Genomic DNA, 57,671 nt, shown 5'->3' with positions numbered 1-57,671 from the left:
GGGCGCACGTGCGCCGCAAGTTCTATGAGCTGGCCGAGAGCTCGCCCGTGGCCGCCGAAGTGCTGCGCCGCATTGCGTCGCTCTACGCTATCGAAGACGATATCCGCGGGCTACCCGCTGACGAACGTCGCGACGTCCGTGACCAGCGCAGCCGCCCGATCATCGACGACCTGCACAACTTCCTCGAGGCACGCGACCGGCAGGTCAGCGCCAAGAGCCGTCTGGGCGAGGCGATCCGCTATACCCTCCCGCGCTGGGACGGCTTGATGCACTTCCTCGACGATGGCCGCATCGATCTCGACAACAACGCCGTCGAACGCGCCATCCGCCCACTGGCTCTCAACCGCAAGAACGCCCTGTTCGCCGGATCAGACGAGGGCGGTGACAACTGGGCGGTGATCGCCACCCTAATCGAGAACTGCAAACTCGCTGGAATCAACCCGCACACATGGTTGACCGCAACGCTCACCAGCCTGGCAAGCGGTCACCCCACATCGCGGATCGACGAACTTCTGCCCGCCGCCCGCGTGGGCTGAAAACACCGCTTACCACCTTCTCGCGCCTACTCTCCGAGTGACACGCGCAATCCGCTGACTGTGCATGGACGGACCAAGACTGAGGGCGAGAACGCATTGCGAGCGGACGTCCTATTGGTTCATACATCGTTCGTATGCAACGCTGGGGGCACTTACTTTGCACGCACCATGCTGCTCCTGATGGCCGAGCGCGACACGTGGGGAGTGGTGGTCGACCAGATTGGGTCTCCGATTTGGGCTCCCGGATTGGCCCCAGCCCTTTGGGGACTGATTGCCAAAGAGGGGAGTGGTACCTTTCATCACAGCGATGCGGGTGTGGCGAGTTGGTACGACTTCGCAGTCGCAATTCAAGACAACGCACTGGCTGCAGGTTTGCTCGCTCACGCCATAACAATATACCCGCTGACGACCTCGGACTACCCTACTACTGCCAGACGCCCGGCCTTCTCGCTGCTCGACTGCATCGCGACGCGCAGCCTACTGGACGATGGTCACACCCATTTGCGCGTCAATCTACGCCGTAAGCTCGAAAGGGAAAAAATGCGTGGCTAATCTGCTGGTCACAGGAGGAGCCGGGTTCATCGGTGGCAACTTCGTACATTACTGGGTAAATGCTCATCCGAATGACAACATCACAATTCTTGATTGCTTGACCTACGCCGGCAACCGCTCGACGATTGACGGAGTGGAGCAAGCCGAACTTGTTGTCGGCGATATACGCGATAATGATCTGGTTGAGCGACTGCTGCGCGATCGGGCAATCACCACCATCGTGCATTTCGCCGCCGAAAGCCATGTCGACCGTTCGATCAGCGGGCCGGACGCATTCATCGGCACCAACATCTTGGGCACAAACAGTTTGCTAAAAGCAGCGCGAAAGGTTTGGCTCGACTCTGGGACGGGCCAGCCGCACCGTTTCCATCACATCTCGACCGACGAGGTGTTCGGTTCGCTAGGGCCGCGCGATCCGGCTTTCACGGAAACGACGCCCTATGCACCCAACTCGCCCTACTCCGCGTCGAAGGCAGCCTCGGGCCATCTCGTGCGTGCCTATCACCACACCTATGGCTTGGACGTAACGACAAGCCACTGCTCGAACAATTATGGACCGTACCAGTATCCTGAAAAGTTGATACCCTTGGCCCTTCTGAACGCGCTGCACGGACGCCCGATACCGATCTACGGTGACGGAAAGAACGTGCGTGACTGGCTCCATGTTGCAGACCACTGCCGCGGTATCGAGCTTTGTATCAAGCGTGGCGTCCCCGGGGAGACTTACAACATTGGTGGCGGTTCCGAATTGCCCAACTTGGTCATGATCGATCGCATCTGTTCAGAAGTGGACCGTGCCTTTTCCGAAGTTGTGGGGCTCGCGGCGCGATTTCCCTGCGCGCCCTCTGCCTACGGTGGGTCTGCTCTGGAATTGAGGACCTATGTGCCAGACCGTCCAGGTCATGACCGGCGCTATGCCATCGATGATACAAAGGCACGACAGGAACTGGGCTATCAGCCGCTCCACGCTTTAGCCGATGGCCTTGCCGGTACGCTGAGGTGGTACCTCAACAATGAACGCTGGTGGCGTCCTCTGGACGGACGACAAATCTGATTTTCAGCAAGACCAGCCTTGGCGTCTCCTGGTGTATCACCGCTGCTCACCGTATGCGGCGGAATTGTATCGGATCGCCTTTCAAGACGAAGATCAGCAATACTGCAGCATTCGAGCGAGAATGAATGAGAGCGTGATGCCGCGAGGAAGGGACTCTCCCTAAACGTCAACCGGTCGAAAATCGCTGATATCATCAATCGCTAGTCGCGCCGCTTCCTCCATTCTTCCCAGTGCGGCACAAGGTCGCTCGGCAGGCTGCTCACGAACGTGTCATCCAAAGGATAATGGGGCATCGGTTCGGAGACCGCGTCGAGCAGTGCGTTGCCCTGCAATCTTCTTGCGTTTCAGATCGTAAGGCATCGCATAGAGTTCGCGTTCGGCCTCAATCCACCCATCGTAGCGTTGGCGCATGTTGATGAGCGCACGTTCCTGCTCGGCAGAGAAGGGCTGGATGACGGCCACTTGCATCTTTTATCCTGCAAACTCCCAAATATCAACGATCGCAGGATAAAAAGCCGTCCTGCGCCTTACCGCATCGCGGATCCTATAGCCGTGATTAAGCTGCTGCCGTGCCAGGGGCTCACCCGTCTGTCGAACGCCAACCCCGATCATCCCACCAGGACCATGGTGCCAAGCTCGACAATGTAACGCAGTGTGCTTGGGGGCACGCCTGCCACGAACAATGGAACATTAGCTGAACGAACTTTTGCGGGCCTTTTGAGAGTCCGAAAGGCCCGCAATTGCCATTTTTTCTCCGCTCGAGAATCGCAGAAATCCGCCATTTTTTCCTGATGTGAGTCCCCACACAGGCATCGAACCGCCACACACCTAGAATCTTGAGGGCCTTTTTGCGGGCCTTCGGGTGAAAGCCGCATCGGGTAAACACATGAACTATAAGCAGAATCTATATTCTGTTCGAGTCCTCTTCTGGCACCATTTACGCATTCGCCCCTGACGGCGAATGCGTAAAAAGTCTCTTAGAAACAGTGACAAGTTAGTGTGGGTTGTTCGCGGATGATCGTCGCTGGCAGCTGGAAGCCGCGGTTATTGGGGGTCGTTTTGGGGGCCAGTTGGGGAAACGAAAGTTCCCTTCTTCACACTGCGTTGAGCCGCTTCATTGCGTCGAGCTCGTCCGACCACCACTGCATCATCTGAACGCGCTCATTCCAGTACTGGGTCCGGTTGTACACCGCTCTCACCGCGTTACTGTCCTGATGTGCAAGGGCACGTTCGATCGCGTCAGGACTCCAGCGATTACTCTCGTTGAGCAAGGAGCTCGCCGTCGTCCGAAAGCCATGCGCTGTCATTACCCCGCCATAGCCGAGCCTCTTTAGCGCGCCGTTTACCGCGTTCTCCGAGAGCGGCTTCCTCGGGTTGAAGCTGGGAAACACATATACACTGTATTGAGATGCATCCTGCACCAAACGTATGATCTTGAGGGCCTGACGAGAGAGTGGAACCCGGTGTTCCCTGCGCATCTTGGTGTCACCTGCCGGTATCGTCCAGATTGCACTTTCTAGATCGACGTTGTCCCACCTTATTGTGCGGATTTCGCCTGGACGCTGAAACAGGTGTGACGACAATCGCAACGCAGCGTTGGTTGATCCACGCGAAGCCACGGCTAGGTTTGCGTATTGCGCTGGAGATTGAGGTCCTAGGGATTGCCGCGACATGCCACCCGGATGGTGCCAATCAGGCGGTGTCGCCAGAGCAGGTGCCATCCATCAAGCTGATGGCTGCCGCACAGGTGACATCCATGAGCTAGATGGTCGAGACAACCTCGACGCAACGCGCTGCCCGGTCAGTCTTCCGATGCCGCAACTTGGCCAATCAGCATGATGGCGGGACTGTCACCCAGCGTGGTCTTCGTCGCCAAAAGTTCAGATCGAGGCAGGGTGGAAATGGCGTAATTCCGGGAGACTGGCGCTTCCGACCCAGGCAACAGGTGAATCGCTAAGCAAGCTGCGAGCGATGAGTTGGGCAGAGACTACTACTGGGCTCGCCACGCGCCGAATTGCGGTCCGCTAAGTTCAAGCATCGGGGCTCCTGCTCCGGTCGCTTTAAATTTCCAGCGTTTACCTTGGTCTGTTAGAGTTCGGGAAACGCAACTGGTCTCCCTGGCGCCACCGTCGATCTGACGGCGGGGAGCTAAAGGGGTAGGCTGGGCCTATTGATGTAATAATCGTTCATAACAAAACCTGCCCAGAGGATGTGCAATGGTCTCCGCCACCGAAGCTAAGCTTGATGTTGCCATGTTCATGCGGGACCTGAAATTTTCCCGCTACCATTGGCAAATTCTGGTCCTGTGCAGCCTCGTCACTTTCTTCGACGGGCAGGATTTCTCCGCTCTAGCTTACGCACTGCCATATATTCGCGACGACATGGGTCTAACAGATTCCATGACGGGATACGTAAGCTCGGCAGCGTTTCTCGGACAGATGATCGGATCGCTGTTCGGCTCCTACCTCGGAGACATTTTCGGCAGACGGCCGGTGATCATCGCCTGCACGATCGGCAGCGCGGTCTTCACCACGATGGTGGGCTTTGCTGGAACGGCCGAACAATTAATTGGCCTGCGCTTTGTATCGGGGCTGGCTATCGGGGGGCTGCTGGCCCCCGTCTGGGCACTCAGCATTGAGAGCATGCCCAAGAGCATGCGCGCGACCTCGGTTACGATCATCATGATGGGGTTTTCCTTCGGCAGCGCATCGGCCGCTCCGATCGCGAACTGGGTGGCGCCGGTCCTTGGCTGGCAAGGCATCTTCTGGGTCTGCGGCGCAATGACCGGCGTGTTTTCACTATACCTGCTGTTCACATTGCCCGAAAGCACCCGCTGGATGGTTGCAAAGGGACGCCCGGCAGAGAAAATCGCGCCGATGCTGGCGCGCTTCAAGCCGGGCTTCGATGCCAGCCCCTACTCCACCTTCATCCTATCGGACGAACGCAAGACCACCGACAGTGCCAATCCGATCCTGAAATTCCGCGAACTGTTTGTCGGTGCCCTGCTTATCGTGACCCCGCTGATCTGGGCCGCCTATTTCTTCTCCAGTTTCGCGATGTACCTGAAAAGCGCCTACGGGGTGATATTTATGGAAAACCTCGGGATCGCCCGCACCGATGCCGCGTGGCTCGGCAGTTCCTCGGCAATCATCGGCGCAATTGTAGGGGTGGCCCTGCTAGCAATGACAGAGAAGCGCGGCCCCGGCTGGATCGCGCTGGCGCCCTTGTTGGCAATCCCCTTCGTGCTGCTGGTGGGCTTTGGCTATGCCACAGGCGGCACATACCTTGTGATCCTCTTGCTGATCGGATCGACTCTGGTGGGTGCAGGCCACGCAGCCGTCATTTCGGTCACCAGCATCTACTATCCCAGCACTGTGCGCGCGACTGGCGGCGGCTGGGCAAGTTTCATGGCCAAGTTTGCAGCGGTGGCAGCACCAATCTTTGGAGCCCAGTTTCTCTCCGGGCGGCAGGCGGCGATGGATGGCTATCTCTTTACCGCAGGATGCCTTGCCGGGATCCTCGTCTGCATTCTTGCCTTGGCATGGTTTGCCCGCAAGCTGACGAGTGCCGGTGATGTCGCCAGAGCGTCATGAGGGGCCAGCCGCTCCGCCTATCGGAAACAAAGATAGGCGGAGCCCCAACAGCGCAGCATTTGCGCTGGGCAGTTATCCTTGCAGCAAGTCGGACTTGGCGGCGAGGAAGGCAGGCTCGCTTGAAAGATGGGCACCCTGGACACGAAGCGTTTTGCGAATATCCGCGACCTTTAGTGCCCGCGGCTGAACGTTGCCGTTTGCTGCAAGGGCCGCAGCTACACCGGCAGCGTGGCCGGTCAGCCAGCACTGCGGTATCTCGCGCATGAAGCCGTGGCTGTTCGCATCGCAGCTGATGTGGCGACCAGCTGCCAGCAAGCCATCAAGATTGCGCGGCACCAGGCTGCCATAGGGCACCGACACGATCGGGAATTTCGGACTGATTGACGGGCTGATGCCGATTTCGTCGGCCACCGGCGTGCCGTTGCCCCAGTCCTTGCGTTCGATCCGGCCGATTCCGCTGAGGCGCCGGGTGTGCCGCACGCCCAACTGGCTGGCGCTTTGCAGGCTGTACGCGTTCTCGAAGCCGGGCGCATTTTCGCGGAAGAAGCGGCAATGCCCCTCCATCAGCCGGTGACTGCGGATCTCGACTTCGGTCATGTCGTCAACATCAAGCGCGGACAATCCTGACTGGCGCGGGCCAAGGAACAGAGCAATGTCGGGCCGCCAACTGACATAAGGTGTCTGGAAGAACCCGAGCTCCTGCCGCCCCTTGTTCATCAAGTCGGTCAATTGCTCGGGATAAAGAACCTTCCAGTTGATCCAGCGATCCATGTTCACGCCGCCGATCACCCAGCTGGTGTTCATCGAATGGTGCACGTCGCCTTCTTCGATGTCGGTATCGAAGTCGGCCCCGGCACGCGCGAACATGTCACCATCGCCGGTGGTATCGACCACGACTTTGGCGAGCAGCGCCTGACGCCCGGCCTTGCTTTCGAAGACCACGCCCTTGGCCACGCCATCCTCAATGATCGGACGCGAACCCCAAGCATGGAACACGATGCGGACGCCCGCCTCAAGCAGCATTTCCTGCGCATTGAGCTTCATGCGCTCAGGATCGATGGTGGGCGCCCAGCATACGATGCCGTGAAATGCGGTGGTGCGGTTGCCCCAATAGCCGGCCTTCATCGGGTCTTTCGAGCCCCAGTCCGTCCGAGGTGGGCCGGCAATGGCATCGGCTGGCATGCGATCGATGAATTCGCGGGCGAAGCCCTGGATGACGTGATTGCCTTCCCAGTCGGTCATGCGATCGATCCACATGACGAGCCCGCCGGTCGAAAGACCGCCGAGGCAGTTGTACCGCTCGATCAGAGTGACCTCAGCCCCTGCCTTTGCGGCCGCCCAAGCGGCGGCGCAACCGGCCGGACCGCCGCCGATTACGGCCACGTCGCACTGGTGATAGATGTCGATATCCCGCGCAGCCTCGCGGATCGTGCCGGTTCCATTGGGGGGAGGAATGTTGCGGCCCGAACTTTCGAACACGTCCGATCCCAGGAAGCGGTCCTCGCTGTGTCCTTCTACCCGTTGCAGTTTGGGCCTGCTATCTTCTGCTTCGGAACTCATTGCGCCTGCCTTTTCCAAATCTGCACTTCGCCTGCATCGGCATCAATCCGCACCCAGTCCCCGGTTTCGATGAGGTCGAGCGGATTGGAGTCGAAATCAGTCATGGTTGGCACCCGCAACACGACCGCACCCAAGGCGGCCTTGGTCGTGGTTGTATTGTAAAGCATGCCCAGCGGCGCGCAGCCGGTCAGCCGGGTCAGATGAAAAATGCCTGACCAGCCGGAAGACCCTTTTGCGCCGGGAAACACGAGGATCTTGTTGGCAAAGCTTACGCCCCGGAGCTCATGATGGCTTTCGATCACTTCACCCTTCATAGGGTTGACCCCGCCCCACCCTGAAATGGTCTGGCTTGTCACAAGGGCTTCTCCTTCCGAAACGCCGCCTACCACTTTGCGGCCCCGGATACGGACATCTGGCGCATCGATCGCGATAGTAACCATCAGTTCAATCTCCCCTGCCAGCGGCTGGTACATGCCGCATCGATGCAATCCTGCGTTGTGCCGAACCAGCCTTCTATGCCCATCATCGCGGGTAGATAGTGGACCTGCTTGGCGCTGTCGAAAGCCGCCACCTTGGTGCCGTTGGGCACTGCCTGACTAATGGCGGAACAGGTGTCGGTCATCAGGATCGCTCCTGCCTTGCGCAGGATCGCCTCATGCCCGCTGGCGACGGCGGTCGCTTTTACCGCGCGGCTGGTGAAGATCCACAAGGCGCAGTTCTCATGCACGCGCCGTCCTTCGAGCATCCGCGCTGCGTCGGCGATCTGGTCGATCGAATAGTGCGGACATCCGAGCATGACATAGTCCACATCGTGGCTGTGCCCGATACTATTCAGCCGTTCATAGACTGCCGCGCGTTCCTCCTGGCCATAGGTGAACCGTTCACCCTGTTCAGGACCGCCGAAAGCATGGTCCCGCGTCGCCGCCTCGGGCGTGACCCCGACCATGTGGTACATTTCGACCCCGCCAGACGATGCCGCCGCTGCGCCGAAATGCTTGTGCTTGATCAGCGTTGGAGCTGTGATCGATCCATCAAGCATTGGAATGGAATCTTCAACCGCGCTGCCGGTGTAATAACCCAGCATGCCCCATTCGCGGATTGTGTCGACGGGCACCTGCACGTCAATCGAATGCTGCGCACGGCGATAGTCATCCTTGTGGAAGCCCCAGTCGGGGACCCGGTTGGCCAGCATGGCCGCACTGGTCGATTCCCGCCCTTCGCAATTGGTGCGCCCGCCGATGACCGAGTTGCAGAACACGACCGCAGACGATTCCATCCACGCGCAATGCTCGCCCATCACCGGCACATTGCCGGCAAGGTAAGGCGTGCAGGTCTTTAGGACCTGGATTCCGTGATCGGCGACTTCGCGTTCATCGGTTGCGAAGTTCACGAAAGCTTCCTCGCTCATCCCCTGTTCGCGCCACAGTTCGGGATCCATTCCACCCTGCAAGTGGCAGCTGAACGCGTTCATTCGCGGCACGTCCACGACCTCGTCGGAATCGAGATCGAAGCGGGAGAAAACCGCGCGGTAGTCGCCGCCGTCCTCGGCGTAATAGTCTTTCACCCATTGCGGCGACGATCCCGGGACGCCGGCGACATTGTTGGTGTAGACGAAGTCTTCGGCGCCCAGCGCATCGGCATAGCGGATCAGCAGGTCCATCGCTTTCGCCACGGCCGCCCCATCGCGTCCATCACGCATCGCGCTCTCATCATCGGTGAGCCTTACCATGTTCGTTCTCCCGCTACTTGACCAGGTCGATCAAGACCGCGCCCGTTGCCATAGGCTGCACATCGCGCCGATACATGCCGAGCCAGCCATCCGCCGCAACAGGATAGGCATTGTCCGGGCCGGGCCTTTTCGCCAGTTCTTCTGGCGATACCATCAGGTCCATCCGCCGTTCCGAAACGTCGATTTCGATCCGATCCCCGTCGCGCACTTTGCCAATCGGGCCGCCCACGGCGCCCTCAGGTGCCACTTCGGCGATGGTCAACCCTTTCAGGCACAACCCGGACAACTGCCCGTCGGTCACAAAGGCCACGTCCTTTGCAAGGCCGGCTGCATCAATGGCAAACAGGATAAAAGACGCGCCGCCACCCATGGCCGGACCGCCCTTCAGCCCCTGACCGCGCAAAACGAGCACGTCACCCTTTTGCACCCGGCCTTCAGTGATTGCTTCCATCGCAGACTGGGTGTTCTCGAACACCCGCGCTGTTCCGGTGAAGCTTTCTGGGCGCGAGCCATCGCGAATTCCCAGTTTAACGATAGCGCTTTCTGGAGCGAGCGAACCTTTGAGAATGGCGATCGACGGGCCAGGCGAAATCGGGCGTTCGAGCGGACGGATAACCTCGTCATCTCCCACCAGCACATTGGCCAGTTCCTCGCTCATCGTCCTTCCCGAGGCTACGATGACATCGCAATCGAGCAGCGATTCAAGTTGCTTGAGCATGGCCTGCGCCCCGCCCGCATCCTCAAACTGTTCGATCCGCACCTTGCCATTGGGGCGCACTGCCGAAAGCGTTGGCACCTTGCGGCCCATCGTATCCCAAATTTCGAAAAGGTCGACATCTAGCCCGCCTTCGCAAGCGGTCGCCTGCAAGTGCTTGATCGCATTGATCGAGCCTGAAACCGCCAGCACCATCGCTGCTGCGTTGCGGAAGGCACCTGCGGTCATGATCTTGCGGGGAGTGAGATCTTCATTGACCATCTCGACAATGCGGGCACCGGCGGCACGGGCAGCGTCGAACATCTTGTCGCTATTGGCACGAACCGGCGCGGAGCCCGATACGCACATTCCCAGCGCCTCGACCACGCAATGCATGGTGTTCGCCGTAGCCATGCCGGCACAGACACCCGGCCCCCGGACAGCCTGCTTGGCCATGTCGTCCACCGAATGCTTGCCGGCCTTGCCCAGCGCTTCGCCGACCCCGCCCGAGAACAAGTCCTCGATATCGATGTGATCTTCGCCGATCATGCCTGAAGCCTGATAGCCGCCGATCACTAGCAAAGTAGGAATGTTGAGCCGCATCGCCGCCATCAGATGGCCCGGCGGGGTCTTATCGCAACTCGTCAGGCAGACCATCCCGTCAAGCAGCGCGGCTTCGACTTGCGCTTCGATGTCGTTGGTCACCAGATCGCGCCCGGCAAGGATGTAGCTGCCCTGCTTGGCGGCACCGGTGATGAAATCGGACGGCGCCGTCGTGCGGACTTCAAAAGGCACACCCCCGGCGGCCCGTATGGCCTCCTTGACCACTTTGGCCACGCCATCAAGATGGGCAAAGCAGATTGCCAGTTCGGACGAGGAATTGACCACCGCGATCTTGGGCTTGAGCAGGTCTTCGGGGCTCAAACCCAAGGCTTGCCAATGGGCGCGTCGGACGGGCGAATTGGCTGCCAGGCTTCTGAGTGTCATGATTGGAACCTTTCTTCAGGAGGACACGGCTTCGCCGGGATAAGGGGGGACGATTTCGCTTCTGCGCCGGCGCACGGTGACGCCGATCCCGATTGCACAGAGCGCGAGAATTGCCGGGCAAATCGCCAAGATGGCGAAACTGCGCACGATTGGCAGGCCACTTGCCAAAATGTAGCCACCCACGATCGGACCGGCGATTCCGCCGACCTTGGCGATCGATGTGGCCCAGCCGGCCCCGTTCGCCCTGATCGCGCTCGGATAATAGACACCGGCAATCGACAGGATGCCGAAATGCGCGCCGCCTACCAGGCTGATCCCGATGATCGAGAGGAGCAGGAACAGGTCAGCGCCCATCGAAGCCAAACCGATAAACAGTAGGACCGGAAACGCGATCAGCGGATAGACGGCCACAAAGAACGGGCCTTTCCTATCGGTGAACTGCATCAGGGCCAGGCCCAGCACTGCGCCAAGAACCGAGGTGATTGACCCGACATAGGCCGCCGTATCGCGCGAGAAATCGAGATCCTCGAAGACGATCGGCCCCCAGTTCGACGTGAAGTAGACCGCCATGGTGCTGGCGGTATATCCCAGCCAGAGCAGTGGGGTGAGCAGCTTGAGGTCACCCTTAAACAGCTTGCCCAGCCGGAAATTGCCGGGATCGCGCAGCTCGTCAACCAGGACAAAGTTATCCTGCGGGCTGGTACGAGTACGGGCATCGGCAGCGGGATCCATGCGGTTGATGGTTGCTGCAATGATATCCGGCCGGAGACCCTTTGCGGCCAGAAAGCGAATGGATTCCGGTAGCGTGAAAATCAAGATGGAAGCACTGACAAGCGTGCAGGCACCACCGAAGAAATACACCGCCGGCCACCCGTAAACAGGCGCCAGCCAAACCGTGACCGGACCAGCCAGGGCAGCACCCATGCTATAGCCCATCATGATCACTGTCACGACGGTTGAGCGCATGCGCTTGGGTACGAATTCGATATTGAGTGCCCAGATCAGCGGCAGCATTCCGCCAATCGCAAACCCGTCTAGGAAGCGCAGGATCACCAGCGCTTCGTATGTCTCGGCAAACCCAGTGGCAAAAGTAAGGATGCCGAAGGCGAATGCTGCCCAGATGATCGACTTGCGGCGCCCCAGCAGGTCTCCGAGATAGGCAAAGGCAAAGCCGCCCAGCATCATGCCCAACAGGCCCGCCGAGAAGACATTACCCAGCATCAGCTCGTCGAGCGCCATGGTTTCGCGCATGTAGGGGGCGGTGAACCCGACCATCATCATGTCGAAGCCGTCGAAGAAGGTGATCAGCCACGAAACCGCGATCAGGCTATAACCGAAGCGTCCAAGTTTGCGGCCTTCGATCAGCTTGGCGACGTCAATGGTGCGGCTTTCGGTTGTCATGACAGATACTTCCACCAGGGGGAGCGCTCATGCTCGCGGGCACCAGAAAAACTGCAGGAGCGCAGCTGAAAACTCTCTCCGGCACCAGAACAGTGACCTGCTTGTCTAGAAGCGTGCTGTGCCGGCCGGGCTGGTTGGCCCGGCCAGCATTAGAGCTAGAACGTGGCGCGAACCCCGGCCTTGAAGAACCGGCCGATCGGGTTGAACAACACATTGTTGCCGGCGCCGTTGGCACCCGGGAAGCGCGGCGGATCCTGATTGAGGATGTTGTCCACCCCGGCATAGAATGCCAGATCCTCGGTAAATCCGGTCGGCACGTTGACTGTGCCGAGCAGATCGAAATAGGCCCGGGCAGGCACGGAGTTGATGTTGGCGCTGTTGGGGTTGGTAAACGCAAACCCTTCATCACCCGGCTGGACAAATGTGGGGAAGAAGAACCCGCTGTTGATCCACCGCGCACGGCCGCTGATTGAGAACGTGTCGTTCAAATCGAGGCGCATGGTAGCGTCCACAGTCCAGTCGGGAATGCCCGCAGGCGTGCCGCCGCGCAGGCCGGTCTGCCCCGCCCGTTCGGTCTGGCCCACCGAATCCACAGTGATCAGGTCCATCACATGGCTGGCCAGGATCACCAACGAAAGATCGCTTTCGTTACCGAGCGGCTGGTTGAAATCGATCTGGAAATCGATCCCGCGGGCGATCAGCTGGTTCACGTTCTGGATAGTATCGGTCACGTTTGTGATGTTGTTGTTCACATCGCGCGTAATCAGCGAACAGCTCAGCTGGTCTCCAGCCACACACCGGTTGACGATGTTCTGTTGCCCCAGCGTGCTGATCGCATCCTTGATATCGATGTCGTAATAATCGATCGAAGCGCGGAATTGGCCGAGGAACCCGCCCTGCGGCTGGAGCACAACGCCTGCAGTAAAGGTGTCGGCCGTTTCGGGAAGCAATCCAGCATTGGAGCCGCTGGTAATCGGCACGATCACCTGCACCCCGCCGTTGCCGGTATCGGTCAGGATGCCCGTGGCCGCTGTTACCGGTCCAAACAGTTCGGACACGTTGGGCGCGCGGATATCGCGCGACCGGGTTACACGGAACCGCACGGCATCGACCGGTGCCCAAACCGCGCCCGCCTTCCAGGTGGTTACACCAACCGAGGTGCTCGCCTGAAAATCGCTCGACCGGTCGTATTGCGTCCGCCTGATCGCGCCGTTGAGGCCCAGCTCGCTGAAGAACGGCGCATCGCGCACCAGCGGCACGTCAACTTCGGCATAGCCTTCGGTAACTTCGATCTTGCCCGAAATCAGCGATCCATTGCCTGCGTTGAAAAAGCCGCGGGTCCGCGAGATGGCATCGGTATCGCCATTCACGGTGTCGCTGCGATACTCTGCACCGAAGGCCACGCCGAGCGGCCCGGCGGGCAGTTCGAACAGCGTGCCGGTGATGTTGCCGGCGATCACGTGCTGTGTCGTGCGGTTGGTCTGGAAGCCGTCTGCCGTCACATAGTCCACCGCGCCTTGGAAGTTCGGACCCTGCCCGGTTCCAAAGGGATTGAGCGGCACGCAGGCGGGATCGTTGTTGTTTGGATTGCTGTCGGCATTGACCCGGCAGACAGGCTGCCCGTTCAGGGTCGTGGCATCGAGCGCACGCAAAATGTTGGCGGTGATCGTGTTGTTGCGCAGGTCGCTGCGGAAATCGTTCCGACCGAACTGGTAATAGACATCGGCCTGCCAGTCGGCGGAAAGGTCATACTCGGCGGCCGCAACTACCCGGAAAACCTCATTTGAGACCGCAATCTGCACTGGTCCGACATCGTTGAAGCCCTTGCCCAGAGTGAAGCTGGTGGCGCCGCTGTTGGCCAGAATAGTTGGGATATCCAACGTGGGATCGGTCGAGCGCGGAATGAACGGATTGTCATTGCGAATGGTCAGCGCGGTGTTGCGATAGGCAGTGCTGCGGTGCGTGCCTTCGCTCCGGCCAACGTTAACCCCGAGTTCGAGCGTGAGATCGGGGGAGGCATCCCAGGTCAGATGTCCGAGCGCGCTGTACCGTTCGGTCGGCGAGACAATCGGGAAATCGAAGTAGACGTTCTCCACCGATGGATCCGGCGTTTCGCCGCCGATCATCCAGATGCTGTTGGCAAAAGTGCCAATCTGATACCTACGCGGTACGCCGTTATCTGAGAAGGTAATCCCGTCGATCGGGCGAAGCAGCGGGGTATCGCGGCCGACAAAGGCGCTGGCGGGCGGCGTGGTTATGCCCTGAAAGTCGGTCGACCATACGCTGGCGCCAGGAAGGATATTGGTTGCCGGTCGGGTCGGAGCCTGACCCGGCGACAGGGCGTTGCGGCCAACGATGGTAAAGCCGTTCACGCACCAGTCGCGGTCGCGGCAAGCATCTATGCCGTCGGCCTTTTCCCATTCGCCACCGACGACGAAATGAAGGTTCGAACCGATTTCCCAGCCGGCTGCCATGCCGAATTGCCGGGTGAAATTGTCATTCTCGTTCGAAATGCCGACCTGGCTGTTGAACTTGTAGCCGGTGTAGCGGGTGTCGATCAGCAGGTTGACAACGCCTGATACCGCGTCCGAACCGTACACTGCCGATGCGCCGCCAGTGACCACCTCGGCGCGGCTCAGCAGGATCGAGGGGATCATATTGGTGTCAACGGTGGCCTGCGTGGTCGACGGCACGAAGCGGCGACCATCAACCAGCGTCAGCGTACGCACAGCACCAAGCCCACGCAAATCGAGGATACGGCCGCCGATGTTGAGGCCGGCCGCCGGATTTAGGCCCGAGGTGGCTGGAGTGTTCGATGCGCGAAAGGAAGGCAGTTCGTTCAGCGCGTCACCCAGATTGGTGATCCCGCGGTCTTCAAGACGGTCCGCGCCCAGCATGGTCACCGGAGTCGGTCGTTCGAAACTGGACTGGATGCGCGACCCGGTTACGACAATTCTATCGCCTTGGTCTGCTGCCTGAGATTCGCTTGCGTTATCCTGAGCGGAAACCGCGCCTGCGCTCACAAGGCACGTTGCCAGTGCCATCACGCAGCTGCTGGAAGCGAACTTTAAGCCCTTCTTCATCTGGTATCTCCTCCCGAACTTGCCAATTCCTGGTCTAGTTTGTGTGGCGGAGGCTAAGCCCGGTTGAGTATGATAACAATAACGCTTAATGTGACCCTAGCATTCTCGGAACGCGAACAATGGACACACTCGTCAACGTCAGAACCTTTCTCGCCGTCGTGCGATCGGGCAGCTTCGCCGCTGCTGCCCGCGCATTATCAGTTGCGCCTTCTGTTATCTCCAAGCGGATCGGCCAACTCGAACATGAATTCGGCATAACCTTGTTCCATCGCTCGACCCGTCAGGTACTCCTGACGGTCGATGGAAGCCGCGTGCTGCCTCGCTGTCAGAAATTGCTGACGGACTACGACGAGTTGCGAGAATTTGAGACGGGGAATACAATTCACGGTCATTTGCGGATCGATGCTCCGGGCACCGTAACCAGTCGCATCTTCGGCCCAATCTTCAGCGATTTCCTTGCGAAGTACCCCTCAGTCGACATGGATCTGCGACTGAACGACCGGCTGGACAATCAGGCCAACCAAGACTGTGATTTGGTCATCGGCACTCGTCCGTCGACTTTGGAGCAGATCATCGATTTTCCTCTGATGCCCTACACTAATGCGACCTATGCAAGTTACGAGTATCTGGAAAAGCATGGGGAGCCCGAACACCCTAGAGAACTTGTCGATCATCGCTGTCTCGTTTCGTTGTTGTACGGCACAGTTTGGCATTTTTACAGCGAGACGGGGGACTATGCGGTGACGGTCATTCCACGCTTCCAGGTGAATGATACGCTGATTCTGCGAGAAGCTGTGCGCCGACACCTCGGTATTGCGGTTTTGCCCACGACCTTGGTTGAGGACGACATCAAAGCTGGCCTTCTCAAGCCCCTTCTGCCTAGCTTCCGGCCGCCGCCTTTGTGGCTCAAAGCGCTCGTCCCCATGCAAAAATTGAGCAAGCCAAGCGTTACTGCGCTCCTCGATTTTTTAGATGAACGTCTGAGAGTGTGATTCAGAATTGTCCGTTGTCATTTCATGGCATTGCGATGCGTCGTGCGAGGAGCTGTATCGAGGCGATGAACTGCTAGCTTGCGGGATGATTTTGACGGCCGCAGCTTGAGGCAATTGGCGCGGAAGTCGAAAAGTGCGAACCAGGCCCCGGCGGCTTTTGGCATTGGCCGAGATCTACGACGTTGGCAGCCGGGCAGCGGCAGCGCGGATCGGCGGAGTAGGTTTACAGGTCGTGCGTGACTGGGTGGTCAGGTTCAACGCCCGAGGTCCCGATGGTCTGCTCAATGGCGAGGCGCCTGGAAGACAGTCGCTGCTCAATGAAGCCCAGCGCCGAGCGCTTGGCGAAACGGTCGAGCGCGGTCCGATCCCGGCGATCCATGGCGTCGTTCGTTGGCGGCTGGTCGACCTGGTCCAGGGGCTGGGGGGGCGCCGAGATTGCGAACACGCTCGGTATTGCGCGGGCGAGTGTCTATCATGCGCTTTCTGGTGGTTGAGCCGCAAAGTCTACATAGCTTCCCTATCGGTTGAACGACTTTAGGCGGGAAAACGCAGCGCTTCCTGGAGTCAGAAGATCGGCCAGGCCCGGTAGACGCTGAACGCGCTGGTTGCGATCAGCACAACAGCGACGATAGTCAGCAGCGGGCGCACCGGCACCTTGGCGGTGATGCGCGCGCCGATCGGCGCGGCAATCACGCCACCGATAATCAGGCCGATCGCGACATTGAGATACTCCGAGAAGATCTCCGTCCCCAGGCTGATCACGAAGGCAATTGTGATTGCGGTCGTCACGAGGAACTCGGTGGTGTTGACCGTGCCGATGGTCCTGCGCGTGTCGCTGCCCTGGACGAGCAGGTTGCTTGTAACCACCGGCCCCCAGCCGCCGCCGCCCGCCGCATCCAGAAATCCGCCCACCGCCGCCAGTGGAGAGGTGTATTTCGGGTCCCTGACGGTCGGCTGCAACTTGCGCACCGCTTTGACCAGCAGGTAAAGGCCAACGCCGGTCAGATAGATCATGACAAACGGCCGCGCCAGCGACGCATCGATATTCGAAAGCACCGTGGCCCCGGCGACACCTCCAATAATGCCGAATGGCGCGAGCCGCCTGAACAGCGCCCAGTCGATGTTCTTGTGCGCGATGTGGCTGGTGCCTGATGCGGCAGTGGTGAACATCTCGACCCCGTGAACGCTGGCCGATGCCACCGCGGGCGGCAGCCCCAGCACGCTGACAAGCATTGTCTGCGTGATAACGCCAAAGGCCATTCCCAGTGCACCGTCGATAAGCTGTGCGGCAAATCCGACCAGGATGAACGGCAGCAGGTCATAGAACGTAATATCGTTCAGGAAATCGAACATGAGGTTGTCCCCTTGGGCAGTTCGGATGGATCAGAAATTGTAGGCAATGGTCAGGCCGTAGGTCCGCTCGTCGCCCGGCTGGCCGACGATCAGCCCGGTGTTGCCCGAAGGAACGGCGAGCTGTTCGAAGTATTCGGTGTCGAAGGCGTTGCGCAGCCAGGCGAAAATGTTGAGCCCGTTGTCGGTGCGGAAGCCCGCGCGGAAGTTGGCGATCGAGTAGCCGGCAACCTGGGTGTAGATCGACGGGGTGGGATTGGACGAGAAGCTCGACCGGGTGTTGGCATCGACCCCGAAGTAGATCTCGCCGTCCTGCTCCAGGAAGGTCACCGGAGCGTTTGCCTCTGCACCATAGGAGAACACCCATTTCGACACGCCGGGCAGGATCTGACCCGAGATGTCGCAGTTGGCCGGACTGTTCGTGCCCGGAGCGCCGGGAGCCCCGATCACTGGTCCTGTGCCGCCGCCAGAGAGTTCCGGCGGGCATGGCGCATCGGTGAATCGGCGATAGGTTGCATCGGTATAGGAACCTGCGACATAGGCGCTGAACCGCTCGCTCGGCCGGGCCGACAGGTCCCATTCGATACCCTGCGTCCGCACCGCCTCGGCATTGGCGAGGTAGCCGCGCTGCACGCCGAACTGGCCGTTCACCACCAGCGCCTGGTAATCGTCGATATCGGTGCGGAACGCGCCGACATTGAGCGTGATCCGCCGGTCCCAGAACTGCGACTTCACGCCCGCTTCGTAATGCGTGACCGATTCGGGCAGCACCGCGCCTGCCGCCAGGATCGGGTTGCCCGCCGCATCGTTGGGCACGCCGTTGAGGTTCACCCCGCCCGGCTTGAAGGTCTTGGCATAGGTGGCATAGCTATTGATGTCGTCGGCCAGTTCGAACGTCGCGGTCAGATCGTAGCTGAAGTTCCAGTCGGAGAATCTGGGCTCGAACCTTTGCGGAGAGGCCACGCCGCGCTGGGCGACAATGCGCGGATCGGTGCTGGCGAAAGTCACCAGCTGGCCTGCGCCATTGGTTACGACGGAATCATACAGCCCCACCTTCTTGTCATAGTTCACCCGGAACCCCGGCTGGATCGAGAACCGGTCGGTCACCTGCCAGTTGAACTGCCCGAAGGCTGCCAGGCTGGTGTTGTCGAGCCGGATATCGTTGTTGGCGGTCAGGCCATCGAGCACCGAAGGATCGTTCGCCAAGGCGCTGGTGGGGTTGAGCAGCCAACGGCTGGCAGCGGGACCGAAGCGAGTGAGGCCCTGGGTGCGCACTTCCTGGCGGAAAGCGAAGGCACCGATCAGGAAATCGTAGCTGTCGCCCACGTGGGCGTAGCGCAACTCCTGCGTATACTGCTTCTGTTGCGAAGGGTTGTTCGACGCCGTGTTGATCGGAAGGCCGGTAAAGTCGCGGTCGTTCTCGGGCAGCCAGTTCCAATAGCGGTAGGCGGTGATCGAGGTCAGCGTGCCGGGGCCGGTGTCCCAGATCGCCCGCACCGAACCGCCGCCGATCTCGTTGCCCGCATTGAGCGAGGCATCGACATCGGTCAGCCGGTCGAATGGGTTTGTGCTGACGACCTCATAGCCCTGCGCTGCGGTGAGCGCCGCATACTGGCGGTTCAGGGGCCGCTGGGTCGATCCGGTGCGGACATAGATCTGCGCGCAGCACTCGGGGTTCTGGCGGCTGAAATCGCCGGCCAGCAGGACTTCGAGATCGGCGCGGGGCTCCCACAAGAGTTGCCCGCGCAGGCCAAGGTTTTCCTGCTCGTTGATCCAGTTGTTCGACGTGACGTTATAGATCGTGCCGCGGCGGCTGGTCGAGGAAACCGCGAACCGCGCCGCGAGGCTGTCGCTCAGCGGCCCGGATACGGACGCCTTGCCCTGTTTGAAGCCGAGGTTGCCGAAGGAAACCTCCGCGCTGCCTTCGAAGTCGAAGGTCGGACGGCGCGTAGTGATGTTGACCGCGCCCGCCGTGGTGTTCTTGCCATAGAGCGTGCCTTGAGGTCCGCGCAGCACCTCGATCCGGTCGACATCGAGGAAATCGAGCGTGGCAGACGCAATGCGCGCGAAATAGACATCATCCACATAGATGCCGACACCCTGATCGAACCCGTCATTGGTGAGGCCGAACGGCACGCCGATGCCGCGGATGTTGATCGCGGTGTTCCGCGGGTTGGACGAGTAGAAATTCAGCGCGGGAGTAAGCTGTTGCAGCCGCTGCACGTTGAACGCGCCGATGGCATCGAGCTGATCGCCACCTACGACGCTGATCGCCACAGGCACTTGCTGCGCGCTCTCCTCGCGACGACGCGCGGTCACCGTAATGGTGTCGCCAAATGTCGGCGCGGTCTGGGCAGTCTCAGGCTCGGTAGTTGGTTGCGCCTGCGTAAAAGCCGGTGCTGGTGCAAGGGCGGCGGAGAGCAGCAGCAGGCTGCGGATGGAAGTCAGGTGCATCGTATCGCTTTCGAACAAGCGGGCGTGCATCCGGCGATCCGGTCTGCTGGTCCCTTGGAGTGGTGGGATGGAGTAGAGTTGAACTTTGCGATGCCCGTGGTCGGGTCAGTCGCCGAGGCGTTTCCTCTCGGTCACGTCGATCTGCATCACGCGCCCGTCATGCACGGTAAGCTGGATTGCCCCATATCGCAGGCGCGACAGCGCATCGCTGACGACGCCCAGCGCCTCGGGCAAGAACGCGGCCGGATCGCCGCTGCGCTTGTCATCCTGTGGCATTGCCTGGCCCTTCGTTACGCGGCTCCTGGCCGCTTCGAGGCCCTATTCTCAATCAATTTTGTTGACAATAGGGCAAGGGGTCAAGATTTTGCATTCAGGCTGGAAGGATCGCTTGGAGCGGTGAGGTGATCAGGGCGCCCCTGCGGGGTCGTCGGCGAACGACGGCACCGGGTCGATCCGGTCGGACAGGCGGATACCGTCGAGCAGTTCCGCCGTCCGGTCGCGCACGTCGAGCATCAGGGCGCGGGTCCGGCATTCGCCTTCTTCCAGGCAGTTCTTGCACTTTTCGTGGGCATAGCGGCTGGCGCAGGGCACCAGCGCCAGCGAACCGCGCATGATGCGGATGAGGTCGCCATAGGTGATGTCGATGGGGGACAGGGCCAGCCAGTATCCCCCGTCGCGCCCGCGCATCGATGCGACCAGGCCGAACCGTGTCAGTTCCGACAGGATCACTGTGAGGAAGCTGGCGGGGATCTTCTGCCGCTCCGCAATTTCGGCCAGTTGCACCGGCCCCTGGCCATAGTGATCGGCCAGGTGTTGCATGGCGCGTATCGCGTAGCGGGTCTTCTGGGATAGCATGGCAGGCTGTGTAGCCGACTTATGCGCTGGCGCCAACGAGACGCCCGATCTCCGCTGTCAACGCCATGCCAGGAACGCCCAGAAAAGCCAGTTCGGAGGCGATCAGTTCGGGGACGTAGTGTTCGTCTGAATAAGGGGCTTCCGGCCCATTGACTCGTGACGCCCTCGTCGCCGATAGCGCGGCGAGCCGGCTTGCGAACTCAGGATCGCTCGGCTTCATGACCCCCTCTTCGATCAAAACAAGAAGCCGATCAATTGCATTGCGTCGCCTGGTTCGCTCAGCACAGGTTTGGGAAAGTTCTTGCTCAAGCTTCCCCCGCTTTCCGTCGGAAAGCTCGATCACGTCACTGAGCAATTGCTCAAGTCTGCCTGGGCCGAGAATTCGCTTCTCGATCGCCCGCAGGACTACCTCGTCGAGCTTCTCCCGCCTGACGTTCGGGCATTTGCATCTCTGGCCGATGTTCGTCCGCTCGTTGCATTTGTAGTAGTAGTATTTCTGCTTCGATCTCGACGTGCCCGAGCCGAGTGTCATCCCGGCACCGCACCCAGGCATGCCGCATTTGGCGAGACCCGTGAGCGTGTTGTTCCGGCTGCTGCGCGTGCGGCGCCATTTGGGTCGGGGCGCGAGACGCACGCAAGGCAGCAACTCGCTCAAATTGGTCACGAGTAATGATCTCGGGGCATGGCACTTCGATCTATTCTTCACGTTCAGGAACCAGGCTATCAGCACGATGGCATGACCCTGCCGGGCGTGGACGCCGTGGCCTTCCGCGATACGGCGGGAGCCTTGTGGCTGGCGCTGGTCAACCTCGATCCGCACGAGGCGCGCGAAGTGGCAATCGACGTGGCAGGGCTGGATGTGCGGAGCGCTGCGGGCGAAGTGCTGACCGGGCCGAATGTGAATTCGCTCAACACCTTTGCCGCTCCTGCCACCGTGGCTCCTGCGCCCATTGCGGGCCGGGTGTCGGGTGGCACGGTGACGGTGGACCTGCCGGGCAAGTCGGTGGCGGTACTGTCGCTCAGCCGCTGATTGCCGCTGTCATTCGTGGAACGGGGCGACCTGGTCCACGGTGCAGCGGGCGAGCGCCTGGCTGACGAGATCGAGCGGGGCGAGGTCCGCCTCGCTGGTCCCGTCGGCGAGGCACTGCGCGAAATGGGCATAGAGCGCGGGGTAATCGCGGTCGGCGGCGCGCATGGTGCCATCGGTTGTCGTGAGCATCGATCCGCCGAGCGACAGCAGCAGTTCGCCCTCGTACGTCTCGACCCGGATATCCCAGGTCTGCGGGCCCTGCTGGAGGAAATCGAGGTCTAGTGTGACCGGCATACCCGTCGTGTCTGTCAGGTTGACCTGGCCTGATACCGGCGCGGCGCAATTGGCGGGGAATTGCAGCGCGCCGCCGGTTACTTCCAGCGGATTGGGCAGGATCGCCGTGGCAATCGACAGGGCATTGATGCCCGGATCGAAGACGCCGAAGCCGCCCTCGCGCCAGATCCAGTCCTGCCCCGGATGCCACACCCGCACGTCTTCGCGCCAGGTGATCGCCACGCTGCGGACTGCCTTGCCCGCCAGCCAGGCGCGCGCCGGGGCGACGCCTGCGGAATAGCGCGAATGCCAGGCGGCGAACGACGTCAGGCCTGCCGATTGGGCTGCACTGCGCAAGGACTCGGCCTCGGCCATGGTCGCACCGGGGGGCTTTTCCAGCAGTACGTGCTTGCCCGCTGCCACGGCTTCCCGCGCCAGCGCATGGCGGAACTGCGGCGGGGAGCACAAGCTCACCGCATCGAAGGCCACTCCGCTGGCGGCAAGCTGGGCCAGCGTGGCAAAGTGCAATGCGCCCTCGACGCCTTCGCTTGCCGGATCGACAGTGGCCGCCAGCGTGAACTGCTCCGCCATGGCAATAGCAGGCAGGTGCTGGTCGCGGGCGACCTTGCCCAGCCCGACCACGGCGATGCGGCAGGGTGCTTCGCTCATCGTGGCAGCAACAGGCCTTGCGTGGTCTGTTCTACCGGCAGGATCAGGCCGTTCTCGTCGAACTGCATCCGCTCCACCGCCACGGCCCGGCGTCCGATGGCTCCTGCCTGGTCACCCACGGTCAGCGTGCCGACATGGTAGAACAGGTACCATTTGCCGCGAAACTCGATGATCCCGGGATGGATGGTGAAGCTCTTCGCGGCAGAACCCGTGATCTCCCCGCGCCATGTCCACGGCCCCTGGATCGAAGACGCGGTGGCATAGGATATCCGCTCGTCCGGGCTGATGGCGCGGTCCATCGAGGCATAGGCGAGGTAGTAGATGTCGCCGCGCTTGAAGACCCAGGGGCCTTCCTCGAAATCGGGCAGGTCGATCCGTTCGATTGGCCCTGAAAAGCTGATCATGTCGGGGGCGAGGCGGGCATATTTGAGCTCCGCATTACCCCAGAACAGCCAGCTCGTGCCATCGGGTTCGGTCCAGACGGTGGGGTCGATGTCGTCCCAGTGGTGCGGACCTGCCGTATCTTCGTTGCGCACAAGGGCCGAGCCGCGGGCATCGACGAAGGGGCCCAGCGGATTGTCCGCCACGGCCACGCCGATGGCCTTGCCGTGGCTGGTGGCCGGATCGTGCTCCACCGTGGTGTAGAACCAGAAGCGGCCATCCTTTTCATGCACCTGGCTCGCCCAGGCATCCTTCTGCGCCCAGGCAAAGTCGGTCGGCCGCATGATCGGGCCGTGATCGGTCCAGGTGACCATGTCCTTGGTAGAATAGGCAAGCCATTCGGTGATGTTGAACATCTCCTCGCCCCGCGCCTCGTCATGGCCGACATAGAGGTAGAGGGTATCGCCCACCACCAGCGGAGCGGGGTCGGCCGTGTGCCGGTCGCGCACCAGCGGATTGCCTTCATAGGTGAAGGTCGGGGGCGAAGGCATCGCGCTTTCTTGCGGCGCGCAGGCCCCGAGCATGAGCAGTCCGCCCAGTGCCGCCAATCTGTCCAGTCGCCGCATCGCCATTCCCTTGCCGTGATGCCAAAGAATTACTCCGACAAATACCCGTGTCAAACCCTGCGTGTCGACAACGTCGGTTGATTTTCCCTCCACATGCCCGAATAGGCTAGGATGCAGGCCGCGCAGGCGTGCCGCAAAGGGGAGCCGATGGACAAAGCCAAACCCGAGGGGCCAGACCAGCTGGCCGAAGCCCTGGCGCGCACGCCGCGCGGGTCGGGCCGTCGGCTGCGCGGAGCCGTGGCGCACTATCTCGGCAGCGCGATCGTATCGGGCCAGATCGCGCCCGGCGCCAAGCTGACCGGCGAGATCGCCAATTCCGAAGCGCTCAACGTCTCGCGCAGCGCCTATCGCGAAGCGGTGCAGGTGCTGACGGCAAAGGGCCTGGTGGCCAGCAAGCCCAAGGACGGCACGCGGGTCATGCCGCGCAGCAACTGGAACCTGCTCGATCCGCTGGTGCTTACCTGGGCATTCACCGGCGAGCCCGATCCTGGCTTCGTGCGGGACCTGTTCGAACTGCGCGCGCTGGTGGAACCCGGCATCGCCCGGCTGGCGGCGGAACGGCGCAGCAAGGAAGACCTGGCAGCGATGAAGGCGGCCCTTGCCGCCATGCGCCAGCACACGCTCGCCACTGAAGCGGGGCGCACTGCGGACCGCGAATTCCACGAAGCCCTGCTGCGGGCGGCGGGCAACGAAGTTCTTATGTCGCTGGCGGCCTCCATCGGTTCGGCCGTCAACCTCACCACGCAATACAAGCAGCGCGCCCGCGCCCTGCCGCGCGATCCGATCCCCGACCATGCGCGGGTCTATGATGCCGTGGCGGCTGGTGACGGCGATGGTGCGGCCGCAGCGATGCAGGCGCTGGTGGACCTGGCCCACCGCGATACCCGCGAGGTGATGGACCAGACGCCGGGTTAATCAGCCGGATCGAACGACAGGTTGGCCCCGAAGAACGGCAGCACGTGGTCCTGCATGCCAAAGCCGAGCATGTTGGTATGGTCGCCGTCATAGACTTCCAGCGAATTGGCCTGCCCGCACTGGGCTCCGCCACCAGCCGCGTTTCGCGCGAGGAGCGGCGCAAGCATTCGCTGTGGAAGCACCGCAACCTGGTGCTCGGCGTGCCGGCGATCTTCATCTACCTGATTGCCGAAATCGGCGTGGCGAACCTGTTCATCAACTTCGCCATCCTGCCGCACATCGCCGGGATTACCCCGGCAGAAGCAGCCAATTACCTGGTGCTGATGTGGGGCGGCATGATGGTCGGGCGGTTCGGCGGCGCCTATATCCTGCGCAGTTTCCCGGCGGACAAGACGCTGGCGGCCTTCGCCCTGTTCGCGCTGGTGGTGATGGTGGGGGCGGCCACTTTGGATGGCATGATGGCGCTGTGGTGCCTGATCCTGGTGGGGCTGGGCCATTCGATCATGTTCCCCACAATCTTCGCCATGGGCATCAAGGGGCTCGGGCCTTTGACCGAGGAGGGCTCGGGTCTGCTGATCACCGCCATTGCCGGCGGCGCGCTAGTGGTCGCGCAGGGCTGGCTGGCCGATGCCTATGGCCTGCAGAACAGCTTCTGGCTGACGGTCCTGTGCGAGGTTTACATCATCTACTACGCCTTGTGGGGTTCGAAGCCCAACGCGGTCGTGGAGGAGGAAACCGTCGCTGCCTGAGCGATAAGGACTTGCAAGGGGCCCTGCCGCAGCGGAAGGTTGCGGCATGGAACTGGGACGGCTCAATCATGTCGGCATAGCGGTGCCCTCGGTCGACGGGGCCATTGCCTTTTGGCGCGATATAATGGGCGCCACGTGCATCCATGAGGCGTTCGATCTGCGCGAACAGGGTGTGCGCGTTTGCTTCGTCGATACACCGAACGGCCAGATCGAACTGCTCGAACCGCTGGGTGATGCCTCGCCGATTGCATCGTTCCTCGCCCGCAACCCTCGTGGCGGCCAGCACCACCTGTGCTTTGAAGTGCCCGATATCACCGAGGCGCGCGATTGGTTCGAGATGCTCGGCAAAAGGATTCTCGGCCCCACGCGGGTGGGCGCGCATGGCACGCCGGTGTTCTTCGTTCATCCGGCGGACATGCAGGGCGTGCTGACCGAGATCATGGAAAGCCCTCGAGGATGATGGTTCGGGTTCCGTTCGTGTCGAGCGAAGTCGAGACACCGCACTCCAGCCTTTCGACTTCGCTCGAGGCGAGCGGGAGGTGGGGAATATGACCCGCAAGACCCTCTACACCGCCGCCGACATTGCCGGGATCGACCCCGGCCTGCCGGGCGAGCCGCCGTTCACCCGCGGCCCCTACGCCAGCATGTACACCGAGCGACCGTGGACCATCCGGCAGTATGCGGGCTTCTCGACGGCGGAGGAAAGCAACGCCTTCTACCGCCGCAACCTCGCCGCCGGCCAAAAGGGCCTGTCGGTCGCCTTCGATCTGGCCACCCATCGCGGCTATGACAGCGACCACCCGCGCGTCACCGGCGATGTCGGCAAGGCCGGCGTGGCGATCGATACGGTGGCCGACATGCAGGCACTGTTCGACGGCATCCCGCTGGACGAGATGTCCGTATCGATGACCATGAACGGCGCGGTCATCCCGATCATGGCGTTCTATATCGTCGCCGCCGAACGCGCCGGGGTGAGCGCGGACAAGCTATCGGGGACCATCCAGAACGATATCCTCAAGGAGTTCATGGTCCGCAACACCTATATCTACCCGCCAGAGCCGAGCATGCGGATCGTGGGCGATGTGATTGCATATTGTTCGGCCCATATGCCCCGCTTCAATTCGATCTCGATCAGCGGCTATCATATGCACGAGGCGGGCGCGACGGCGGTGCAGGAGCTGGCCTTCACCATCGCCGACGGGAAGGAATATGTCCGGCGGGCCATGGCGACGGGGCTGGATATCGACAGCTTTGCCCCGCGCCTCTCGTTCTTCTTCGGCATCGGGATGGAACTGTTCACCGAAGTCGCCAAACTGCGCGCCGCGCGGGTGCTGTGGGCCGAAGTGATGGCGGGGCTGGGCGCACGGAACCCCAAATCGCTTGCGCTCCGCACCCATTGCCAGACCAGCGGGGTGAGCCTTGCCGAACAGGACCCCTACACCAACGTGATCCGCACCACGGTCGAAGCGCTCGCCGCGGTGCTGGGCGGCACGCAAAGCCTCCACACCAATGCGCTGGACGAGGCGCTGGCGCTGCCGACCGATTTTTCCGCCCGCATCGCCCGCAACACCCAACTGGTGCTGGCCGAGGAAACCGGCATCACGCAGGTGATCGATCCGCTTGGCGGCAGCTACTATGTCGAAGCGCTGACCGCGCAACTGGCGGACGAAGCGCGCGCGCTGATGGTGCAAGTGGATCATGCCGGCGGCATGACCGCCTATGTCGCCAGCGGCGCGCCCAAGGCCGCGATCGAGGCGGCGGCAGCGGCCAAGCAGGCTCGGGTGGATCGCGGCGAGGCGGTGATCGTGGGGGTCAACAAGTACCGCCTTGATAGCGAAGACCGGATCGCCACGCTTGATGTCGACAACCACGCGGTGCGCGCGGGCCAAGTCGCGCGGATCGCGGCGGTGAAGGCCGCGCGGGATGAGGCGGTGTGCCAGTCGGCGCTGGATGCACTGCGGGCGGGAGCATCTAAAGCCCCCACCCCTTCAGGGGAGGGGGTTGGGGGCGGGGGCCGCAATGCGCCCTCCATGTCTGCCGGACAGCCCCCCCTCCCAACCCTCCCCCCTGAAGGGGAGAGGGCTAATTTGCTCGCTCTCGCCGTGGAATGCGCCCGCGCCGATGCGACCTTGGGCGAAATCAGCGCTGCTCTTGAACAGGTATTCGGCCGCTATGAAACCCGCCCCACGCCGGTCAGCGGGGTCTATTCCGCCGCCTATGCCGACGATGCCCGCTATGCCGAAGTGCTCGCGGGCGTCGAAGCTGTCACCACCCGCTTGGGCCGCAAGCCCCGCCTGCTGGTCGCCAAGATGGGGCAGGACGGCCACGATCGCGGCGCCAACGTGATCGCCAGCGCCTTTGCCGACATGGGCTTTGCCGTGATCAGCGGCCCCTTGTTCCAGACGCCCGAGGAAACCGCCGCCATGGCCATTGCCGAGGGGGCGGACGTGGTCGGTGTGTCCACCCTGGCAGCAGGCCACCTGACCCTCGTCCCCGAACTCGCCCGCCACCTGCGCGATGCGGGCCGCGCCGACATCAGGCTGGTCGTCGGCGGCGTGATCCCCCCGCAGGATTACGACGCCTTGCGCGAGGCCGGGGTGCAGGGGATCTACGGGTCGGGCAGCAATGTGGTCGAATGCGTGGCCGACGTGCTGCGGCTGCTGGGGCACAATATGGGGCCGGTGGGGGAGTGAGCAAATGAAACAGCGCATTGGCTGCGGTTTGTTCCTGATCGCCGGACTGGCGTGGTTGAGTTTTGTCGCTTTTGATCTGTTTGCCGTCACCTTGGGCGATTGCATAGAGGACACGCCCTGTGAATTCTATCGGCCTTACGTTTCGGGCTTCATCTTCTGGAGAGGGCTGGCCGGGGGCTTGTTGCTCGTTCTGGCATATCTCTTCTTCCGAAATGTCGTTCAGGATGATGACGATGTTTAGGTTTTTGCCTGAGGCCGAAAGTTCGACAACCTGTGAGTCAAGAGCTTAAGCAGAGCAATGTTCCACAAAATCCTCATCGCCAATCGCGGAGAAATTGCCTGCCGGATCATCCGCACGGCGAAGCGGATGGGGATTGCCACGGTGGCGGTCTATTCGGATGCCGATGCGCGCAGCCCGCATGTTTTGCTGGCGGACGAGGCGGTGCATATCGGGCCTTCGCCTGCTGCCGAAAGCTATCTGCGCGCCGACACCATCATCGCCGCCTGCCAGGCGACCGGGGCCGACGCGGTGCATCCGGGCTATGGCTTCCTTTCCGAGCGGGCCAGCTTCGTTGAGGCGCTGGAGGCCGAGGGCATCGCCTTCATCGGCCCGTCGGCCCACGCGATAGCGGCGATGGGCGACAAGATTGAATCGAAAAAGCTCGCTATTGCCGCCGGCGTCAACGTGGTGCCGGGGTTCGTGGGGGAGATTGCTGATACCGATCACGCGCTCCAGATCGCGGCCGAAATCGGCTATCCGGTGATGATGAAGGCCAGCGCAGGCGGCGGCGGCAAGGGGATGCGGCTGGCGTGGTCTGACGAGGACGTGCGCGAAGGCTTCGAGGCGACCTGCCGCGAGGGACTGGCCAGTTTCGGCGACGATCGGGTGTTCATCGAGAAGTTCATCACCAACCCGCGCCATGTCGAAGTGCAGGTGCTGGGCGACCAGCACGGCACCATCCTCCACCTCAACGAACGCGAATGTTCGATCCAGCGCCGCCACCAGAAGGTGGTGGAGGAAGCGCCTTCGCCTTTCGTCACGCCCGCGATGCGCGCGGCCATGGGGGCGCAGGCGGTCGCCCTGGCGCGGGCGGTGGGCTATCATTCGGCGGGCACGGTGGAACTGATCGTCGATGGCAGCGATCCCAGCGGGGATCGCTTCTACTTCCTCGAAATGAACACTCGCCTGCAGGTGGAGCATCCGGTGACCGAGGCGGTGACCGGGCTGGACCTGGTCGAGCAGATGATCCGCGTGGCCGCTGGCGAGCCGCTCGGCTTCACGCAGGACGATGTGCGGCTGGACGGCTGGGCGATCGAAACACGGGTCTATGCCGAAGACCCCTATCGCGGGTTTTTGCCCAGCATCGGGCGGCTGGTGCGCTACGATCCTCCCCGTGCCGGGCAGGATCGGCCCTTCACCCGCATCGACGACGGGGTCGCCGAAGGCGGCGAGGTGTCGCTGTTCTACGATCCGATGATCGCCAAGCTCGTCACCTGGGCCCCCACGCGGGCCGAAGCAGCGGCGCGGCAGGTGGAGGCACTGGACCACTTCGTGATCGAGGGGCCGGGGCACAACATCGATTTTCTCAGCGCCATCATGCAGCATCCGCGTTTCCTGGCGGGGGAACTCACCACTGGCTTCATCGCCGAGGAATGGCCCGAGGGTTTTGCCGGAGCGCCCGCCGATGACGAGCGGCTGCGGACAATTGCCGCGATTGCCGCCGGGATCGAGTTTACCCATGCCGCCCGCGCGCGGCTGGTCAGCGGACAGGCAAACGGCCACGTCATCGTGCCATACGACTGGACGGTGATGCTCGATGGCCGCGCCTTTGCAGTCATGCTTGGCGAGGGACACGGCACAGTCGATGGCACGCGGATCGAGGGCCATTGCGACTGGCAACCCGGCCAGCGCACCGCCACTGCCAGCGGCAACGGCGCGACGCTTGGCCTGCAGGTTCGCCGTGAACGCCCGCACTGGCACATCACCACGCGGGGTCGCCGCTACAAGGTGCTGGTCCTCCCCGCCGCCGTGGCCCCGCTCGCCGCGCATATGCTGGAGAAGGTGCCGCCCGATACCTCCCGCCTGCTCACCTGCCCGATGCCGGGCCTGCTGGTCCGCCTGCATGTGGCCGAGGGCGACCGCGTGGAACCCGGGCAGATGCTGGCGAGTGTCGAGGCGATGAAAATGGAGAACCTGCTGCGCGCCACGCGGGGCGGCACCGTGGCCCGGATCGCCGTGAAAGAGGGCGAGACATTGGCGCGCGGAGCGGTGATCCTGGAACTGGAATGAGCAGAGCCCAGAATCCCGCTTGCGCATGGCCGCGACTCGGTTCAGGGTAGCGCTCTCATAATGTGAGCCGGCCCAGATACTTGGCTCCGCGCTGGCAGTGGCGGGTCTGGCGCAGTGGGCGCGAACTACCTCGTGGTATAGAGCTTCCCTTCGATGCCGGTCAGCGCAAAGAGGTAACTATCGCATTGACGTAATCAGGGTCTATGGCCGCTGTGATGAGTGACGACGAACAGCCCGGGGGGCATCAGTCGGGGGGCAGTGTGGCGAGCGTCCGGCGCAAGCAGCGCGGGACGCGGCGCCACATGGGCGCGCCCACCATTGCCGACGTTGCGCGCGAGGCAAACTGCTCGCCCATGACGGTAAGCCGCGTGATCAATTCCGAAGGCAACGTGCGCGATGCCACGCGCGACCAGGTGATGGCCGCGATTGCCAAATTGAACTACTCGCCCAACCGCGCCGCGCGCAGCCTGGCAGGCGGCGAACAGGCACGCATCGCCCTGTTGTTCGACAACCCTTCGGCCTCCTACCTCAGCGAATTCCTGATGGGCGCGCTGGAGGAGGCGAGCCGCCGCGACGTGCAGCTGGTGGTGCAGAGCTGCGACAGCTCGACCGCTGCCATGGTGCTGGTGCGCAACCTGGCCGAAGGCGGCATCCAGGGCTTCATCCTGCCGCCGCCGCTGTGCGACGACCAGCAGGTGCTCGATCTTGTCGCCGAACTCGATGCCATCGCCGTGGCCGTCGGGCCGGGCAAGGCGCAAGGGTCGCAGGGCGCGGTGCTGATCGACGATTTCCAGGCCGCCTATGACATGACCCGCCACATCATCGGGCTGGGGCACGAACGGATCGGCTTCATAATCGGCAACCCCGAACAGGTCGCCGCCGACCGTCGCCTGAACGGCTATCTCGCCGCAATGAAGGATGCCGGGCTGGATGTGAACGACAACCTGATCGTGCAGGGGCGCTTCACCTATCGTTCCGGCATGGACGGGGCGGAAAAGCTGCTGTCGGTCACCCCGCGCCCCACCGCGATCTTCGCTTCGAACGACGACATGGCGGCAGCGACCGTGGCCGTGGCCCACCGCCGCCAGCTCGACGTGCCGAACGACATAACCGTCTGCGGCTTCGACGATACCGACATGGCAAGCTCGATCTGGCCCGAACTCACCACCATCCGCCAGCCGATCCGCGAGATGACCGCATGGGCAGTGGAAGCGATAACCCGCATGATCCGCGCCAAGCGGCGGGGTGAGCGCAGCCGGCCCGAGCAGGAAACCCTGCCTTACACGCTGGTGCGCCGCGAATCGGATGCGGCCCCGTCACTCACCACCCGCCCGACCCAGCCGCGTACCGGACGATGAGCGAGACCCCACGCCGGTTGCGCAACCGCGACTGGTTCGACAATCCCGAACGCATGGACATGACCGCGCTCTGACTAGAGCGGTTCATGACCTACGGCATCACGCCGGACGGCCGCGACCCCAGCCCGTGCAACTTCCAGCCGCCCCCCCCGATCTTGTTCAATTCCGACCTCCCGCGCTTCATGATAGCGCAATCATTGCGCCTCTGCGGGGGCGCTCAAGGCCAAAGCGACAAAATGGCACATTTCCGCCCTTTTCACTCCGGTCGCTTGCCCTATGATGCCAGGCTGGCGCTTCGGGAGGGCGTGACTGATGGGCAGAGGGATCGGAATAGTCTTGGGTGCGCTGGTGCTGGCGGGGTGTGCCAGTGTGCCGGCCGGCTCGCCGCCGCCGGATATCGTCATGCAGGGCGAACGCCTGTTCCCCGAAAGCATCACCTCGGACGCGGGTGGCACGATCTATATCGGCAGCAACCCCGGCATGATTTTCCGCGCTGCCCCGGGCAGCACCACGGCCAGCCCGTGGATCGTGCCCGATGAGGCCAATGGCCTTGCCACGGTTTTCGGCGTGCTGGCGGATGATGCGCGCGGCCTCCTGTGGGTCTGCAGCAATCCCCGCCAGGGCGAGGCGGGTGCGCCCGAGATCAAGACCTTCCGGCTGTCCGATGGCGCACTGGTGGCGACCTATCCGTTCAATACCGGCGAGGGCCCCGCCATGTGCAATGACATGACCGTGGCTGCGAACGGCGATGTCTTTGCCACCGAAACGCTGGGCGGACGCATCCTCAAGCTGCCGGATGGCGGGTCGGCCTTCACCGTCTGGGCCACCGACCCTGAATTCGCCAGCGCCGACGGTATCGCCTTTGCGAGTGACGGAACGCTCTACATGAATGCGATCCAGCGCAACAACCTGGTGCGGGTGAACAAGGACGCGGCGGGCAATTTCACCGACGCGACCGTGCTCACCCCGTCGCAACCGATGGGCGGGCCTGATGGCCTTCGCCTTTTGTCGGGCAACCGCTTCCTGCAATCGGAAGGCAATTCGGGGACGATTACCCTCGTCACCATCGAAGGCGATAGGGCCGCCATTGAAACCATCGCCAGCGGAATCGACTATGCCAGTTCGGTGACGGCGGTGAACGGGCGCGCGTTCTATCCTGAGGGCAAATTGCGCTTCCTGTTCGGCCCTGCCGCCGGAGAAGATCCCGGCCCCTTCATCGTGCGCAATGTCGCCATTCCGGGAGGGCAATGATGCGCCGTATCCTGCTTATCGCCGCGCTGCTGGCGGCTCCACTTCCGGCCAGCGCCCAGATGTCCGATGCGCGCATTCGGGCCGAGGCGGCGGAGCTTACGGCCCGCGTCGAAGTGCTCGAAGGCACGCGCGCCATCCTGAACCTGCAGCGCGCCTTCGGCTTCTATGTCGATCGCGGGCTGTGGAAGGAAGCGGCGGACCTGTTTGCCGATGACGGCACGATCGAACTGGGCGTGGACGGCGTCTATCAGGGCCGCGAGCGGATCGAGGAATATTTGCGCCGCCTCCATGGCGGGCAGGAAGGGCTGATCTACGGCCAGCTCAACGAATGGGTCACATTGCAACCGGCCATCGTGGTGGCCGACGATGCCTTGACCGCCACCGCCCGCTGGCGCGATCTCGGCATGCTCGGCCAGTACCGGAGCCACGCCGAATGGCGCGACGGGATCTACGAGAACAGCTATGTCCGCGAGGGCGGGGTGTGGAAGCTGAAATCGCTTCATCTCCATGTCAATTTCGTCGCCCCCTATGCCGAAGGATGGGCGCGGTTACAGGGCGGGGAGGGACTTGTGCGCAGCCAGGCCTCGGTGGATTACCCGCCCGACCGGCCACCGAGCGCCACTTACCAGCCGTTTCCCGCAGTGCAGGTGCCGCCGTTCCAGGCAAGCCATCCGGTTACGGGGAGGCCAGTACGATGATCCGGCTCGCACTTACCACTGCCATCGCGCTCTGTGTGGCTGTTCCGACCCTCGCCCAAAGCGCCGACCAGCGCCTTGCCCAGATGCGTGAGCGGGTCGAGCGGCTGGAGGACCAGAACGCGATCGAACTGCTGCAGGCGACCTACGGCTATTACTTCGACAAGGGCATGTGGCCCGAGGTGGCGCAGCTCTTCACGCGGCAAGGCCGGTTCGAATATGGCCAGCGCGGCGTTTACATCGGCCAGCAGCGGATCGAACGGGCGCTGCTGCTGTTCGGCCCCGAACCCCTCGCGCCCGGCCATCTCAACAACCACATGCAGTTGCAGGCGGTGATCACCGTGGCGCCCGGCGGGCAGACGGCGACCGGCCGCTTCCAGGGCATGATGATGCTGGGCGAGCGGGGTGCCAACGGCGTGTGGGGCGTGGGGATCTACGAGAACCGCTATGTGAAGGAGGGCGGCACGTGGAGGATCTCGTCCCTGCACTTCTATCCCACCGGCATGACCGATTACGACGCGGGCTGGATGCGCTCCGCCCTGCCGATGGAGGGGCCAAGCGCGCTGTTCCCGCCGGACGAGCCGCCGACGGTGGTCTATCGCTCCTTCCCGCAGAACTACATTCCGGAATTCAGCTATCCGCACCCGGTAACCGGCCAGCCGATCACGGTGGTCCAGCCGCGTGACGATATTGCGGGGAGGGAATGACGATGCGCAACCTGATCTATGTCGCCGCGCTTCTCGCGTTCGCCGCGCCCGCCGCCGCGCAGGAGGCGAGCACCGATGCCCTGCTCGACAGCCTCGATGCCCGCATCACCCGGCTGGAGGACATGAACGATATCGAGCGGCTCCAGCGCACCTATGGCTACTTCGTCGACAAGGGCCAGTGGACGCATTTGAGCGAACTGTTCACCGAGGATGCCACGCTGGAAATCGGCGGCAAGGGCATCTTCGTGGGGCAGGACCGCGTGCTCGAATATATGCAGGTCGCCTTCGGGCCGGACGGCGCGAACGTGGGGATGATCACCAACCACATGCAGTTCCAGACCGTGGTCAACACCAGCCCCGACGGGCAGACCGGCTGGCTGCGCGGCCGGGCCTTCGTGATGGCGAGTTCGGGCTGGGGCCTGCCGCTCTACGAGGACGAGTTCGAAAAGGGCGAGGACGGCGTGTGGCGCATCAGCCGCCTGACCGGGCCTTTCACCATGTACACCAACTGGGAAGGCTGGGGCGAAAACGCGCTCAACAACACCTGGCCCGACAAGTTCAACCCGCCGCCGGACCTGCCGCCATCGACGGTGTACCTGACCTATCCGGCCTATTATATCGCGCCCTTCCACTATCCCAATCCGGTGACGGGAGAGGTCTTCGCGCCTGACACCGCCACGGTCGGCGCCTATCACCGCCCGCCCGGCACGGCGGAGCAGATGGAGAGCCTGGGCGTGGGCCGACAGGTTGACGGAACGCAGCCGATTGCGCTGCCGCCGAGGGAATAGGATTTCCGGCTTTCCGAGCTCCGCTCGTGTCGAGCGAAGTTGAGACACCCGGTGCGGCATCTCGACTTCGCTCGATGCGAACGGCAAGCGAAATGTTTGAAAGGTTGTAGAACAGTGACCATGAATTTGCGTGCGGCCCTCATGGCGGGATGCGTTATCGCGCTGGCCGCCTGCCAGTCGGCCAGCACGCCACCGACCACCGCCATGGCGGCAATATCGACCGATCCGCTGGCCAACCCCGCGCCGGGCGAATGGACCAGCGACGGGCGTGACTATACCGCCCAGCGCTACAGCCCGCTGACGCAGGTGAATGCGCAGAACGTGAACCAGCTTGGCCTCGCCTGGTATGCTGATCTCGACACCTATCGCGGGGTCGAAGCGACGCCGCTCTATGCCGATGGCGTGCTCTACAACACGCTCGCCTGGAACATCACCACGGCTTACGATGCGCGCACCGGTGCGGTGCTGTGGACCTATGATCCGGAAACCCCACGCGAATTCGGCCGGCTGGCCTGTTGCGAGCCGGTGAGCCGCGGGCTTGCCATGCACGGCGACAAGGTGGTGATCGCCACGCTGGACGGGCGCCTGATCGCGCTGGACAAGAACACCGGCCAGCCGGTCTGGACCAGCCGCACCTTCGAGCTCGACAGCGGCTATGCCTATTCGATCACCGGCGCGCCGCGGGTGTTCGGCGACCTGGTGGTGGTGGGGCAATCGGGCGGCGACCTTGGCGTGCGCGGCTTCGTGTCGGCCTTTGACATCAACACCGGCGAGGAGGTGTGGAAGTTTTTCCTAACCCCCAGCCCGACCGATACGCCCGATGGCGAAGCGTCAGACAGCGTGAACGCGCTGATGCGGGCGACCTGGGCCGACACCGGACTGTGGCGCGAACTTGGCGGCGGAGCCAACCCGTGGGATGCCATCGCCTACGATCCCGATCTCAACCTGGTCTATGTCGGCACCGGCAATTCGGTGCCCCATGCGCGGTTCTACCGGTCGAACAACGAAGGCGACAATCTGTTCGTCTGCTCGATCGTCGCGCTCGATGCCACCAGCGGCGAATACCGCTGGCACTACCAGATGAACCCCGGCGAGGAGTGGGACTGGACCTGCACCCAGTCGATGATCGCCGCCGACCTCGAAATCGGCGGACGCACGCGGCAGGTGCTGATGCAGGCACCCAAGAACGGGTTCTTCTACGTGCTCGACCGGGTAACCGGCGAATTCATTCAGGCTGGGGCCCACGTGTTCCAGAACTGGAACGAGGGGTTCGAGGCCGATGGCCGCCCGATCACCAGCGAACAGGTGCGCTATGGCGAGGATCTGCGGCTGGTCGCCCCGGGGCCGGGGGGAGCGCACAACTGGTTCCCCATGGCCTTCAGCCCGCGCACGGGCCTCGCCTATTTCCCCGCCTACCAGAGCGCTTTTGTCTTTGCGATCCAGCCTGGCTGGACCCCGCAGCCGATGCGCAGCAACAGCGGCTGGGGCGGCTTCGGGCCGGCGCAGGCGGCACGCCGCGGCGAACTGATGGCCGAGGCCAATGCCATGGAGAAGGCCTGGCTCACCGCGTGGGATCCGGTGGCCAACCGCATTGCCTGGCAGGTCGAACTGCCGCGCCACGGCAACGGGGGCGTGATGGCCACGGCCAGCGACCTGGTCTTTGCCGGAACCACGCGGCAGACTTTTGTGGCCTTCGATGCCCGCAATGGCCGCGAGCTGTGGGAATTCCCCACCCAGAGCGCGCCGGTGGCTGGCGCCATCACCTATGAGCTGGACGGGGTGCAATACATCGCCATCAACGCCGGCTGGGGCGGCGGGGCGGCGCAGATCGAGCGCGGCGCTGGGATCGAGATGCCGCGCGCACCGGCCCGCCTGCTGGTGTTCCGGCTGGGCGGCACGCAGCAATTGCCGCCGCTGCCCGCCAATGCCTCGGCCCCGCCCGAACCGCCGCCCCTGCGCGCCAGCGAGGCGGTGGTGGCACAAGGCCAGCTGCTATTCGCCCAGACCTGCGCGGTGTGCCATGGCCAGAACGCCATCGGCGGGGTCAAGGACCTGCGCCATATGAGCGCAGAGACCCACGCCGCATTCAACGCCATCGTGCTTGACGGGATCTACCTGGAAAAGGGCATGGCAAGCTTTGCGGACCTGATTACCCGTGAGGAGTCCGACGCGATCCACGCCTATGTGATCGCGCGAGCAAACGAGGACTGGGGGCGGTAGCGCTAATCTTGCCTCTCCAGCACCCGTCATCCTGAACTTGTTTCAGGATCCATTCCTCCGCCCGTACGGAGCGTCGGGTCGGGCGCAACCATGCCGCACGTTAGCGCGCCGGAGCAGCGACATCGCTTGTGGCCCGATGGATCCTGAAACAAGTTCAGGATGACGGAATTGGCGATATAGGGCCTGAGGGCTTTTACCGCCGCAGCGGGATCGCGCCGTCGCCCACCACGGCGAAGGCCGACCAGTAGAACGGGTGCGAAGTATCGGCATCGTCCATCAGTTCCAGCTGCGACAGGCGCAGGGCCTCGGTCGTGGTCTGGCCGCTGCCGGCATCGAAGAAGCCGGAAATCAGCCGGTCGGTGGCGTTGTAATCATCCGGCACCGGCCAGTGGCTGGCCACAACGGTGCGCCCGCCCGCACCCACGAAGGCGCGCACCAGCCCGTCCAGCGCGAAATCGCCGCCGGTGGTGACACCGGCCTCGCGGCTGGCGGCGAGCCCGCCGACGCTGGCGGTGTTGCAGGCCGACAGGATCACCAGGTCGGCATCGAGCCTGAGGTCGTAGATCTCCGCGAAAGTCAGCAGGCCATCGGAATCGCTGTCACCGAAGCTGGTCAGCAGGGCCGGGCTGGGCGGGCAATCGGGCTGCGGCGAAGTGACCAGGCCGTGGGTGGCGAAGTGGAGGATGCGGTATTCATCGAGATCATCCATCGCCTTCAGCCGGGTGTCGGTGAAATCGCCATCGGTCAGCAGCGTCACGCCCGCCGCACTGCCGCCCAGTGTCGTGCTGGCGCTGCGCAGTTCGGCAGCAGAAATCGGGTTGCCCCAGGTCAGCGGTGACCAGGAACAGCGTTCCCCGGCAATCCCGCTGCGGGTGCCGGTGGACTGGCTCACGCCTTCGACGACCGGCAGGTTCTGCCCCAGGCCGAGATATTCGCTGCGGGCATCCGACCGGCGGGCGGTCCGCACATCGCGGAACGAGCTTGGCGATACTGCCGTGGTCACCTGCACCGCGCGGCCCAGCCAGGCCGTGCCGCGATAGTCATAGGGATCGGCTTCGGGGTCCGCCGTGCGCTCGGCATAGCGGGTGACGCTGGCATCATCCATCACCAAGAGGTTGGCGGGCAGTCGCAGCATGGCGCCATCGGGTTCGAATATGAGGTGGCTGATCTGCGCCACGCGGTCGCTCACCGGGCCGAGCAGGGTGGTATAGAGGCTGCGCGCCGTGGCCATCTCGAACGGATAGGTGATCGTCTGTCCGCCCTCCTCGATGGCGATCGAATCGCGCAACATATCGACCATGCGGCCGATTTCGGCGGGTGTGGCGGACAGGCGATAGGCCGTGGCAGAGCCCGTCTCGACATAGACGGCATAGGCCGCATCATCGAGCATCAGCAACTTGAGGTAGCCCTCGCCCGCCGCCAGCGTCTGTTGCAGGTCGGCCAGGGCCAGCCGGTCGTCGCTGACCGCGCGGTAACGCGGGAAAGCGGCCAGTTGCTGCTGCACTTCGAGCTGGCGCTGGCTCAGCAGGGAGAGTTCGGCTGAAAGGGCCGCAACCTGCGCCGCTGCGCCCTCGGCATTGAGGGCGGCGCGGTTCTGGGCCTGGGCGAGATCGGCCCGCAGAACCTCGATCGCGCGCGTCAGGTTGATCGACTGGCGGAACAGCTGCGCCGCCTCGTCGCTGCCGCCCGAAAGCTCGCGCGCCAGTACGGCCTGGGTCTGGGCGAGGCCCGGACGCAGCAGCAGCTGGCTCGCGGCAAACATGTCTGCTGCCGCAACTGGATCATTGCCGCGCGCGGCCAGGATGCGGAAATAGGGCGCGAACAGCTGGCGCAGCGAAGCGGCGGAACGGCCCTCGGTCTCGTCCACCAGCTGGCGATAGACGGCCACGGCTTCGGCCTCGCGTCCGGTGCGGGCATAGAGCCCGGCAAGCTGGCCGCGCGCGCTGACCAGCGCGGGCGAGCCGGGATAGACGCCTGCCAGCATGGCGACAGCCTCACCATGCAGCGCTTCGGCGCTGGCCACGTCGCCGCGCGCTTCGGCCAGTTCGGCGCGTTCCGCCAGGATCTGTGCCCGCAGCCACAGGACCGAGACTACGCGCCCGTCGCGCACGGCGGCAACATTGGATTGCGCGGCCAGCAGCATGGCTTCTGCCGCAGTCGCCTGACCGGTCAGCCGCAGGGCCGATCCGCGCAGGAACTCGGCCTGCCCGTCGAGCAACTGGAGCCGTTCGAGCAGGGTCAGTTCGCTGCCAACGCCCGATATCGAATTGCCCTGTTCGGCTGACAGCCGGGTCGCCAGGGCATTGTCGATCTGCAATTGCAGTGTCGCCTCGATGCTGTCGCTCAAGGCGGGCAGCGGGGTGTCGAGCAGTTGCAGCGCTTCGCCCGGACTGTTGCGGTTGATGGCGTCAATCGCCTGGAAATTGCGCGCCAGCCGGGCCAGCAGCGGGTCGACCATGGCCGCAGGCTCGGCAGCGGCGAACAGGCCGCGGGCCTCGATGAAGTTGCCGAGGTTCGATTGCTGCAGCGCTGCGTTCAACTGCGCTTCGGTGGCGTTCGATCCGCTGAGGGTATCGGCCGATAAGGCGAAGAATTCGGCCGCTTCGGCAAAGTTGCCGGCATTGGAGCGGCGATAAGCTTCATCCAGCGCGATCTCGGCGGAAATGGCTTCGGCCTGGGCGCGGGCGAACCCTTGCGCATCGCCCGCCTGGGTCAGCGGGACTTCAACCGTGCCATCGACCAGCCGGTCGCTGACCAGCGAGGCGAGACCCAGCCGCAGGGCATCGGCATAGACCGCAAGGCCGGTTGCGGCGAACACGCGGTTGCCCCTTTGCCCGGCCACGACCAGCCGCTCCAGCCCGCCGGCCTCGGCAGTGCAGACCTGCACCATCCCGCCGGAAAGGCCGGTGGGCAGGGCATTGCCTTCGCCGGTCCGGCACTGCGCACCCGGTCCGGCGAGCGCGGCCATGGCAGCAGACGGGCTGCCGGTGCCGAACACCTGCAAGGTTCCCACGGCAGCGGCGGCATCGCGGCAGACCACGATATAGCGCCGATCGAACAGGCCCTCGCCCGGCCGGGGCGACTGGATCTGCGCTTCGCACAGGCCATTGGACCCGATCGGGATCGAATCGCGCAGGGCCACCGACGGGGCCACCGACTGGGCTACCGATTGCGCCTGAACCGCCCCGCCATGCGGAGCGACCACCGCCAGGGCGGCGGCGAGCGGGAGGCCGATGCGGCGGACGGCCGGGCCTGCGGCAGGTCCTCTTGCTGGCATGGTCATTCCCCTTCCTCCCTGTCCGGTTGCCCGCTGGTGGAGATGTCGCCCCCGCTGGTTACGGGATCGTCCACCACTCCCTGGTCACCCACCGGCGGCGGGTTCAGGCGGAGCGGGAATTCCATCCCGAAGGCGGCGTCTGCCTCGACCTGCGCGAGCGCATCGCCACTGGTGACCTCTTCCGGCGGCTCGACATAGTCGCTGCTCGTCAGCGGCACCGTGACCACAGGATCCTGCGGCGGCGGCGGCGGTGGCGGAGGCGGCGGTGGCGGCGGCGGCGGCGGAGGTGGCGGAGGTGGCGGAGGTGGCGGGGGCGGCGGCGGCGGAGTTCCGCAATCGCCGGTGATGATGTTGCACTGGTTCAGTTCGGCATCGGTGGTGTAGTTGGCAACCAGGTTCGGGCTGAAATCAACCAGAGCGAAGAAATCGTCGTTCACAGTGAAGGTGCCGTCCCCGTTGTCCCGCGCGCCGAAAGTAACCACGCGCATCGGTCCGGCGCTAATGTCGCCCTGGCGGAAGATGCGTAGGCCACCCGGGCCGACAATGATGCCCGAGTAGTCTCCGGAAACACCGGTGTTCTGGGTCAGCAGGTGGTTGCCGATGCCCATTTCCACTGCATTGGCAAAGATGAACGAGCCATCCTGCGAGCTGCCGCTTTCCGTGGCCAGAAGCGTGGCAAGCGCCGGATCGTTCGGGTTGGCGCGGATTGTCGTCAGCGTTGCGGAGTCTCCGGCATAGAGTGCCCGCGCACCGAGGAACAGCGTGCCCGACAGATCGGGAACAGCCCCGGGATCGCCGGGGTCTTCGCCGTAAATGCCGATGCTGCCGCCTGGCAGCAGGATTTCGAGCCGCTGGTCGGCAGAGACCGACAAGGTATCGTCCACATCGGCATTTTCATACCGCAGGGCGCCTGTGACTCTCAGGGAGCCGGTCGTGCCAATGCTCACGCTGCCGATACCGTCAGTCGCCACCGATCCCTGCAGGGTCAGGTCGCGCACTTCGACATCGAAGTTGGCCGTGTCTTCGGTCTGTGTGCCGAAAATCAACAGTTCATTGGCCCGGAGCCGGCCAGCCTCGGCATCGGTCAGGGTATAGCCTGACCCTTGTGTCGTCCCGCCGAGAACGGCTGCCACGTTCGGGTTGATGGCTTCCAGTGTAAGAGAGGCGAGGGCCCGTACCATTGCGCCAGGAGTGATCGCGATATCGTAAGACGAGAAATACAGGGTGTCTGCATCGATCCCGGGCAGGCTGCTGTCGCCGTTGATCGTCAGCAGGCCCTGGTTGAAAGTCTCGATGTTGCCAGAAAGATTGGCAGCATCGACCCCGCCAATCACCCGGCCGCCTGTGCCGGTGTCGAACACCAGGTTGCCGGTAGTGGCGAACTGTCCCAGGAAGGGGATGAATATCTGTCCGCCGTTCAGCGCCCGGACCCGCGAGGTGCCGGTTTCGGGCGTGTCGTCGTTGCGGTCGACCGCGCTGGCTTCGATTTCAGTGGTGCGCACCGTGCCGCCGGTCAGGGCTTCGAGCAGGAAGGTTCCGGCCGTGCCGGTACCCAGCGCGGCGTCGGCATCGGCATCGGCGGTGAGCGTTAGGATGGCGGCGTTCAGCACGCTGCCAGTGCTCTGCGCCACCACTTGCGCCGTGCCACCTGTCGCCGATCCGGAATTGAAGCTGGTGGCCGTGGTCGTCACATTGACCGTATCGAACGTGCCCAAGGCGCCGCCATCGATCCGCAGGACGGCAGACCCTGAAAGCGCATCGCCGGCTGCATTGTTGGCAAAGTTGTTGCCTGCTTCGGAAGTGCTTTCGACAAACAGCCGGGCTCCGGTGACAGTGGAGCCGAAGAAGGCAACCGAGGTAAGACCCGATTGACCGTCGCCCGCAGCACCTTGTCCGCCGCCGCCCTGGCCGATGCTGGAGATGGTCAGCCGGGATCCGGGTTCATTGAACAGCAGGGTGCTGCCTGACTGGACCTGGAATGATACATTGCCTGCTACGCCGTTGCCGGCTGCACCGCCGCCCGCATTGAAACCGCCGGCCGCAAAATTCTCGAAGCTCGACCACGCCACGCCGGACAGATCGACCTGGGACTCGTCGATCAGGACTTCCAGCAATCCGGTGGACGCATTGCCTGCGGCGCTGGTGCCGGTAGCCTCGCCACCCTGCGCTGTATTTCTGGCCTGTATCGTGGCGTCGACCGTTGCACCGCTGGTGGCCACCAGCGAAATCGTGCCACCGCTGGCATTCCCGCCCGCCACATTGTTGGCGCTGTCGGTCTCGCCGCCGCCGAACGTGAAGTTTTCAAGGATCAGCGTTCCTGCGACGAGCTCGCCGCCGGCAGAAACCGCCAGATCGATCGAGCCGCCCGTCGCCGCGCCGCCGGCGCTGCCATCGGTGCGCGCTCGCCCGCCGACGGTGGTGACATAGATGCCGGATTGCAGGAAAGGATCGGGATCGGCAGTTGGCGCAAATTGCAGCAGTCCGCCATCGATCACATTGATGTCGATTGTGCCGCCGGTGGCATTGCCGGCAGCATTGTCGCCACCTTCACCGCCATAGCTTTCCACGGTGAACTGGTTGCGGAAGACCGAGCCCAGCGAGCTGGCCAGATCGCCAATCGCCAGGAGGCTGTCGGAATCCTGCACATTGACGGTGACGGTCCCGCCGCTGACATCGCCGCCCTGTGTAAAGAAGGCGCCGCCGGCAAATTTGTCGACAATCATCGCGATGCTGCCCGCAGAGACATTGCCCCCGCCTCGCACATTGATCTCTGCCAGGCCGCCGGTTGCATCGCCGGAATTGCCGCTTGAGCCGATTGCATTCCCGGCGACTCCACTCGACTGGATCACCAACTGGCCGCCGTTGACCAACAACTGCCCTCCATCGACCGACACAATCGCGGTGCCCGTGGCGACCGAACCGGCATCGCCGCTGTTGCTGTTGCCGCCTTGGGCAAAAGTGGTGAACGAGGCATTGGCAGTGCTGGTCAACGATGCGCCGTCGGTAAAATTGGCGAAGACGTTGCCGCCTGTGCCATTCCCGCCGGGCCCCGTCCCGCCAAGGCCTTCTGCTGCGGCTCCGAAATTGCGGGTCGCGAACGCACTGGACATTTCCATGTCCAGCTCCACGTCGCCGCCAAAGCCTTCTCCACCCTGGTCGCCGTTGCCGCCGGAGCCCAGGCTCAATAGGATAACGTCACCTGTGGGCATGGTGATCGTGGAATCACTGATGTCGATGTCGATCAGCCTGCCCGACCCGGTTCCGGCAGCGCCCCCGGTCGAATTGCCGCCGAAGCCCTGGCTCAGGACTGTGAGATCGCCCGCCAGGTTCAGTTCGGCTTCGCGCAGCATGTTCACCACGATGTTGCCGCCAAGGGCGGCGCCACCATCGCCGCTGGAGCCTGCACCGCCAAAACCGTTGGCCCCGATGTCCAGCGAACCGGCATCGAAGGTGCCGCCGTCCATGTCTATCCAGACGGAGCCAGAAACGCCGCTGCCGCCTTCCAGACCAGCGCCACCAGTAGCAATGGAATAGAGGCCCGCATCCCCGTCGACCTGCAGTGAAGCCGGCGCGTCCACCGCTCTGACAGTTACATCCACCCGGCCGCCACTGGCCGCGCCGCCAGAGCCCGTGAGGGATTGTCCGCCGGTGCCGTTGGCCGATGCGATGAGGTCGCCGGTCACCACGATCGAACCCTCAAGGGAATCGACATCGATCCGCCCGCCGATGCCCTCGCCGCCCGCAATCCCGCCAGCCAACGATCCAGTTCCGCTTGCCGTAGCGATGAGGCTTGCCGGGAGCGAAACGGTGCCGATGCTTATCTGGGCGAGGTTTGCCGCCTCGACCACGACGTTGCCGCCCTGGCCTGTGCCCGGTAACGGATTGGCATTGCCCGGTCCTGTGAGGGCCATGGCGGAGGCGGAGGCGGAGATATCGACCTGTCCACCGATGGCGATCGTGCTGCTGAAGTCGGACAGCAGGCTGGCATCGCCGCCGGTGGCGTTGCCGCCGGTGTTGTAGCCCGAGACTTGTGGCGCGCTTGCTCCGGCGTCGATCAGCAGCGTGCCGTCGATGGTCACGAAGCTGTCGAGGATGGCGCTGACTTCCGCCGTGCCGCCAAAGGCTTCACCGGCTTGCAGTCCGACACTGTCCAGTCCCATCTGGCCGACAGCCGTGACACTGGCATTGCCATCGATAGTGATCGCGCCACTTTCTGACGCCGTGATCAGGGCAAACCCTGCCGCACCTTCGAGATCGGCCGGATCGTTGGGGTTGGGCACCGAATTGCCGATGACATTGGCTGAAACGGTTGCATCGCCTTCGATGAACACGCTGCCCGCGCTGCCCGCCGCAACCTGCGCGGTGTCGCGGGCGTAAAGATAAAGGTCGCCCCGCACGGTTGTCGTGCCATCGAAGGCCGAAACCTGCGCGAAATGCGACGAATGGGCGACGAGATCGCTGGTGACAGTGGCCCGTTCGACAATTATGTCGCCGATGGAGCTGTTCGTGACCGATGCCGAGGTGAAGTCGTTGATCACGTTCGTGCCGCTGACGTTGTAGTTGGCCGACAGTACCACCACGCCGTTTTCCACGCCCGCGCTCACCGCCGTATCGAAGCCCAGGTTGCCGCCGAACAGCATGGTGAACGGATCAACCTGCCCTTGCGCCACGCCATAGATCACATGGCCATCGCCAGTGCCGGTGCTGGCCGGGCCGCCGGTCGTGCCGGAATGGGCGATCGGAGTCGCTCTTGCGGACCCGACGGAAATCATGATGTCGAACAGGCCGCTGCTGTGGGCCAGCGCCATCTCCTGCCCGGCGGCAAACACCGTGCTGCCGTTCACATAGGACGTGCCGAACGTGTCGATCCCGGGCGAGGCGAAGGCCAGGTAGCTGCCTTCCTCCGGGGCGTTGAACTGCGCGCCGTTGGCGATGTTTATCGAAGTCTGGTCGTTTGAAACGCCCACCAAGGAGAGCGGGCCGGTGCCGGTGGCGAAGGCCTCGAAACTGGCGACATCGGGCGCCAGCGTGGTCATCACCAGGCTGCCGACATCGAATGTCGCGCTGCCGCCCACCATGATGCCGGTGGGCGAATAGAACAGGATGTGTTGCCCGAGTGTGCCGGCCGGCCCGCTGATCTGCTGGATCTGGGAGACAACCGCGCCATCGAACTGGACGACATTGCCGTTGGTGGAGGGCAGGATAGAGTTGATGACCGCAAAATCGGTCGAGCTGAAGGCGTTCTGGAACGTGGCGGTATTGCCGAACGGCAGGAAGGTCAGCGCATCGCCGTTGACGTCTTCCACCGGCGTCCACTGGATGACTGCATTCATGCCATCGACGGTGATGATACTCTCGCCGGTCGTGTCGAAGAACGAGACATTGCCCTGCACCACGCTGGGGCTGGCCTGGAAGGCCTGCGCCGTGGCGCTGGAGGGCAGGGCCACGGTTGCCAGGGCCAGGGCGGCGCTGCCGCAGGTGGCCAGCAGCGTCGATTTGCGGTTCATCCGGTTATCCATCGTCAGAACCTCCAGGGGGCAAGGCGGCTGCTCAGCGAGACCAGCAGGCGCACGTCGCCGCGTGGGCGACCGGCAAAGCGTTCGGCATCGGTGCGTTTCAGCGGAACGGCCAGGGTGACATCGCCCTGCAGCCCGCGGCCCTGCGTAAAGCGCAGGCCTCCGCCGAGCGAAAGCAGGCTGTCGGGGTTGGTGGCGCGCTGGCTGGGATCACGGTCGCGCACCGTGGCCGCGTCGGCAAAGACATATGGCTGGAGCGCGAAGCTGTCGAGCGACTGCGGGACCAGTGATCCATAGCGCAGTTCGACCCGGCTGGTAACGCCAAGGTCACCGATCACCGAGGCCGGATCATAGCCGCGCCCGGCGGAAAAACTGCCGCCGCTCAATTCCTCGAAAGCGGGCAGCGGATCGCGTGTGTACTGGCCTTCCAGGTCGATCGCCACGGTGAACAGCGGGACCGGGCGGTATTCGAAATGTACGTCGGCCCGCAGCAGCATGGCGGTGGGATCCTGCTCGATCCGGCTTGGCACTTCACCAGCGGCGAAGCAGGCGAGCGGCGTGGTGCGGCAATCGCGGCTGGCGCCCAGCACGCCCAGCCCCTTGCGCAGTTCCAGCCCCACGGCCAGCCGCGAACGCGGTTCATAGGGCGAATAGCCGCCGCGCCGGGCGATCGAATCGATATCGGTTTCGGTCAGGTCGAAGCGCAGCCAGGCGGTGCGTACGTTGTCGCGGGTGAGCAGGGTGGTGTTCACCTTCACGTCCTGGTCCACCAGGTCCAGCCCCATCGAACCGTGCACCGACCGCGCCTGTGTGCGCAGGAAGGGATAGCGGGCATGGACGCGGGCATAGAGCGTGTCGGACTTCACATCGAACCCGGCAATGCCGAGCGTCGGATTGGTCCAGCCCAGCGTGACCTGTCCGCCCAGCTCCAGCCCTTCGGAGCCGACCAGCATGGCATGGCCAAGCTGCACCGTCTGCTGTTCCGAGAAGTCGGCCGAGCTGTAGAGCGACAGCGTGGTGCGATCGCCCTGTCCGGTGATGTCGTAGAGTTCGGCCCGCAGCAGTCCGCCGAACCGGCCGAGCGCGCGCGAGCCATAGTTCTGCACATTGGCATCGACCGATGCCGTGCGCCGCACCACTGCCACTTCGCCGATCAGGTCGCCCGGATCGCCATTGGCGGCAGGGCGCAGCGCCAGGCGCACGTCGAGGCCGGGAATATCGTCGGCCAGCAGCAGGTAGCGTTCGGCCTCGCGGGTGTTGAACACCGGCTGGCCGACCAGCCTCTCCAGATAGGACGCCAGCAGCCGTTCGGATGGTCCGGCCTCGCCGCGCACGCGCACTGCGGTCAGGCGGCCCAGCACGACACGGAATGTAGCGGCTCCGGCATCGAGCCGCTGCTCGGGAATTTCGACCGCCGCCAGATAGCCGGCATCGGCCAGCATCTGCGTGGCGCTGGCGCGGATATCGCACAGCACGGCAATCGGCAGGTCGCGCCCCAGATAGGGGGCATAGGCGGGTGAAAGGTCAACCCCGGTGGCCGCTTCCGCCCCGACAAAGCTGACCCGCGACAGGGTAACGCGGACATCGGCCAGGTCCGGGTTGTCGAGCGCGCAGGGCGTGCGCGCCATTTGCCCGTCAATGGTCAGCGTGGTGCCGCTGCGCTGGTCCATCCGCGCAGGCGGTGGCACCAGTTCGTCGCGGGTTGGAGCAGCGGGCGGCGCAACCTGCGCCATGGTGGGCACGCCAACCGCCAGAATGGCGAGAGCCATCAGGGAAGCACCGCTTGCCCTGCGAAGACCGATTTGCCGAATATGCACCAAGTGCCCGCCTTCCCCCAAAGACGCCGTGCCCACCCAAAGGGGGCGAACATGACAGGACCGCTGCCCAACGCCAGACATGTTGCCTGGCGCAAATGGACTCGTGCCCACAAACTATACTTTAGACGACCCCTAGGGAGGTTATGCAGGCATTGGACCCTGTGTGCAATGCTGCATTGCCGCAATTTTATGGTAAATTGCCCATTACTTTAAACAACATCTCACATGCCGAACGACGATGCCGCTGCACGCAGGCGATCTGCCGAACCCGGATTTGCCGCCAGCGCACGCTCCAGCGCGCGGGCCGCATCGGCATCCCGGCCCAGGGTGCGATAGCTGCGCATCAGCATGATCCAGCCATCAACATTGGCCGGATCGCCTTCCAGCCGCGCGGCCAGCCGTGCCACCATGCCCTCGGCCATGTCCTCCTGCTGGCTGGGGGGAATGGCGGCAGCGGCGGCGAGCTGTTCCTGCGTCGGCCCGGGCACGCCGGACACCACGTCGACCGGGAGGATCCCGCGCGTGGCCAGCGCCTGTTCCACCCGGGTACCGAGGTCGATCCCTTCGCGCTGGCCGACCTGGCTGATCGTGCGCACCAGGTCCGTTTCCCACGGCGCGCCCGGCGGCGTATCGGCCAGCAGGGCCAGCCAGTCGCCGATCGCGCCCTGGTGATCGCCCGTCAGGTCTTTCGCCACGGCCAGGAAATAGCGCGCCCGGTGGTCGCCGGGATCGATGGCCACGGCGCGGCGGAAGGCATCGAGCGCGGGCGCAGGCATCGGATCGCTGTCGCTGGCCATCACCCGCGCCTCGCCCAGCGCCGACCATAGCAGGGCGCTGTCGGGCTCGATTTCGGCAGCCCTCTGATAGGCTTCGGCGGCTTCGGGAAACATGTTCTGGTTGAAATAGGCCAGGCCCAGCCGCTGCCACGCGACGGGATCGTCCGGCGATGCTTCTGCCAGGCGCAGGAGGTCGTCGAGTGTCTCGGGCGCATCGGCCACTACGGGACCGGACAGGGAACTGCCGCTGTCGCTCCCCGCCAGTCGCCAGACCAGTGCACCGGCCAGCAGGGCAACGGCCAGCAGCGCCACCAGTGCACCCTTGCCCCATGCTTTCGTCTCGCCGCTATCCACTGTCCTGCAATCCCCCCGATGATACGCCCAATCATGATCCGCGCCATCATAGGCAGCCATGCGCAAGGTTTTCAATGCGGATGCTTTCATGCATAAGCATTGCCAGGGGGGCCGTTATGGTAGTGGGACCGGGCCGTGTAGCAGTTGCGATCGTAGGATCGGGTCCGGCCGGGCTGAGCGCGGCTGCCCATGCCGCGCGCCTCGGCCTGTCGCACGTGCTGATCGAAAAGACCGACCACCTGTCGGACACGATTTTCAAGTACCAGAAGGGCAAGCACGTGATGGCCACGCCATCCAACCTTGTCCTGCGTTCCGACCTCGATTTCGATGCCGGTGCGCGCGAGACGATCCTTGGCCTGTGGGACGAGCAGATCGCGGCGGGCGCGGTGAACGTGCGCTATAACGCCGAAGTCACCGCGATTACCGGCGACAAGGGCGATTTCACCATTGCGATCAAGGGCGGGGAGCCGATCCTGGCCGAAAACGTGGTCCTGGCCATCGGTACCCAGGGCAATCCCAACCTGTTGCGCGTGCCCGGCGGCAACCTGGGCCATGTGCAGTACCAGCTTGATGATCCGGGCGAGTATTTCGACGAGCATATCACCGTCGTCGGTTCGGGCGATGCGGGGATCGAGAATGCGCTCGGCCTCGCCGCCGATCCGGCGCAGCGCAACGTGGTGACCATCCTCAACCGCAGCACGGACTTTGCCCGCGCCAAGGGGGCCAACGTCAAGTTGCTGCAGGCGGCGGAGGATGACGGGCGGATCATCGTCAAGCGCGAATGCTCGCCAGCCGAAGTGCGGGCAGGCGAACTGGTGCTCGAAACTCGCGACGGCGAGGAAGTGATCGCCTGCCACCGCATCATCGCCCGCACCGGATCGAAGCCGCCGCGCGACTTTGTTGAAGCCATCGGGGTGGAGTTCACCAGCGCCGAACGCGATGCCTTCCCGGCACTGACGCCGACCTTCGAGACCACCAAGCCCGGCGTCTTCGTGATCGGCGCGCTGGCGGGCTATCCGCTGATCAAGCACTGCATGAACCAGGGCTATGACGTGGTGGAATTCCTTAACGGGAACACCGCGCTCAAGCCCGCTGACCAGCCGATCCTGGAAGAGAAATTCGCCGGCCTGCCGGGCAGGCATTCGGTCGAACACTGGCTGGAAACGATCGGCACCCAGGTGTCGATCTTTGCTGACCTGTCGCCGCTGCAACTGCGCGAACTGCTGCTCGATTCCACCGTACGGGCCTTCCAGCCGGGCGAGGTCGTGTTCACCCGCAACGAGCCGGGCTCCTCGATGTTCGCCATTGTCGAAGGGTCCGTCGCGGTCGAAGTCAATCCCAAGGACGCCTCCATCACCGTGCCGATCGAACAGGGCTCGATCTTCGGCGAGGTGGGCCTGATTTCCGGCCGTCCGCGCGGCTCAACCGTGCGTGCGGCAGAGCGGCTGGTGGTGGTCGAACTGTCGCGCACCGCCGCGCTGAAACTAATCGCCACGGTCCCCGCCGCCGCCCGCGCGGTGAACCGTATCGCGGTGGAGCGGCAGTTGCTGCAGATGTTCGGATCGGGCCTCACGCGCGAGGACGTCGCCCCGCTGGTCGAAGCCGCCGAGGTCAAGGAAGTGCGCGCCGGTACGCGGGTGATCGAGGAAGGCGGGGACGACAGGGATATCTACGTCATCCGCCGCGGTTCGATGGTGGTGGAAAAGGACATCGGCGGCAAGCCGGTGTTCCTGTCCTACCTGCCCGCCGGATCCTATTTCGGCGAGATGGCGGTGATCGACGGGTCGAAGCGCACGGCCACGGTCAAGGCCGCCATCAAGAGCGAAGTGGTGCGCATTCCGGGCGAGCTGTTCACCGCGCTGCTCGATGCCAAGCCGGCCCTGCGCCAGCGCGCGCTGGACGATGTCGCCCACCGCCGCCAGCTCAATGCCTTTGTCGAGGCGCGAAAGGAAAGCTTCGGGTCCGCCGCCGATCTCTATGCCGAAACCGCGCAGTTCCTGATCGATAACGGCATCGGCGAGGCGACCGATGCGCTCTTGATCGACGAGCGATTGTGCGTCGGCTGCGACAATTGCGAGAAGGCCTGCGCCGACAGCCACGAGGGGCTTTCCCGCCTCGATCGCGAGGCCGGACGGTCCTATGCCCACCTCCACGTGCCGACATCGTGCCGCCACTGCGAACACCCGCATTGCATGGCCGATTGCCCGCCCAATGCGATCAAGCGCGGCCCCGATGGTGAGGTGTTCATCGATCCCACCTGCATCGGCTGCGGCAATTGCCAGCGCAACTGCCCCTATGGCGTGATCCGCATGGATGCCAAGCCGCCGGAAAAGCCGGGCCTTCTCACCTGGCTGCTGTTCGGTGCCGGGCCGGGGCCGGGCGAGGCGAGCTATTCGTGGCGCAAGAAGACCGCCGCCAAACAGGGGCTGGAACAGGCCAAGCTGGCGGTGAAATGCGACATGTGTTCAGGCATCGAGGGCGGCCCTGCCTGCGTGCGCGCCTGCCCCACCGGCGCGGCGATCCGCGTGGCACCCGAAGGCTTTTTGTCGGTCACCCGCGAAGGAGGGCTCGACTGATGGCCACCCAGCCACGTGACAGCAGCATACGCGAGAGCGACCACGAAGGGTTCCTGGCCCACAAGGGCATGCGCTGGCTCAAGGTGGCGCTGGTGCTGTGCCTGGTGGTCATCGTGGCCTATCTGCTGGTGGACGTGCAGCCGCGCCACAACGGCGGCACATGGTTCGGCTATACGCTGGGCACCGTCGGCGCGGGGCTGATCATCTGGCTGGCCCTGCTCGGCATCCGCAAACGCAACATGACGCGCGGCAAGTGGTCGCTGAAGGCCTGGACTTCGGCCCACGTCTATCTCGGCCTGGCGCTTATCGTGGTGGCAACCTTGCACACCGGGTTCCAGTTCGGCTGGAATGTCCACACCCTTGCCTATGGCCTGATGATGCTGGTGATCGCGTCGGGCATCTGGGGCATCTCGGTCTATGCCGCGCTGCCTGCCAAACTGGCCGACAACCGGCGCGGCATGACCAAGGGGCAGATGCTCGCCAGCCTCGATGCGCTGGATCGCCAGCTTGAAAATGCCGCCCAGCCGCTCGGCCGGGCAGAGGCGGATTTGGTGATCGCCGCGCTGGAACAGGATGCCTTCAAGGTTGGACTTGTCACCCGCCTGTCGGGCCGCAACCCGCGCTGCCGCACGCGGCGGGCGCTGGAACAGATGGTCGCGAGTGAGGAGACGGCCAAGGTCCTCAGCCTGCTGCGCAAGCGCGAGGCCCAGCTTGACCAGATCCGCCGCCACCTGCGGCTGCGTGCCATGCTGGAAGTGTGGCTTTACATCCATGTGCCGGTGACGATTGCCCTGTTGGGCGCGCTTACCGCGCATATCGTCAGCGTATTCTACTACTGGTGATGATGACCATGCTCTTCCGCATCCGCACCATCGATTTCACCGCCGCCGGGCGCGAACTGGTGCGCAACCGCGAGGTTAGTGCCGACAGCCTCGGCGTGGGTCGTGCCACTTCCAATGCCGTGCACCTGCCAGACCTTGCGGTGGAGCAGGAGCACTTGCGGATCAGTGCCACGCCAGCGGGTGCCCTGGCGCTGGTGGCGGCGGGATCGCTAGGCTTCACCATCGACGGGCGGCAGGTCATGTCGGCCAGCGTCGATCCGGCGCGGGGCGCGGAACTGGGCGTCGGCTCCTACCGGCTGGAACTGGCCCGCGACGACGATGGCACCACGCTGATCACCGTGCGCCAGGTGGCGGATGACGAGGGCGAGGGCAAGGACCGGCTGCGCGGCTTTTCGCTCGCCTCGGCCATGCCCGGCAAGCGGGCGATGAGCTGGATCGGCATCGCCGCGATCCTCATCGCCTTCCTCGCCATCCCCATATGGACCCATCTCAATCGCGAACGGGTGGAGCCCGATCTCAATGCGGTCGGCGCGGTGCGGATGGATGCGAGCTGGTCCACCGGCGCACTGTCGTCGGTCCACCATGGCCTCGAAGACAATTGCGAGGCCTGCCATGTCGAACCGTTCCAGCCCGTGCAGGATGCCACCTGCCTGACCTGCCACGAGGATATCGCCGACCACGCCCTCGCCTCGCGCATGGACACCGGCCGGCCTGCACCGAGCGGCGGTGACGCGCTGCTTTGGCGGATCGCGCGGACATTCGGCAAGCCCGGCCCCGGCGCCTGCACCGATTGCCATACCGAGCATGAGGGCGCGGGCCGGATGGAGCCGACGGCCCAAGCCTTCTGCTCCGATTGCCACAACACGCTGGATGCCCGCCTGACCGATACGGCGCTGGGCAATGCCCGCGATTTCGGCGAGCTGCATCCCGAATTCAAGGTTGCCGTGCTGCCCACGCAGGGCGCGTCGCGGGCGGTGCGGGTGTCGCTCGACAGCAACCCGCAGGACTGGAATGGCCTCAGGTTCCCGCACGATGTCCACCTCGATGCGACCAGCGGCGTCACCCAGATGGCGCGGCGGCTGGGCGAGGCGGCGGGCTATGGCGAAGTGCTCCAGTGCAGCAACTGCCATACGCCCACGGCGGATGGCGTGCGCTTCCTGCCGGTCAACATGGAGAACAATTGCGAGGCCTGTCACAGCCTCGTCTATGACCAGGTCGGCACCACGTTCCGCACCCTGCGCCACGGCAATATCGAACAGACGCAGGCCGACCTGCTGGCCGCCGATCGCGCGCCCCGCCGCCCGGTCACCACCGGCAGGCGCCGCCCGGGCGATTTTGCCGAAGGCGGGATCTATTACGGCAATTTCACCCGCGTGATGCCTTCGGTCCTGCGGTCCAGCGTGATGAGCGAGGAAGGCCTGTGCGGCGAATGCCACCTGCCGGGCAATCCGGCATCCGGCGCCCTGGCCGTAGCTCCCGTTACCCAGCGTGATCGCTTCATGATCCACGGCTGGTTTGACCACAAGGCGCACCGGCAGGAAGACTGCGCGAGCTGCCACGCCACCGATACCTCGGGTTCGGCCACCGACCTGCTGCTGCCGGGCATCGCCTCGTGCCGCGATTGCCATGAAGGCGAAGCCTCGCGCACGGCGGCAGTGCCTTCGGGCTGCGCCATGTGCCATTCCTATCACCCGCCTGCGGGCCTCAACACCGCACCTGCGCGTATTGCCGGATTACGCCCTTGACGGGGAGCGACTACCATCGAGGCCGCAAAGCGGCCCGCACAGGGGGGAAGTGCCGATGATCATCGCCCAGATGACCGATATCCACATCGGCTTCGATCCAGAGGCCCGGCCAGAGGAACTGAACCGCCAGCGCTTCCGCGCCACATTGGACCGCCTGCTGAAACAGCCCAATGTGCCCGACATGCTGATCTGTTCGGGCGATATCACCGACAGGGGCGATGCGGACAGCTTTGCCCGCACGGCCGAGCTGCTGGCCGAGCTGCCGTTCCCTGTCCATGTGATGGTCGGCAACCACGACAGCCGCGATGGCCTGCTGGCCGCTTTCCCCCAGACGCTACGCGGCGATGATGGTTTCATCCACGCCGCTTTCGAGCAGGACGGCCTGCTGGTGGTTCTGCTCGATACGCTGGAACCGGGCCGCCACGGCGGGGCATTCTGCACGGCGCGGCGCGACTGGCTGCGCGGTGTGCTGGAGGCTAACCGTGATGTGCCGACAGTGGTGTTCATGCACCATCCGCCGGTCGTATCCGGCATCGCCTGGATGGACCCGCGCGAGGACGAGGCGTGGATACAAAACCTCGCCGCCGCTTTCGATGGCATGGGCCAGGTCCAGGCGATCCACTGCGGCCACTTGCACCGCCAGATCGTGAGCAGTTTCTGCGGCATACCTGTCAGCGTCACGCCCTCGGTCGCGCCGCTGGTGTCGCTGGACCTGCGCCCAATCTCGCCGGACAAGCCCGACAGCCGCCCCCTGATCACCACCGAACCGCCAAGCTATGCCCTGCACCACTGGGACGGCACGCGGCTGGTCTCGCACTACGAAAAGGTCAGCGACTGGCAGGTGATCGCCTACTACGGCCCGCATTTGCAGCCGATGATCCGCGAGATGGAGCGGGAGAAGCTGGCGGAATAAGCTGGCGCAGCCTTTCAGAGGCCGGCGTGAAGGCTAGTGGCGGCCCGATTGAACGGTCAGCATCATGCCTCCGCCCTGCGACTGCCAGTTGACCGATGCATCGAGCGACGATGCCAGCGACTGGATGACCCGGGTGCCGAACCCGGAAGCGGCTGCCGCCCGCCGGGCATCCTCGGCCGAGCCCGATCCATCGTCCTGGCAGGTGATGGCCCACATGGTGTCATCGACCGTGATTTCGATCGTGATGGTGCCTGATCCATCCCGGAAGCCGTGCTTCACGCTGTTGGAGATGAATTCGTTCACGACCAGCAGTAGGCCATTGGCCAGGTTGGACGCCGCGCGATCGCCGTGGACCACAAGATCCAGCCGGACATTTGCCGGCAGCAGTTGATGCAGATCGCCTTCGATGCGCTTGAACAAGGCCTGCAGGTCGATGGCTTCGCCTTCTGCCAGGTCATGCAGTTCGGCATGCAGCGAGGCGAGTGAACGGATGCGCGCGCTGGCATCTTCCAGTGCCATGCGAACAGCGTCGTCGTCTGCCCGGCGCGCCCGCATCGCCAGCAGGGCACCGATGGAAGCCAGTGAATTCTTGACCCGGTGATCCACTTCGCGCCGCAGCGTCTGCTCCTTTTCCAGCGCCGCGCGCAGGTTGAGTTCGCGCATCACGTGCTTGGACAGGACCCTGAGGACATTGCGCTGGCTGTCCGTCAGGCGGCGCGGCTGGCGGTCGAGGACGCACAAGGTGCCCAGCGGCAGGCCGTTCTCCCCGTACAGCACCGCGCCAGCATAGAACCGGAAGCCATCGGGGCCATTGCACAGCGGATTGTCGGCCATGCGCCGGTCGAGCAGCGTATCGGGTATTTCCACGAAATCGCCCTGCAGAATGGCATGGCCGCACATGCTGGTATCGAGCGGCGTGGACCGGACCCCCAGGCCGACTTCGGCCTTGAACCACTGACGCCCTTCGTCAATGAAATTGACCACCGAAACCGGCGTGCCGCAAAGCTCGGAAGCAAGTTCCACCAGCTCGTCAAAATCGCGTTCGCGGTCGGTATCGAGTATGCCGTAGCGATGCAGTTCGCGGAGCCGCTCGTCCTCTTGTGGATGAAGGCCTGGTTTCATCCCGCTCTGATAGCAGGCTTTTTAAGGAACGGAAGAAGCACGAGCCGGGGCTGGACAAGGCCGGTCATCCGCCACCCCGATCCTTGCGTCCCTGCACTATCGGTCGGTTCCCTGGCCTCAACCAGCCCCGTTACCGCCCGCAGTTGGGCGTGATGCAGGCCGTCACCTCGTGGATGTAGCGGTTCATGCCGTTTTCGATGCGGAAGGTCTGGCTGGCGGGGGTCCCCGGGTGATAGGGGCCGAGGCCGGCGTCGATCCAGCTAAAATTGTGGAAGATGCTGACCGCGCCCAGCGCTTCGTCGATGACATAGCGGCGGCTCCCGGTCTGGATCGGCTGCGGGAATGCGCCCATGGTGCAGGTCTGGCCTTCGGGATCGCGCGCGCCGGTGAAGATGCGGCCTTCGAGCCGGGAGCAGGGTGTGCCGTGCGGCACCGGCAGGTCCGGGTTGCCCCAGTTGTTGATATAGGCCTCGGCCGCGGCCTGGAGAACGCCGCGCCGGTCGCGCTGGTCTGCCGGGATTTCGCCCCAGTTCTCGATCCGCGTCTGGGCCAGGTGCACGTCTGCGCCGAACACCCAGTCATCGGCATCGGTCACCACCGATTCCATCACGCTCACCTCGCCAGCCTCTGTCACCTCCATGCGGGTGTGGATGACATAGGGGTGCGGGTGGGTGGCGGCGGTGATTTCGGTGAAGGTGGCGCAATGCGCGGTGTCGTGGAAGCTGCGGGTGAAATCGATGGGCAGGGCCTGGGTCAGAATGCCCCCAGCACTGGCCACGGGCAGGTCGTTCTCGCCATAATAGGCGTCGGTGGCGAATTGCAGCAGGCCGGGGTTGCCAGTCGCCTGGGCCTCGACATAGGTGTCGGTCAACTGCTGCAGCATGGCGCGGTCGCATTCGGCCCTGGCACTTGTCGAGAACGCCAGGCCGGCCAGCACGAGAGCACATTTGGCCGTGGTCCCTGCCAGTTTCGCTTTGCTCATTTCGGCTCCCCTCAATTTGCGGCCACGACCGGCCCGCGCCCCGGCACCCACGCCGCCATGTCCACCTCGTCGCTCACCCGCCACGGTATCCCGGCGGAGTTGAGGAAGAAGTCCTCCATCTCGCTGCGGGTGAACGGGCGGCTGCCGAGCCTGCCGAACACCGCGATCTGCCCGCCGGTTTCGTCCACCGCGCGGTCGCGGTCGAGGCCCTTGGACATCGACAGGGCGGGCGAGGGGGTGCGGGCCCAGGCGATCAGTTCGGGCAT

44 protein-coding genes and 2 pseudogenes (2 of these 46 only partly in view) are annotated in these 57,671 nt (G+C 63.8%); 23 read left to right on the top strand and 23 right to left on the bottom strand.

From position 1 onward, the window contains the following. From tnpC to rfbB, 3 genes and pseudogenes are all read left to right on the top strand, one after another. Positions 1–536, top strand: the 3' portion of a protein-coding gene (gene tnpC, locus M3P36_RS10860; protein WP_249703288.1) for an IS66 family transposase. Its footprint begins 1,003 nt before the window's first position; the window shows 536 of its 1,539 coding nt (coding positions 1,004–1,539); the start codon falls outside the window, past its left edge; its stop codon occupies positions 534–536. Between the two features lie 33 nt (positions 537–569). Further along, positions 570–1,088: pseudogene (locus tag M3P36_RS10855) on the top strand (SDR family oxidoreductase); the annotation flags it as partial. Beyond that, on the top strand, positions 1,081–2,142 hold the full coding sequence (gene rfbB / locus M3P36_RS10850; protein WP_249703284.1) for a dTDP-glucose 4,6-dehydratase: 1,062 nt from the start codon (positions 1,081–1,083) through the stop codon (positions 2,140–2,142). The pseudogene M3P36_RS10855 and the gene rfbB, both read left to right, overlap by 8 nt. Positions 2,143–2,412: 270 nt before the next feature. Here the strand turns inward: rfbB and M3P36_RS10845 are convergent, their stop codons facing one another. Together M3P36_RS10845 and M3P36_RS10840 are read right to left on the bottom strand one after the other, a co-directional pair. Beyond that, positions 2,413–2,610: a hypothetical protein gene (locus tag M3P36_RS10845; protein ID WP_249703282.1), complete on the bottom strand. Its 198-nt coding sequence runs from the start codon at positions 2,608–2,610 to the stop codon at positions 2,413–2,415. 626 nt (positions 2,611–3,236) lie between these two features. Next, positions 3,237–3,815 (bottom strand): tyrosine-type recombinase/integrase, encoded by a 579-nt coding sequence (locus M3P36_RS10840; RefSeq protein WP_249703337.1) that lies wholly within the window; start codon positions 3,813–3,815, stop codon positions 3,237–3,239. Between the two features lie 585 nt (positions 3,816–4,400). Between M3P36_RS10840 and M3P36_RS10835 the strand changes: the two genes are divergently transcribed. Next, entirely contained in the window at positions 4,401–5,735 is a 1,335-nt protein-coding gene (locus tag M3P36_RS10835; RefSeq protein WP_249703280.1) for an MFS transporter, read from the top strand. 72 nt (positions 5,736–5,807) lie between these two features. Here the strand turns inward: M3P36_RS10835 and M3P36_RS10830 are convergent, their stop codons facing one another. The 6 genes from M3P36_RS10830 to M3P36_RS10805 form a co-directional block, all read right to left on the bottom strand. Further along, positions 5,808–7,295: an FAD-dependent oxidoreductase gene (locus M3P36_RS10830; protein WP_249703277.1), complete on the bottom strand. Its 1,488-nt coding sequence runs from the start codon at positions 7,293–7,295 to the stop codon at positions 5,808–5,810. Further along, positions 7,292–7,768, bottom strand: a complete 477-nt coding sequence (locus M3P36_RS10825; protein ID WP_249703275.1) for an aconitase X swivel domain-containing protein — start codon at positions 7,766–7,768, stop codon at positions 7,292–7,294. Before M3P36_RS10825 ends, M3P36_RS10830 begins: the two co-directional genes overlap by 4 nt. Next, positions 7,735–9,024, bottom strand: a complete 1,290-nt coding sequence (locus M3P36_RS10820; protein ID WP_249703273.1) for an aconitase X — start codon at positions 9,022–9,024, stop codon at positions 7,735–7,737. The genes M3P36_RS10825 and M3P36_RS10820 overlap by 34 nt, the downstream gene beginning before the upstream one ends. A 13-nt stretch (positions 9,025–9,037) precedes the next feature. Next, entirely contained in the window at positions 9,038–10,705 is a 1,668-nt protein-coding gene (locus M3P36_RS10815; RefSeq protein ID WP_249703271.1) for a dihydroxy-acid dehydratase, read from the bottom strand. A gap of 15 nt (positions 10,706–10,720) precedes the next feature. After that, the gene (locus M3P36_RS10810) at positions 10,721–12,106 is read right to left on the bottom strand and encodes an MFS transporter (RefSeq protein ID WP_249703269.1); all 1,386 of its coding nucleotides are present in this window, start codon (positions 12,104–12,106) and stop codon (positions 10,721–10,723) included. A 155-nt stretch (positions 12,107–12,261) separates the two neighbouring features. After that, on the bottom strand, positions 12,262–15,189 hold the full coding sequence (locus tag M3P36_RS10805; protein WP_249703267.1) for a TonB-dependent receptor domain-containing protein: 2,928 nt from the start codon (positions 15,187–15,189) through the stop codon (positions 12,262–12,264). A gap of 119 nt (positions 15,190–15,308) precedes the next feature. Here M3P36_RS10805 and M3P36_RS10800 point away from each other — a divergent pair, with 119 nt between their 5' ends. Together M3P36_RS10800 and M3P36_RS15340 are read left to right on the top strand one after the other, a co-directional pair. Further along, positions 15,309–16,181 carry a LysR family transcriptional regulator gene (locus tag M3P36_RS10800; protein WP_249703265.1) on the top strand — a complete coding sequence of 291 codons (873 nt, stop codon included), beginning with the start codon at positions 15,309–15,311 and terminating at the stop codon, positions 16,179–16,181. A gap of 78 nt (positions 16,182–16,259) precedes the next feature. Continuing rightward, a pseudogene (locus M3P36_RS15340) lies at positions 16,260–16,596 on the top strand (helix-turn-helix domain-containing protein); the annotation flags it as partial. 149 nt (positions 16,597–16,745) lie between these two features. Here the strand turns inward: M3P36_RS15340 and M3P36_RS10785 are convergent. From M3P36_RS10785 to M3P36_RS10765, 5 genes are all read right to left on the bottom strand, one after another. Next, a complete protein-coding gene (locus M3P36_RS10785; RefSeq protein WP_249703263.1) occupies positions 16,746–17,534 on the bottom strand; it encodes a sulfite exporter TauE/SafE family protein in 789 nt (262 codons plus the stop codon). A 30-nt stretch (positions 17,535–17,564) separates the two neighbouring features. After that, positions 17,565–19,985: a TonB-dependent receptor gene (locus tag M3P36_RS10780; RefSeq protein WP_502798379.1), complete on the bottom strand. Its 2,421-nt coding sequence runs from the start codon at positions 19,983–19,985 to the stop codon at positions 17,565–17,567. Between the two features lie 105 nt (positions 19,986–20,090). After that, positions 20,091–20,261: a YezD family protein gene (locus tag M3P36_RS10775; protein ID WP_249703259.1), complete on the bottom strand. Its 171-nt coding sequence runs from the start codon at positions 20,259–20,261 to the stop codon at positions 20,091–20,093. A gap of 129 nt (positions 20,262–20,390) precedes the next feature. Further along, the gene (locus M3P36_RS10770) at positions 20,391–20,840 is read right to left on the bottom strand and encodes an RrF2 family transcriptional regulator (protein WP_249703257.1); all 450 of its coding nucleotides are present in this window, start codon (positions 20,838–20,840) and stop codon (positions 20,391–20,393) included. A 19-nt stretch (positions 20,841–20,859) separates the two neighbouring features. Next, entirely contained in the window at positions 20,860–21,504 is a 645-nt protein-coding gene (locus M3P36_RS10765) for a recombinase zinc ribbon domain-containing protein (protein WP_249703255.1), read from the bottom strand. Positions 21,505–21,522: 18 nt separating this feature from the next. Here M3P36_RS10765 and M3P36_RS10760 point away from each other — a divergent pair, with 18 nt between their 5' ends. After that, positions 21,523–21,870 (top strand): alpha-L-arabinofuranosidase C-terminal domain-containing protein, encoded by a 348-nt coding sequence (locus tag M3P36_RS10760; protein ID WP_249703254.1) that lies wholly within the window; start codon positions 21,523–21,525, stop codon positions 21,868–21,870. 9 nt (positions 21,871–21,879) lie between these two features. Here the strand turns inward: M3P36_RS10760 and M3P36_RS10755 are convergent, their stop codons facing one another. Beyond that, complete coding sequence (locus M3P36_RS10755; protein WP_249703253.1) at positions 21,880–22,812, bottom strand: Gfo/Idh/MocA family protein; 933 nt, start codon at positions 22,810–22,812, stop codon at positions 21,880–21,882. After that, entirely contained in the window at positions 22,809–23,819 is a 1,011-nt protein-coding gene (locus tag M3P36_RS10750; RefSeq protein WP_249703252.1) for a glycoside hydrolase family 43 protein, read from the bottom strand. Before M3P36_RS10750 ends, M3P36_RS10755 begins: the two co-directional genes overlap by 4 nt. Positions 23,820–23,966: 147 nt before the next feature. Here M3P36_RS10750 and M3P36_RS10745 point away from each other — a divergent pair, with 147 nt between their 5' ends. Continuing rightward, the gene (locus M3P36_RS10745) at positions 23,967–24,734 is read left to right on the top strand and encodes a FadR/GntR family transcriptional regulator (RefSeq protein ID WP_249703251.1); all 768 of its coding nucleotides are present in this window, start codon (positions 23,967–23,969) and stop codon (positions 24,732–24,734) included. Here M3P36_RS10745 and M3P36_RS10740 read toward each other — a convergent pair. Then, positions 24,731–24,901, bottom strand: coding sequence for a hypothetical protein (locus tag M3P36_RS10740; RefSeq protein ID WP_249703340.1), 171 nt, complete (start codon positions 24,899–24,901; stop codon positions 24,731–24,733). The genes M3P36_RS10745 and M3P36_RS10740 overlap by 4 nt on opposite strands. Positions 24,902–24,934: 33 nt before the next feature. Here M3P36_RS10740 and M3P36_RS10735 point away from each other — a divergent pair, with 33 nt between their 5' ends. The 11 genes from M3P36_RS10735 to M3P36_RS10685 all read left to right on the top strand — a co-directional run bounded on the left by M3P36_RS10735 (position 24,935) and on the right by M3P36_RS10685 (position 37,485). Beyond that, positions 24,935–25,483 (top strand): MFS transporter, encoded by a 549-nt coding sequence (locus M3P36_RS10735; protein ID WP_502798378.1) that lies wholly within the window; start codon positions 24,935–24,937, stop codon positions 25,481–25,483. A 46-nt stretch (positions 25,484–25,529) separates the two neighbouring features. Beyond that, positions 25,530–25,943 carry a methylmalonyl-CoA epimerase gene (gene mce, locus M3P36_RS10730; protein ID WP_249703250.1) on the top strand — a complete coding sequence of 138 codons (414 nt, stop codon included), beginning with the start codon at positions 25,530–25,532 and terminating at the stop codon, positions 25,941–25,943. Positions 25,944–26,031: 88 nt separating this feature from the next. Continuing rightward, positions 26,032–28,176 carry a methylmalonyl-CoA mutase gene (gene scpA, locus M3P36_RS10725; protein ID WP_249703249.1) on the top strand — a complete coding sequence of 715 codons (2,145 nt, stop codon included), beginning with the start codon at positions 26,032–26,034 and terminating at the stop codon, positions 28,174–28,176. A gap of 4 nt (positions 28,177–28,180) precedes the next feature. Continuing rightward, on the top strand, positions 28,181–28,417 hold the full coding sequence (locus M3P36_RS10720; protein WP_249703248.1) for a hypothetical protein: 237 nt from the start codon (positions 28,181–28,183) through the stop codon (positions 28,415–28,417). Between the two features lie 57 nt (positions 28,418–28,474). Beyond that, positions 28,475–30,466: an acetyl-CoA carboxylase biotin carboxylase subunit gene (locus M3P36_RS10715; protein ID WP_249703247.1), complete on the top strand. Its 1,992-nt coding sequence runs from the start codon at positions 28,475–28,477 to the stop codon at positions 30,464–30,466. Positions 30,467–30,768: 302 nt separating this feature from the next. Continuing rightward, positions 30,769–31,824 (top strand): LacI family DNA-binding transcriptional regulator, encoded by a 1,056-nt coding sequence (locus M3P36_RS10710; RefSeq protein ID WP_249703335.1) that lies wholly within the window; start codon positions 30,769–30,771, stop codon positions 31,822–31,824. A gap of 312 nt (positions 31,825–32,136) precedes the next feature. After that, entirely contained in the window at positions 32,137–33,075 is a 939-nt protein-coding gene (locus M3P36_RS10705) for an SMP-30/gluconolactonase/LRE family protein (protein ID WP_249703246.1), read from the top strand. Then, the gene (locus tag M3P36_RS10700; RefSeq protein WP_249703245.1) at positions 33,072–33,773 is read left to right on the top strand and encodes a nuclear transport factor 2 family protein; all 702 of its coding nucleotides are present in this window, start codon (positions 33,072–33,074) and stop codon (positions 33,771–33,773) included. Before M3P36_RS10705 ends, M3P36_RS10700 begins: the two co-directional genes overlap by 4 nt. After that, a complete protein-coding gene (locus M3P36_RS10695; RefSeq protein WP_249703244.1) occupies positions 33,770–34,477 on the top strand; it encodes a nuclear transport factor 2 family protein in 708 nt (235 codons plus the stop codon). The genes M3P36_RS10700 and M3P36_RS10695 overlap by 4 nt, the downstream gene beginning before the upstream one ends. Next, complete coding sequence (locus tag M3P36_RS10690) at positions 34,474–35,265, top strand: nuclear transport factor 2 family protein (RefSeq protein WP_249703243.1); 792 nt, start codon at positions 34,474–34,476, stop codon at positions 35,263–35,265. The genes M3P36_RS10695 and M3P36_RS10690 overlap by 4 nt, the downstream gene beginning before the upstream one ends. A 141-nt stretch (positions 35,266–35,406) precedes the next feature. Further along, positions 35,407–37,485, top strand: a complete 2,079-nt coding sequence (locus M3P36_RS10685; protein WP_249703242.1) for a PQQ-dependent dehydrogenase, methanol/ethanol family — start codon at positions 35,407–35,409, stop codon at positions 37,483–37,485. A gap of 193 nt (positions 37,486–37,678) precedes the next feature. Here M3P36_RS10685 and M3P36_RS10680 read toward each other — a convergent pair whose 3' ends face one another. The 4 genes from M3P36_RS10680 to M3P36_RS10665 form a co-directional block, all read right to left on the bottom strand. After that, positions 37,679–40,768 carry a CHAT domain-containing protein gene (locus M3P36_RS10680; protein ID WP_249703241.1) on the bottom strand — a complete coding sequence of 1,030 codons (3,090 nt, stop codon included), beginning with the start codon at positions 40,766–40,768 and terminating at the stop codon, positions 37,679–37,681. Then, complete coding sequence (locus M3P36_RS10675; protein WP_249703240.1) at positions 40,765–46,269, bottom strand: beta strand repeat-containing protein; 5,505 nt, start codon at positions 46,267–46,269, stop codon at positions 40,765–40,767. Before M3P36_RS10675 ends, M3P36_RS10680 begins: the two co-directional genes overlap by 4 nt. A 14-nt stretch (positions 46,270–46,283) precedes the next feature. Then, on the bottom strand, positions 46,284–48,047 hold the full coding sequence (locus M3P36_RS10670; RefSeq protein WP_249703239.1) for a ShlB/FhaC/HecB family hemolysin secretion/activation protein: 1,764 nt from the start codon (positions 48,045–48,047) through the stop codon (positions 46,284–46,286). Between the two features lie 269 nt (positions 48,048–48,316). Beyond that, positions 48,317–49,225, bottom strand: coding sequence for a tetratricopeptide repeat protein (locus M3P36_RS10665; RefSeq protein ID WP_249703238.1), 909 nt, complete (start codon positions 49,223–49,225; stop codon positions 48,317–48,319). A 116-nt stretch (positions 49,226–49,341) separates the two neighbouring features. Between M3P36_RS10665 and M3P36_RS10660 the strand changes: the two genes are divergently transcribed. From M3P36_RS10660 to M3P36_RS10645, 4 genes are read left to right on the top strand one after another with little or no spacing between them, the layout of a single operon-like run. Beyond that, positions 49,342–51,801: a cyclic nucleotide-binding domain-containing protein gene (locus M3P36_RS10660; RefSeq protein ID WP_249703237.1), complete on the top strand. Its 2,460-nt coding sequence runs from the start codon at positions 49,342–49,344 to the stop codon at positions 51,799–51,801. After that, on the top strand, positions 51,801–52,643 hold the full coding sequence (locus M3P36_RS10655) for an efflux RND transporter periplasmic adaptor subunit (RefSeq protein WP_249703236.1): 843 nt from the start codon (positions 51,801–51,803) through the stop codon (positions 52,641–52,643). The genes M3P36_RS10660 and M3P36_RS10655 overlap by 1 nt, the downstream gene beginning before the upstream one ends. Further along, the gene (locus M3P36_RS10650) at positions 52,643–54,388 is read left to right on the top strand and encodes a cytochrome c3 family protein (RefSeq protein ID WP_249703235.1); all 1,746 of its coding nucleotides are present in this window, start codon (positions 52,643–52,645) and stop codon (positions 54,386–54,388) included. The genes M3P36_RS10655 and M3P36_RS10650 overlap by 1 nt, the downstream gene beginning before the upstream one ends. 55 nt (positions 54,389–54,443) lie before the next feature. Beyond that, positions 54,444–55,301, top strand: a complete 858-nt coding sequence (locus tag M3P36_RS10645; protein ID WP_249703234.1) for a phosphodiesterase — start codon at positions 54,444–54,446, stop codon at positions 55,299–55,301. Positions 55,302–55,334: 33 nt separating this feature from the next. Here the strand turns inward: M3P36_RS10645 and M3P36_RS10640 are convergent, their stop codons facing one another. The 3 genes from M3P36_RS10640 to M3P36_RS10630 form a co-directional block, all read right to left on the bottom strand. Beyond that, complete coding sequence (locus M3P36_RS10640; protein ID WP_249703233.1) at positions 55,335–56,423, bottom strand: histidine kinase dimerization/phosphoacceptor domain -containing protein; 1,089 nt, start codon at positions 56,421–56,423, stop codon at positions 55,335–55,337. Positions 56,424–56,553: 130 nt separating this feature from the next. Next, entirely contained in the window at positions 56,554–57,405 is an 852-nt protein-coding gene (locus M3P36_RS10635; protein ID WP_249703232.1) for a DUF8021 domain-containing protein, read from the bottom strand. Positions 57,406–57,416: 11 nt separating this feature from the next. Next, a protein-coding gene (locus tag M3P36_RS10630) for a hypothetical protein (RefSeq protein WP_249703231.1) crosses the window boundary here: on the bottom strand, positions 57,417–57,671 show its end. Its footprint extends 3,852 nt past the window's final position; 255 of the gene's 4,107 nt are visible here — the last part of the coding sequence; its start codon lies off the right edge, out of view; the stop codon is at positions 57,417–57,419.

It is taken from the genome of Altererythrobacter sp. KTW20L (assembly GCF_023501975.1).
GTDB lineage: Bacteria > Pseudomonadota > Alphaproteobacteria > Sphingomonadales > Sphingomonadaceae > Alteraurantiacibacter.
The sequence above is the reverse complement of the archived record's forward strand: the minus strand, read 5'-3'. Positions and strand labels throughout refer to the sequence as shown.

Bases quoted from the DNA above. Each gene is read 5' to 3' on its own strand.
- M3P36_RS10845 (WP_249703282.1), bottom strand. From the start codon at position 2,610: ATGCAAGTGGCCGTCATCCAGCCCTTCTCTGCCGAGCAGGAACGTGCG.
- M3P36_RS10840 (WP_249703337.1), bottom strand. From the start codon at position 3,815: ATGTCGCGGCAATCCCTAGGACCTCAATCTCCAGCGCAATACGCAAAC.
- M3P36_RS10835 (WP_249703280.1), top strand. From the start codon at position 4,401: ATGCGGGACCTGAAATTTTCCCGCTACCATTGGCAAATTCTGGTCCTG.
- M3P36_RS10830 (WP_249703277.1), bottom strand. From the start codon at position 7,295: ATGAGTTCCGAAGCAGAAGATAGCAGGCCCAAACTGCAACGGGTAGAA.
- M3P36_RS10825 (WP_249703275.1), bottom strand. From the start codon at position 7,768: ATGTACCAGCCGCTGGCAGGGGAGATTGAACTGATGGTTACTATCGCG.
- M3P36_RS10820 (WP_249703273.1), bottom strand. From the start codon at position 9,024: ATGGTAAGGCTCACCGATGATGAGAGCGCGATGCGTGATGGACGCGAT.
- M3P36_RS10815 (WP_249703271.1), bottom strand. From the start codon at position 10,705: ATGACACTCAGAAGCCTGGCAGCCAATTCGCCCGTCCGACGCGCCCAT.
- M3P36_RS10810 (WP_249703269.1), bottom strand. From the start codon at position 12,106: ATGACAACCGAAAGCCGCACCATTGACGTCGCCAAGCTGATCGAAGGC.
- M3P36_RS10805 (WP_249703267.1), bottom strand. From the start codon at position 15,189: ATGAAGAAGGGCTTAAAGTTCGCTTCCAGCAGCTGCGTGATGGCACTG.
- M3P36_RS10800 (WP_249703265.1), top strand. From the start codon at position 15,309: ATGGACACACTCGTCAACGTCAGAACCTTTCTCGCCGTCGTGCGATCG.
- M3P36_RS10785 (WP_249703263.1), bottom strand. From the start codon at position 17,534: ATGTTCGATTTCCTGAACGATATTACGTTCTATGACCTGCTGCCGTTC.
- M3P36_RS10780 (WP_502798379.1), bottom strand. From the start codon at position 19,985: ATGCACCTGACTTCCATCCGCAGCCTGCTGCTGCTCTCCGCCGCCCTT.
- M3P36_RS10775 (WP_249703259.1), bottom strand. From the start codon at position 20,261: ATGCCACAGGATGACAAGCGCAGCGGCGATCCGGCCGCGTTCTTGCCC.
- M3P36_RS10770 (WP_249703257.1), bottom strand. From the start codon at position 20,840: ATGCTATCCCAGAAGACCCGCTACGCGATACGCGCCATGCAACACCTG.
- M3P36_RS10760 (WP_249703254.1), top strand. From the start codon at position 21,523: ATGGCACTTCGATCTATTCTTCACGTTCAGGAACCAGGCTATCAGCAC.
- M3P36_RS10755 (WP_249703253.1), bottom strand. From the start codon at position 22,812: ATGAGCGAAGCACCCTGCCGCATCGCCGTGGTCGGGCTGGGCAAGGTC.
- M3P36_RS10750 (WP_249703252.1), bottom strand. From the start codon at position 23,819: ATGCGGCGACTGGACAGATTGGCGGCACTGGGCGGACTGCTCATGCTC.
- M3P36_RS10745 (WP_249703251.1), top strand. From the start codon at position 23,967: ATGGACAAAGCCAAACCCGAGGGGCCAGACCAGCTGGCCGAAGCCCTG.
- M3P36_RS10740 (WP_249703340.1), bottom strand. From the start codon at position 24,901: ATGCTTGCGCCGCTCCTCGCGCGAAACGCGGCTGGTGGCGGAGCCCAG.
- mce (WP_249703250.1), top strand. From the start codon at position 25,530: ATGGAACTGGGACGGCTCAATCATGTCGGCATAGCGGTGCCCTCGGTC.
- scpA (WP_249703249.1), top strand. From the start codon at position 26,032: ATGACCCGCAAGACCCTCTACACCGCCGCCGACATTGCCGGGATCGAC.
- M3P36_RS10720 (WP_249703248.1), top strand. From the start codon at position 28,181: ATGAAACAGCGCATTGGCTGCGGTTTGTTCCTGATCGCCGGACTGGCG.
- M3P36_RS10715 (WP_249703247.1), top strand. From the start codon at position 28,475: ATGTTCCACAAAATCCTCATCGCCAATCGCGGAGAAATTGCCTGCCGG.
- M3P36_RS10710 (WP_249703335.1), top strand. From the start codon at position 30,769: ATGGGCGCGCCCACCATTGCCGACGTTGCGCGCGAGGCAAACTGCTCG.
- M3P36_RS10705 (WP_249703246.1), top strand. From the start codon at position 32,137: ATGGGCAGAGGGATCGGAATAGTCTTGGGTGCGCTGGTGCTGGCGGGG.
- M3P36_RS10700 (WP_249703245.1), top strand. From the start codon at position 33,072: ATGATGCGCCGTATCCTGCTTATCGCCGCGCTGCTGGCGGCTCCACTT.
- M3P36_RS10695 (WP_249703244.1), top strand. From the start codon at position 33,770: ATGATCCGGCTCGCACTTACCACTGCCATCGCGCTCTGTGTGGCTGTT.
- M3P36_RS10690 (WP_249703243.1), top strand. From the start codon at position 34,474: ATGACGATGCGCAACCTGATCTATGTCGCCGCGCTTCTCGCGTTCGCC.
- M3P36_RS10685 (WP_249703242.1), top strand. From the start codon at position 35,407: ATGGCGGGATGCGTTATCGCGCTGGCCGCCTGCCAGTCGGCCAGCACG.
- M3P36_RS10680 (WP_249703241.1), bottom strand. From the start codon at position 40,768: ATGACCATGCCAGCAAGAGGACCTGCCGCAGGCCCGGCCGTCCGCCGC.
- M3P36_RS10675 (WP_249703240.1), bottom strand. From the start codon at position 46,269: ATGAACCGCAAATCGACGCTGCTGGCCACCTGCGGCAGCGCCGCCCTG.
- M3P36_RS10670 (WP_249703239.1), bottom strand. From the start codon at position 48,047: ATGGCTCTCGCCATTCTGGCGGTTGGCGTGCCCACCATGGCGCAGGTT.
- M3P36_RS10660 (WP_249703237.1), top strand. From the start codon at position 49,342: ATGGTAGTGGGACCGGGCCGTGTAGCAGTTGCGATCGTAGGATCGGGT.
- M3P36_RS10655 (WP_249703236.1), top strand. From the start codon at position 51,801: ATGGCCACCCAGCCACGTGACAGCAGCATACGCGAGAGCGACCACGAA.
- M3P36_RS10650 (WP_249703235.1), top strand. From the start codon at position 52,643: ATGATGACCATGCTCTTCCGCATCCGCACCATCGATTTCACCGCCGCC.
- M3P36_RS10645 (WP_249703234.1), top strand. From the start codon at position 54,444: ATGATCATCGCCCAGATGACCGATATCCACATCGGCTTCGATCCAGAG.
- M3P36_RS10640 (WP_249703233.1), bottom strand. From the start codon at position 56,423: ATGAAACCAGGCCTTCATCCACAAGAGGACGAGCGGCTCCGCGAACTG.
- M3P36_RS10635 (WP_249703232.1), bottom strand. From the start codon at position 57,405: ATGAGCAAAGCGAAACTGGCAGGGACCACGGCCAAATGTGCTCTCGTG.